The organism is Rothia sp. 27098_8_27 (genome assembly GCF_041432805.1).
GTDB classification, from domain to species: Bacteria; Actinomycetota; Actinomycetes; order Actinomycetales; family Micrococcaceae; genus Rothia; species Rothia mucilaginosa.
Genome location: NZ_JAPWAJ010000008.1, coordinates 1 through 51024 on the forward strand (window position 1 = coordinate 1; position 51024 = coordinate 51024).

At 58.7% G+C, this 51024-nt stretch carries 37 protein-coding genes and 1 tRNA gene; 11 read left to right on the forward strand and 27 right to left on the reverse strand.

All coding sequences use genetic code 11. From position 1 onward, the window contains the following. Positions 1-183: 183 nt before the first annotated feature. Entirely contained in the window at positions 184-720 is a 537-nt protein-coding gene (locus tag O3675_RS08380; RefSeq protein WP_371571997.1) for a GTPase, read from the forward strand. A 48-nt stretch (positions 721-768) separates the two neighbouring features. Next, positions 769-2202, forward strand: coding sequence for a D-mannonate dehydratase (locus O3675_RS08385; protein WP_371571999.1), 1434 nt, complete (start codon positions 769-771; stop codon positions 2200-2202). Between the two features lie 24 nt (positions 2203-2226). Here O3675_RS08385 and O3675_RS08390 read toward each other — a convergent pair whose 3' ends face one another. Next, complete coding sequence (locus tag O3675_RS08390; protein ID WP_049328051.1) at positions 2227-2859, reverse strand: LysE/ArgO family amino acid transporter; 633 nt, start codon at positions 2857-2859, stop codon at positions 2227-2229. Positions 2860-3067: 208 nt separating this feature from the next. Between O3675_RS08390 and O3675_RS08395 the strand changes: the two genes are divergently transcribed. Continuing rightward, complete coding sequence (locus O3675_RS08395; protein WP_371572001.1) at positions 3068-3985, forward strand: LysR family transcriptional regulator ArgP; 918 nt, start codon at positions 3068-3070, stop codon at positions 3983-3985. Positions 3986-4184: 199 nt separating this feature from the next. Here O3675_RS08395 and O3675_RS08400 read toward each other — a convergent pair whose 3' ends face one another. Beyond that, positions 4185-4499, reverse strand: a complete 315-nt coding sequence (locus tag O3675_RS08400; protein ID WP_005507388.1) for a cell division protein CrgA — start codon at positions 4497-4499, stop codon at positions 4185-4187. A gap of 159 nt (positions 4500-4658) precedes the next feature. Between O3675_RS08400 and O3675_RS08405 the strand changes: the two genes are divergently transcribed. From O3675_RS08405 to O3675_RS08415, 3 genes are read left to right on the forward strand one after another with little or no spacing between them, the layout of a single operon-like run. Continuing rightward, positions 4659-5408 (forward strand): class E sortase, encoded by a 750-nt coding sequence (locus O3675_RS08405; protein WP_371572003.1) that lies wholly within the window; start codon positions 4659-4661, stop codon positions 5406-5408. A gap of 18 nt (positions 5409-5426) precedes the next feature. Further along, complete coding sequence (locus O3675_RS08410) at positions 5427-5588, forward strand: hypothetical protein (protein WP_005507386.1); 162 nt, start codon at positions 5427-5429, stop codon at positions 5586-5588. A 15-nt stretch (positions 5589-5603) separates the two neighbouring features. Further along, positions 5604-6236, forward strand: a complete 633-nt coding sequence (locus O3675_RS08415; RefSeq protein WP_012904364.1) for an aminodeoxychorismate/anthranilate synthase component II — start codon at positions 5604-5606, stop codon at positions 6234-6236. Between the two features lie 212 nt (positions 6237-6448). On the opposite strand, the gene pknB is transcribed toward O3675_RS08415, so the two are convergent. From pknB to O3675_RS08485, 14 genes are all read right to left on the reverse strand, one after another. Continuing rightward, a complete protein-coding gene (pknB, locus tag O3675_RS08420) occupies positions 6449-8608 on the reverse strand; it encodes a Stk1 family PASTA domain-containing Ser/Thr kinase (RefSeq protein ID WP_049345746.1) in 2160 nt (719 codons plus the stop codon). Positions 8609-8655: 47 nt separating this feature from the next. Continuing rightward, entirely contained in the window at positions 8656-10413 is a 1758-nt protein-coding gene (locus O3675_RS08425; RefSeq protein ID WP_200963520.1) for a protein kinase, read from the reverse strand. Further along, the gene (locus O3675_RS08430; protein ID WP_049352862.1) at positions 10410-11849 is read right to left on the reverse strand and encodes a penicillin-binding protein 2; all 1440 of its coding nucleotides are present in this window, start codon (positions 11847-11849) and stop codon (positions 10410-10412) included. The genes O3675_RS08425 and O3675_RS08430 overlap by 4 nt, the downstream gene beginning before the upstream one ends. After that, on the reverse strand, positions 11842-13302 hold the full coding sequence (locus O3675_RS08435) for an FtsW/RodA/SpoVE family cell cycle protein (protein ID WP_005507381.1): 1461 nt from the start codon (positions 13300-13302) through the stop codon (positions 11842-11844). The genes O3675_RS08430 and O3675_RS08435 overlap by 8 nt, the downstream gene beginning before the upstream one ends. Then, the gene (locus tag O3675_RS08440; RefSeq protein WP_371572007.1) at positions 13295-15079 is read right to left on the reverse strand and encodes a PP2C family serine/threonine-protein phosphatase; all 1785 of its coding nucleotides are present in this window, start codon (positions 15077-15079) and stop codon (positions 13295-13297) included. Before O3675_RS08440 ends, O3675_RS08435 begins: the two co-directional genes overlap by 8 nt. Before the next feature lie 3 nt (positions 15080-15082). Next, a complete protein-coding gene (locus O3675_RS08445) occupies positions 15083-15547 on the reverse strand; it encodes an FHA domain-containing protein (RefSeq protein ID WP_005507379.1) in 465 nt (154 codons plus the stop codon). Then, positions 15547-16413 carry an FhaA domain-containing protein gene (locus O3675_RS08450; RefSeq protein WP_371572009.1) on the reverse strand — a complete coding sequence of 289 codons (867 nt, stop codon included), beginning with the start codon at positions 16411-16413 and terminating at the stop codon, positions 15547-15549. The genes O3675_RS08445 and O3675_RS08450 overlap by 1 nt, the downstream gene beginning before the upstream one ends. 229 nt (positions 16414-16642) lie before the next feature. Further along, positions 16643-16729: transfer RNA gene (locus O3675_RS08455), tRNA-Leu, on the reverse strand. Positions 16730-16817: 88 nt separating this feature from the next. Further along, positions 16818-17147, reverse strand: a complete 330-nt coding sequence (locus O3675_RS08460; RefSeq protein WP_303975198.1) for a PLDc N-terminal domain-containing protein — start codon at positions 17145-17147, stop codon at positions 16818-16820. A 205-nt stretch (positions 17148-17352) separates the two neighbouring features. Next, positions 17353-18915: a sodium:alanine symporter family protein gene (locus O3675_RS08465; protein WP_303975200.1), complete on the reverse strand. Its 1563-nt coding sequence runs from the start codon at positions 18913-18915 to the stop codon at positions 17353-17355. A gap of 337 nt (positions 18916-19252) precedes the next feature. After that, the gene (gene lysX / locus O3675_RS08470; RefSeq protein WP_371572012.1) at positions 19253-22603 is read right to left on the reverse strand and encodes a bifunctional lysylphosphatidylglycerol synthetase/lysine--tRNA ligase LysX; all 3351 of its coding nucleotides are present in this window, start codon (positions 22601-22603) and stop codon (positions 19253-19255) included. A gap of 52 nt (positions 22604-22655) precedes the next feature. Next, entirely contained in the window at positions 22656-24008 is a 1353-nt protein-coding gene (nhaA, locus tag O3675_RS08475) for a Na+/H+ antiporter NhaA (protein WP_371572014.1), read from the reverse strand. A gap of 245 nt (positions 24009-24253) precedes the next feature. Next, a complete protein-coding gene (locus O3675_RS08480; protein ID WP_005507373.1) occupies positions 24254-24778 on the reverse strand; it encodes a ferritin in 525 nt (174 codons plus the stop codon). A 537-nt stretch (positions 24779-25315) separates the two neighbouring features. After that, a complete protein-coding gene (locus tag O3675_RS08485) occupies positions 25316-25867 on the reverse strand; it encodes a MarR family winged helix-turn-helix transcriptional regulator (protein WP_371572016.1) in 552 nt (183 codons plus the stop codon). A gap of 1466 nt (positions 25868-27333) precedes the next feature. Here O3675_RS08485 and O3675_RS08490 point away from each other — a divergent pair. Next, positions 27334-27957: a superoxide dismutase gene (locus O3675_RS08490; protein WP_005507370.1), complete on the forward strand. Its 624-nt coding sequence runs from the start codon at positions 27334-27336 to the stop codon at positions 27955-27957. Between the two features lie 354 nt (positions 27958-28311). On the opposite strand, the gene O3675_RS08495 is transcribed toward O3675_RS08490, so the two are convergent. The 5 genes from O3675_RS08495 to O3675_RS08515 form a co-directional block, all read right to left on the reverse strand. Next, entirely contained in the window at positions 28312-30135 is a 1824-nt protein-coding gene (locus O3675_RS08495; RefSeq protein ID WP_371572019.1) for an ATP-binding cassette domain-containing protein, read from the reverse strand. Between the two features lie 450 nt (positions 30136-30585). Beyond that, complete coding sequence (locus tag O3675_RS08500) at positions 30586-32373, reverse strand: ATP-binding cassette domain-containing protein (RefSeq protein WP_371572021.1); 1788 nt, start codon at positions 32371-32373, stop codon at positions 30586-30588. A 501-nt stretch (positions 32374-32874) separates the two neighbouring features. Further along, positions 32875-33687, reverse strand: a complete 813-nt coding sequence (locus O3675_RS08505) for an NUDIX domain-containing protein (protein WP_049341969.1) — start codon at positions 33685-33687, stop codon at positions 32875-32877. Between the two features lie 261 nt (positions 33688-33948). Then, a complete protein-coding gene (locus O3675_RS08510) occupies positions 33949-34269 on the reverse strand; it encodes a putative quinol monooxygenase (protein WP_005507364.1) in 321 nt (106 codons plus the stop codon). A 136-nt stretch (positions 34270-34405) separates the two neighbouring features. Further along, positions 34406-34984, reverse strand: coding sequence for a TetR/AcrR family transcriptional regulator (locus O3675_RS08515; protein WP_294605273.1), 579 nt, complete (start codon positions 34982-34984; stop codon positions 34406-34408). 197 nt (positions 34985-35181) lie between these two features. On the opposite strand from O3675_RS08515, the gene O3675_RS08520 reads away from it, so the two are divergent. Next, entirely contained in the window at positions 35182-36747 is a 1566-nt protein-coding gene (locus O3675_RS08520; protein ID WP_070824784.1) for an MFS transporter, read from the forward strand. A 209-nt stretch (positions 36748-36956) separates the two neighbouring features. Then, entirely contained in the window at positions 36957-38306 is a 1350-nt protein-coding gene (locus O3675_RS08525) for a CoA-disulfide reductase (RefSeq protein WP_371572024.1), read from the forward strand. 557 nt (positions 38307-38863) lie between these two features. Here the strand turns inward: O3675_RS08525 and O3675_RS08530 are convergent. The 6 genes from O3675_RS08530 to O3675_RS08555 all read right to left on the reverse strand — a co-directional run bounded on the left by O3675_RS08530 (position 38864) and on the right by O3675_RS08555 (position 47203). Next, positions 38864-39934 carry an alcohol dehydrogenase catalytic domain-containing protein gene (locus tag O3675_RS08530; protein ID WP_371572026.1) on the reverse strand — a complete coding sequence of 357 codons (1071 nt, stop codon included), beginning with the start codon at positions 39932-39934 and terminating at the stop codon, positions 38864-38866. 274 nt (positions 39935-40208) lie between these two features. Then, positions 40209-41063 (reverse strand): anchored repeat-type ABC transporter permease subunit, encoded by an 855-nt coding sequence (locus O3675_RS08535; protein ID WP_049350274.1) that lies wholly within the window; start codon positions 41061-41063, stop codon positions 40209-40211. Continuing rightward, entirely contained in the window at positions 41060-41956 is an 897-nt protein-coding gene (locus tag O3675_RS08540; RefSeq protein ID WP_371572028.1) for a metal ABC transporter ATP-binding protein, read from the reverse strand. Before O3675_RS08540 ends, O3675_RS08535 begins: the two co-directional genes overlap by 4 nt. After that, the gene (locus tag O3675_RS08545) at positions 41953-43038 is read right to left on the reverse strand and encodes a TIGR03773 family transporter-associated surface protein (protein WP_371572029.1); all 1086 of its coding nucleotides are present in this window, start codon (positions 43036-43038) and stop codon (positions 41953-41955) included. Before O3675_RS08545 ends, O3675_RS08540 begins: the two co-directional genes overlap by 4 nt. A 93-nt stretch (positions 43039-43131) precedes the next feature. Then, positions 43132-44883: an anchored repeat ABC transporter, substrate-binding protein gene (locus O3675_RS08550; RefSeq protein ID WP_371572031.1), complete on the reverse strand. Its 1752-nt coding sequence runs from the start codon at positions 44881-44883 to the stop codon at positions 43132-43134. Beyond that, positions 44870-47203, reverse strand: a complete 2334-nt coding sequence (locus tag O3675_RS08555) for a TIGR03773 family transporter-associated surface protein (RefSeq protein ID WP_371572033.1) — start codon at positions 47201-47203, stop codon at positions 44870-44872. The genes O3675_RS08550 and O3675_RS08555 overlap by 14 nt, the downstream gene beginning before the upstream one ends. A gap of 274 nt (positions 47204-47477) precedes the next feature. On the opposite strand from O3675_RS08555, the gene O3675_RS08560 reads away from it, so the two are divergent. Both O3675_RS08560 and O3675_RS08565 read left to right on the forward strand, forming a co-directional pair. Beyond that, positions 47478-50522, forward strand: coding sequence for a choice-of-anchor M domain-containing protein (locus O3675_RS08560; RefSeq protein WP_371572035.1), 3045 nt, complete (start codon positions 47478-47480; stop codon positions 50520-50522). A 292-nt stretch (positions 50523-50814) separates the two neighbouring features. Continuing rightward, the coding region (locus tag O3675_RS08565; protein WP_371572037.1) for a transposase at positions 50815-51024 on the forward strand (210 nt) is incomplete at its 3' end.

Genomic DNA, 51024 nt, shown 5'->3' on the forward strand with positions numbered 1-51024 from the left:
ATAGGCAATAAAAAGAGCCCGCTTGTGCGGGCTCTTTTGCTTTAACAGCTAAAGCTGGAAAGGGGCAGACCCATACGGGTCTGCCCCTTTTTTGTGCCCTCAGACCCTTGTCTATGGCTCTGTCTACTAGGAAGAATGCTCTTCACAGACACACTGGGATAGAGTAGAACCATGCACTACCCCATGTTTTCCCACGCACCAGAGCCAGTCGATCAGCAACATCAGCACGACGGCGAAGAACGAACGGTAGCCCTCTACGTGGAGAGCACACTGGAGCCTCACGAAACCTGGGCGGCACTGACCGAATACATTCACCTCTGGTGGCCCAGGCAGCTCCTACAGAGCGAGGAAAGCCATATCGACCTCTCCACTGAGCTACTGCTCGAAGAGACCGCAGCCGAGGATATCATTCCTATCGCACGCATTATCCAATGCGAGAACGAAGACGTCCTCACTATCGCACCCTACCCGGGTACACGCTTGGGGCGCCTCATGGGAGTAGACGAAGACGCAGAAGAAAGCCTGAGCTTCATTCTGGATGCCCTGGCACCGGAGACTTCAGAAGGGCCGCTATCCCTGCTCGAAATCAGTAGCGGCACCTACACGGGTCGTGAGGATGAAGAGCTGGGCATCTACGCGGAACAGGAAGAAGCAGCTGCCCTTCTCATGGGCGCCTACAGCCGCTTTATTGGAGCTGAACTCCAGAAGGAAGAACTATAGGGGCCTTCGGATAAAAGAGGTTCTCAACCCCCGGTAGAGTTGTATGTCATGAGCACACAGGACCAGAACACCCCGCAGCAGAAGGAAGCACGCCCCACCTGGACACGGCTGCGCGCTAAAGCCACTGCAGAAGCGGTGCAACCTCAGCGTTACAGCAAGACTGATGCGCTGAAGCAGAGCAATATCTGGTTCCGTAAACAGGGAGTGCCCCTCATTATTCCTGCATGTCAACGTGCTCTCGATGCGTTCCCACGCTCCGTGCCGTGGATCCTGTGGGCTGGCATCATGCACATCTGCTACATCTTCCTGCGCAACATTCTCCTCTTCGTCGTAGAGGACGTGAAAGGATCCCTACCGAACTACATCAAAGCTCTTACAAGCGATAGTGCCCTCAGCAACGAAGTACTCCCAGCGCTCGTACTCGGCGGGATTTTCCTCGTTATGCCGGTCATCTCCGGTGTGTTCATCACTCTTGCCCACGGGCTGATGGTCCGTACCCCGCGGTGGGTTCAAATCACCACGGGTATTCTTACCGTACTTTTTGCCGGAATGCTCTTCACCGCCGGTGTCTTTGCATCCAACACCCTCGACGGCTTCGACTTCGTCTACAACGGTTCCCAAGTATTCCCGCTCATCGTTGTGGGTATCTACCTTGCCATCTTCCTCGGCGTGGACACCATCCTAGGGTGGTCCCTCAAACACGCCATCCACCAGCTTGCCTCCCTGCCGCCCATGATTGCGAAAGTACTACCCGTACTCATGGTCTCCGTGCTCTTTATCTTCGTGAATGCAGACCTCTGGAAGCTCGCCAACGGACTCAGCTTCCCGCGCACCTGGGCGGTTCTGGGCCTCATGGGGCTACTCGCCGTGTTCGTGGTCGTCACAACCTCCCTAGAGCGCACAGCGCGCCTGCTGGGGCGCTCCAGAGGCGACGACATCGCACGCTTTAGCGACAACGACTACGAGCACGCCGCAGCCCTCGAAGGCGGAATCTGGAACACCGCCCAAGACTGGGTCGAAGAGAAGAAAATCCTTGAACACCGACCCCTCAAAATCGCGCCCTGGAGCAACCTCATCATCATCCCCATGATCGGGCAGATCATTCAGGCGACCCTCTTCATGCTGCTTGTCTTCGGATTCTTCATGGGCTTCTCATCCATCGCCATTAGCGACACCACCATCGAATCCTGGATGAGTATCAAACCCGAACACCTCAAAATCCTCGGCGTAGACACCAACATCAACGCCGTCGTCATCAAAGTGTCCATGATCGTTGCCGTGTTCTCCGGGCTCAGCTTCGTTGCAACCACCAGTAGCGACGAAAAATACGCCCGAAGCTTCCTCAAGCCCATGATTGAGCGGATCAAGCACATCCTGATCATTCGCGATATCTACCTGGGCCTACTCACCATGCCCAAAAACGAAGTGCTCATGCCCCTCGACGAGGAGAAGAGCACTGAAAAAGCGACTGACAAAGCATAAGGAGGCAAGTCAGGGGGATAAAAGCTAGTGAGTCGACAGGTTCATCGTCAGCAGGTTGAACACCAAGTACGCCATCAGAAGAGCCGTCGCACCATCCAAAACACGCCACGCTGAAGGGCGCGCAAAGAGCGGACGCAACAGGCGCGAACCATAGCCCAGCATCAAAAACCAGATCAAGCTACCGCAGCAGCAGCCCAGGTAGTACCACCAACGGCCAGGATCGCCCTGGGCATTCGCCAGCGAACCCAAAAGAATAGTCGTATCTAACCACGCCAGCGGATTCAAATACGTCACCGCCGCCGTGGTCAGCAGAGCCGCCTTCAGCGACTGAGAATCGCCCTCCGCATCATCAACCACAATCGAGTGCGGAGTAAACACGCGGCGGCCAGCCTCAAAACCAAACCACGCCAAAAACGCCGCACCCACGTATCGGAACACCTCAATAAACCACGGCGCCGCATCCAACAGGGCACCCAGACCCACAACGCCCAAGCCAATCATCAGAGCATCCGACAGAATGCAGAAAATAATAATCGGGGTAATATGCCGACCCAAAATACCCTGACGCAGCACAAAAGTTCCCTGGGCGCCAATAGCCGCTACCAAAGAAATCGTGGTGGTAGCACCCAGAAACAGCAGGGAGAGGGATGCGGACATCGTGAAACTTTCTATGTTGATCAAATGGGGTATGAACCCGCGTACGCAGTGGCGGGTAGCGGCTCTCTTACTACCAGCTTGCCAGGCAAAAGCTCGCGACGCAGGGATAAAGCCTGCGTTAGCTGACGTGTGAAGTGCCAGAGACGAGAATACGGGAAAAAGGACCCTAAATCTATCTAAATATTTTTACACTGCATAAGATATTCTTATGACACGTTTCAGTACCGACCAGCTCACCACCTTCGCCACCGTCATCGAATACGGCACCTTCGATGCGGCAGCAGATATCCTGCGAGTGAGCCCCTCCGCCATCTCCCAGCGCATCAAAGCCATGGAACAGATCGCCGGAAAGGTCCTGGTACGCCGAAGCAACCCCGTCACCCCCACCGACGCCGGACAAAGCGTACTGCGCATCGCCCGACAGAGCGAATTCCTGCAGCAAGAAATGGAACGCGAACTCATGGGCGCCGGCGGCTTCCAGAGCGTCTCCGTTGCCGTCAACGCCGACTCACTCGCCACCTGGTTCCTCGACGCCGTAGGAACCCTCAGCCGCGAAGACAGCATCTTCTGCGACCTGCGACGAGAAGGCGAATTCCACTCCTCCGCCATGCTCCGATCCGGAGAAGTCATGGCAGTTATCACCTCCAAACCCGAAAAAATCCCCGGCTGCTCCGTCGAAGCCCTCGGTGTGGCACGCTACTGGTGTGTTGCCACCCCCGACTTCGTGCAGCGGTACCTGCCCGGCTGGCCCAAGAGCATGAGTCGCGAAGAGCTCAATCGTGCCCCCGTCGTCGAATATGACCGTAAAGACTTTGTGCAGGATGTGGCACGAGCCCTCATTGAAAAAGAGGTAGGTCTAGAGGCTGAAGAAACCTTCACCCAAAGCCCCACCATCTACATTCCTTCATCTCCGGACTATGCGCGAGCCGTCAGCTCCGGTATTGCCTGGGGTCTCATCCCTGAGGCCCAATGCGCCGAAGAGCTCGAAAGCGGGCACCTCGTGAAGCTCGCCGCAACCCCCGTAGAATTTCCCCTCTACTGGCAGCGCTGGAACATCAACTCGCCCGTCATGGAGACCGTAACCCGCCGCGTCCACGAAGCGGCACGAGGCGACCTGATCTACTAAAGGGTTCATTGAGTCAAGATCCTGAAATTAACCAAATTGTTAAAAATATATGTCTGACTAGACTATATTCTTATATAAGAATATAAGAACTGGGTAATAAAACCCTATAACACCCCACCACACATACAGAGGCGGCCGCCCCACACGGGACGGCCGCCTCTCTATAAGCTCTAACGCCTAAGTCATAACGCCTAAAACTCTAGCGCCAACGAGTCATCATCAGCATGCTCACCATCATGGCGCCCACGCCAACACTCACATTCCACATACCCAAATCAGGAATCGGGAACAGGCCCTGCGTAATGTAGAAAACGATAATCCACAGAATGCCCACCGCCAACAGCGAGAACATAATCACGCGGTACCACAACGGAGTCTGCTCCTTCAGCTGCGTGCCGCTCTCCATCTCACGAGCAATCTCACGCAGACGCAGCTCGCTCGCATCCTCCACCTCAGACTTAGCAGACTTCTGAGACTTCTTCTTGGACGATGCCTTAGCCGAGTTGGTCGACATACTTCCTCCGCTTATTGTTGTATGGGTAACCTAAAAATATATGTTCACACCTATCTTTGCAGACTTACGGGATGATTTCACCTTCTCCGTGCGTTGAAAGATAAGGAACGCCACCCGGCGCCCAAGAACATACACAACCCAGAAGACAAAGGAGAACGCATGAGCCAAGGAACGGCACCCACCGCAGAGCGCCGCCCCCGCACCGTGCTGCACTGGATCATCCAGATTACAGGCGAACTCCTTATCACCGTCGGCCTCCTACTACTGCTCTTCGTCGCATGGCAGCTCTGGTGGACCAACATCGACGCCGACCGCACCCAATCCCAAGCCGTCAGCACCCTCGTCCAGGAATTCGACTCCACCCCCGCCGAACCCCTCCCCAACTGGGACCCCAACACCCCTCCCGCAGGTCTGAGCGAACCCGGCCACGGTGAAGTCTTCGGCATCGTCTACATCCCCAAGTTCGGATCCGACTACCAGCGCCCCGCCACCCAGGGCACCAGCTCCGACGTGCTCGACTCCCTCGGACTCGGCCACTACGAAGGAAGCGCCATGCCCGGACAGGTCGGCAACTTCTCCCTCGCAGGCCACCGCCAAACCCGCGGTAAAGTCCTCAACGACATCGACCTGCTCACCGAAGGCGACCACATCTACGTGCGCACCAAAGACGGCTACTACACCTACACCGTCTACAGCCACGAAATCGTGCAGCCCGACCAGGTAGAAGTCATCGAACCCGTCCCCGGACAGCCCGGCGTAGCACCCACCGAGCGCCTCCTGACGCTCACCACCTGCCACCCGCGCTACGGCGACACCGAACGATACATTGTCCACGCCCGCCTCGAATCCTGGCGGCCCGCCGCAGCCGGAGCGCCCGCAGAAATTGCCGCCTCCGTAGCAGGATCCTAAATCAGAGAGGAAAAGCAGATGTACGCATGGATTTTCCGCCACCTCCCCGGCCCCCTGTGGGTTCGCATCATCATCGCCATCGTGCTGATACTCGCCGTAGTCTACCTGCTCATGGAATTCGTCTTCCCCCACTTCGCAGAGTACGGCCCCTTCAACCTGAACGTCACCATCAACCATTAGCGCTAAGGACGTGCCATGACCCGCATCCTTGTTATCGACAACTACGACAGCTTCGTCTTCACCCTCGTCGGCTACATCCAGCAGCTCGGCGCTGAAACCACCGTCATCCGTAACGACGAATACGAGCTCGCCGAAGTCATCAAGCTCGCCGAAGAACACGATGGCGTGCTTGTCTCTCCCGGCCCCGGTGCCCCCGCAGAGGCAGGCGTCATCATTGACACCATCCGCTGGGCAGCCGAAGCGAAGAAGCCGCTACTGGGTGTCTGCCTCGGCCACCAGGCCATCGCGGAGGCATTCGGCGGCACCGTCACCCACGCCCCCGAGCTGATGCACGGCAAGACCTCCCGCCTCGTGCACGAGAACGTCTCCGTGTTCAAGGACGTGCCCTGCCCCTTCACCGCGACCCGCTACCACTCCCTGGCGGTTGTACCCGAAACCATGCCCGAGGTCCTGGAAACCACCTCCACCACCGACAATGGCATCATCATGGGCCTGCGCCACCGCGAGGCCCCCATGCACGGCGTGCAGTTCCACCCCGAATCGGTCCTGACCGAAAGCGGATACCTCATGCTTGGCAACTGGCTCGAAGAAACCGGCCTGCAGGGAGCCGCAGAGCGCGCTAAGAGCCTCTCGCCCCTCATGGCCTAGTACTTCTAGCCTAAGAAGCCCTCAACGGCTTATATCGCCTCCAGAAGCCCCGTAGCAGACACGCTACAGGGAAACTGGAGGCGATAGCTATATCTGGACCCCTAGCTACGAGCAAACCCAGATACACGAACAAGCCCAGATACGCGAAAAGGGGCGGCACCCCACACCCAACGGTGTGGAGCGCCGCCCCTTTTGCTAACCGCTAGAACCCCTTAGCGGGCGTTAGCGTTTGCATTATTAGCGTTGTTCGCATTGGTATTCGCGTTAGTACCCTGAATCGTACGGGTACCCGCAGTAGCGGACGCAGCCGGTGCCGGAGTAGCCGTAGCGGTAGAACGCTGCTGGTTCTGGTTACCAGTGGTAGCGTTCTGGTTACCGGTCGCCGCCGCAGGCTGAGTAGCCTGCTGGTTAGCCGCGGTAGAACGCTGCTGGTTCTGGTTACCAGTAGTAGCGTTCTGGTTACCGGTCGCCGCCGCAGGCTGAGTAGCCGCAGTAGTCGGAGCGGTCGTCTGAGTCGGAGTAGCAGCCACACGGATCGTCACAGTGCTGTTCTGAGCCACCAGAGTACCCGCCGCAGAGCTCTGCGAAAGCACAGTGCCCGCAGGACGCTCGTTAGTCTGAACAGTCTCAATGTTGGTGTTCAGCAGAACATCCTGAGCGGTCAGAGCAGCAATCGCCTGATCCTTGGTCAGACCCACCAGCGAGGGGACCTTTACCTTACCGGAGGACAGGACAATGTTCACGGTGCTACCAGCCTCAACGGTCTGAGCGCCCTTATCGTCGGTCGAGCCCTTCTCCGGGGACAGCTCCACAACCATACCGGCAGGAACGGAAGCGCTCTCCACAGTGGAGACGCGGCCATCCACCAGACCCAGGTCCTTCAGAGCGTTACGGACATACGCCTCACTCTGACCCTGCAGGTTATCCGGCAACTTGACCTTCTCCGGACCGCTCGAAACAGTCACAACCACGGTCGAGCCCTTATTAACCGTAGAACCGACACCCGGCTCAACGTTGATAACGTCGCCCTTCTTGATGTTGTCCGAGTAGCCCTGACGGTACTCCACCACGAAGCCTCGGTTACGCAGCTGGTTATCGGCATCATCGCGGGAAACATTCACCACAGCCGGAACCTGAACCTGCGGAACCTCATTGAGCTTGTTCTGGTAGTACAGAACCGAGCCGACACTGAAAACCAGCAGAGCCACAATCAGAGTACCCACAAGGAAACGAACCCACGCACGCTTACGCGGCGAAGACTCATCGTACTCTGCGTACTCCTCCTCGTCATACAGTTCCTCATCGTCTTCATACTCGAAGAAGCCGTTGAGGCCGCCGTCTTCCACCGAAGCCTCAGTAATCGAGGTGGTGTACGGGGCGTAATCCTCACCCAGGGAAGCAGTAGTCGCCGAAGGAACAAAAGCAGTAGTCATCGCTGCATCCTGAACCACGGTCTCTTCACCCGGGCGAACAACCGACGCCAGAGCCTGAGCGAACTCAGCAGCACTCTGATAACGCTCATCCGGGTTCTTCGCCAGACCCTTCAGAATCACAGCATCCAGACCAGCAGGAACCTCAAGCGGGGTGAACTTGCTCGGAGGCTCAGGGGCATCCGAAAGATGCTTAGCCGCCAGATCAACATTCGACTCGGCGTCAAACGGAGAACGACCAGCAATCATCTCGTAAATTACGCAAGCAGCAGAGTACAGGTCGCTACGGGCGTCAACTTCCTTGCCGCTCACTTGCTCAGGGGACATGTAGCGTGCGCTACCCATCACCACATTAGCCTTGGTCAGCGCCTCGCCAGCTTCCTCAATGGCACGGGAAATACCGAAATCCATGACCTTGATCTGGCCCGGCTGACCCTTAGCGATATCCTCGCTGGTACGCTCCAGCACCATAATATTCGCCGGCTTAATATCGCGGTGAATGATGCCCATCGAGTGGCTGTACTGCAAAGCACCCAGCAGCTGCTCGGAATAACCCAAAGCATCACGGACCGGCAGGTGGCCGCCACGGGACAGGATGGAACGCAGAGTATGACCCTCCACGTACTCCATCACGATATAAGGAATAGCGGTGCCCTCTTCCGAAGAAGCAGACTCCCCACCATCCTGCGAAGGGTTATACGAACCGGTGTCATAGACAGCAACAATCGCAGGATTGTTCAGAGACGCCACAGCCTCCGCCTCACGCTTAAAGCGTGCGCGGAACGTATCGTCCTGGGCCTGCTCCGGGCGCAGAATCTTAAGCGCAACCTTGCGGCCGAGGCGAGTATCCTCAGCAGCATAAACGGTTGCCATCGCACCGGTACCGATTACCTCGAGTACCTTGTAACGGTTATCAACCGTGTCGGGAACCGACAGGTCCATAAGTTCTCCTGGATCACTAAGACTAAAACTAAATCAAAATGTAGGGGCTAACGCGCCGACGCAGAAGCGGAAGCAGAAGCCGACGCAGACGGTGCAGCAGAAGCGCTCGCACTCGAACCCCTACCCGAACTGGAAGAGGCCACATACATGTCTACATTACTACCAACCGTGACCTTGGTGCCAGATGAGGGGGTAGTACGAAGCACCGTACCGGGGGCCGCCGTGTCCGAATTCTCATAATGCAGAGAAACATTCACACCCAGAGCGGCAACAGCCTTCGACGCCTCATCAACGTTCTTACCCTCAAGGTTCGACGGCAAAGTCACCGACTTCGGACCGGTGGAATAGCGAACAGTCACGCTATTACCCTGCTCCAAAGTACCCGTCGGAGAAACCGAAATCACCGTGTTCTCCGGCTGAGTCGACTCAACACCCTCAGTCTTGGGGGACAGGCCAAGGTTCTTCAGCTCGTTCACCGCATCCTGCAGCTCGCGACCCTCGTAGTTAATCGCGTTGACGGTCACCTTCTGCTTAGCGGCACGGGCAGAAGCAGACTCAGTCGGCTCCACCGTAGAAACGGTACCCGTGTTCGTCGGAACAGCAGACGAAGAAGCGCTCGGAACCGGATCAGTCGAACCGCCACCATTATTGGAGGAAAGAACCGTCCAAATACCGCCAGCAATCAGCACGATTGCCAGAAGCAGAGCAACCCACATCCACACGTTCGGGCCACGCTTCGCTGCAGGAGCAGGAGTAGACTTCACGCGGCCCGAAGCCGGACGCATCGTCTGCTCACTCGTGCGAGGAATCGGCGCCGTCGTCGGCTCCGGCGAGAAACGACCACCAGAACCAAAACGCGGAGCAGCAGAAGCGCTAATCGGCTCAGCCGCAACATCCATCGCGGTCATAGCGACAGTACCGTCGTCAGCATTCTCCTCAGCCAAGAACTGCGCCAGCGGAGGAACAGCCTTCACCGCTGCCTTCAGATCGCGGCGACGAATCGCATCCACCGCAGACGCTAGAGCGGTCGCATCCTTAGGACGCTGAGCCGGGTCCTTCGCCAACAAGCACATGATGAGCGCACGAGCAGGAGCCGGGATGGTCTCCGGAAGCGGCGGCGGCGGATCATTCACCTGAGCCAAAGCAATCGCAATCTGCGACTCACCCGTAAACGGACGACGACCCACCAAGCACTCATAACCAATAATGCCCAACGAGTACATATCCGAAGACGCGGTAGCCGCCTGACCGGTTGCCTGTTCCGGCGCCAAATACTGGGCAGTGCCCATCACCTGGCCGGTAGCCGTCAACGGCACCTGGTTAGCCAGACGAGCAATACCGAAATCGGTCACCTTCACACGGTCATCCGGAGTGATGATCAGGTTACCCGGCTTCACGTCACGATGCACCAGACCCTGCGAATGAGCCGCAGCCAACGCGCGAGCGGTCTGAGCAATGAAGTTCAGAATACGATCGGGCGGCAAGGTAGTCTCGTGCTCGATAATGCTCGAGAGCGGATTACCCGGCACCAGCTCCATGACCAGGTACGCGGAGTTGTCCTCCTCGCCGTAGTCGAAAACGTTCGCTACGCCGGGGTGGTTCAACAGCGCCGTATTACGGGCCTCAGCGCGGAAACGCTCCAAGAAGCCCGGGTCACCGGTGTACTCCTCTTTGAGGATCTTGACCGCAACGATGCGTCCAAGCACCTTGTCGCGAGCTTTCCACACCTCGCCCATACCGCCAATCGCGATACGTTCGGTTAGGGTGTAGCGCCCGCCCAAAGTGATATCAGCCGCAGGCCTCACTTGTTCAACACCGCCTCAAAGAGTTGCTTACTAGTACTGGTTGCCAACTGGGCACCGGTCGCCACGTCAATATCCTCATAAACCACAGCAATCGCAATCTGAGGATCATCAGCCGGCGCGAAACCGGTAAACCAAGAATTATTCAAACCTGCCGTGGTCTCCGCGGTACCGGTCTTACCCGCCACCTTCACACCGGAGACACCAGCATTACGTGCAATACCATTATCAACCGCATTCACCATCCACTGCTTCACCTGGTTAGCAATTTCAGGGCTAGTGGACGTACGCAGCTTCTCAGGAGAGAACTCCTGCAAAGTGCTCAGGTTGCTGGTCTTCACCGAACGAATCAGGTTCGGCTTCATCTGCACGCCGCCATTTGCAATCGCTGCAGAAGTCATCGCCACCTGCAGCGGAGTGGTCTTCACGTCGTACTGACCAATCGCCGACTGGGCCAGCTGGCTCTGCGTCAGATTCGACGGGAAAGACGACTTAGAAACCGTCAAAGGAATCTTCAAATCCTGGCCGTAACCAAAATTCTGAGCGGTCTTCGCGATACGCTCCTGACCCAAATCCATCGCAATCTGCGCAAACGGCGTATTACAGGACTGAGCCAAAGCCCACTCAATCGTCGCCTGAGTGCGGGTCGAACACTGGCCGCCCGTATAGTTCGGCAGGCTGATGTTCGTGCCCGGCAGCGGCAACTGCGCGGGGTTCGCAATGACCGAAGATGCGTTGTACTTGCCGGACTCCAGCGCCGCCACCGCATCAATAATCTTGAAGGTCGAACCCGGCGAATAGGTGTTACCCGCAATCGCACGGTTAAACAGGGGGCTGTCCTCATCAGAAGTCAGCGCCTGGTAATTCGCCAACACCGAAGAGCTCGTATGAGACGACAGAAGATTCGGATCATAGGACGGCGAAGAAGCCATCGCCAGAATCTCACCGGTCTTCGGGTTCAACGCCACCACAGCACCCTTACGGCCCTGCAACGCGTTGTAGGCAATATCCTGAAGCTTCGAATTGATCGTCAGCTCCACGCTAGCGCCCTGCGCGGAAGAACCACTGAACAGCTGCGCCACACGGTCATAGAACTGGCTATCGCTCGTGCCCGCAAGCTCCTTATCCATAGCAGCTTCCAAACCGGTCGCGCCATAAATCGTGGAGAAATAACCGGTCAGAGCCGCATACTTAAGCGGGTGGTTATACACACGCTGGTAGTTGTACTCATCATCAGACTTCACCGACGAAGCAATCTCCGTACCATCAACCACAATCGAACCACGTGCCGAACCGTAATTGTCGTAGAGCGCTCGAGAATTCCACTGATTATTCATCAGCGTCTTCGAATCGAAGAACTGAATATAGCTGAGGGTACCCATCAGCAGGACAAACACGCACGCGGCAGACATCCACATGCGGCGAATAGCTCTATCCATTCTTCTCACCTCCAGAATCCTTAGCCGTAATACGCGCCAGAACGCTAGTAGCACCCTCCGGCTCGTAGCTAGTGTCCGCATGGTCAATACCCTGCGGAGCATCATAACCAGCCACCAGGTGAGGTGCGCGGGCACTATGAGAAATCGACAGCCACAGCGCCACAATAATCCAGTTAGCCACCAACGAGGAGCCACCGGCAGACATGAAAGGAGTCGTCAGACCAGTCAGCGGAATCAAGCGAGTCACGCCACCAATCACCACGAACAGCTGCAGAACCATGACCGTAGACAGGCCAGCAGCCAGCAGCTTACCGAAACCATCACGAGTACCCAACGCCGCACGGTAACCGCGCGAAACCAGGAGCATGAACATCATCAGGATCGCGCCCAGACCCACCAGGCCCAGCTCCTCACCCAACGAGGAAATAATCATGTCCGAATTAGCGTACGGGACGAGGTTCGCGCGGCCCTGGCCCCAACCGCGGCCAAAAAGACCGCCGTAAGCCAGACCGAAAACGCCCTGCAGAATCTGACCCGAACCGCCAGGAGACGCCTGGTAAATCTCCGGATCAAAAGCATGCACCCACGCATAAATACGGGCGTGCACATGCGAGACATAGTGGTACGCGAAATAGCCGCCCACAGCCATGCCGATACCCGCAACCACCAGCCACGAAATACGGCCGGTCGACAGGTACAGCATCGCCATGAACAGGCCAAAGAACATAATTGCTGAACCAAGGTCCTTCTGGAACACCAGAACACCCAGGCTCACAATCCACGCCAAGAACACCGGCGCCAAATCACGCAGACGCGGCAGATTGATAGGGCCGATGCGGCGGCCAGCCACCAGAATCAGGTCACGGTGCGTCGCCAAATAGCCGGCGAAGAAAATCGCCAAAGTAATCTTCGCGACCTCACCCGGCTGGAACGTTCGGTTACCGATATGAATCCAAATACGAGCACCATTGAGCTCCATACCCAGACCCGGAACCAGCGGCATGATGAGCAGAATCATCGACAACACCAGCGAGGTGTACGTGACCTTACGTAGCAGACGGTAATCCCTGAGCACGAACACGATAATCGCGCACAGCACCATAGACACGCCGGTCCACATCAGCTGACCATCACCCACCGGCGCCGCAATCTGCGGGTCCAGACGATAAATCATGGTCAAACCAATACCGTTCAGCGCCACCACCAGCGGCAGAATAAACGGATCAGCATAACGTGCGCGGAACTGCATGACTAGGTGAATCAGAAGAGCACCGGCACCCAGCACCACCGTGCACGGCAACCACTGGCTCTTCGACGTATCAAAAGCATGCTCCGGATCAATCAGATACATGCCGAACGAGCTGATACCCACCGCCAAAACCAGCAGGAAAAGCTCCGTGAAACGGCGTGCACGAGGCGCATCCGACTCACGACGGAACGAGAACTTAGCCATTATTCTCACCGCCTACCGCAGCAGGAGCCTCCGAAGAAGCCTGCTCAGGAGCCGGGGATGCCGAATCAGAGCCCGGTGCCTCAGAGCCCGGTGCCTCAGAGCCCGGAGCCTCACTGGGCGCCTCAGAGCTCGGGGAAGCAGAAGCCGAGGCAGACGCGGAAGCAGACGCAGCGGCCTGCTCAGCCTTCTCACGCGTCTGATCCGCCTGAGTCTTCAAACGAGACACAATCTGGTGCGCATCATCCAGGTCCTTCGCCGTAATCGCATTACGCAACAAAGAACGCGTATGATCGCTCAGCTCACTCGTAGGAATATCGGTATTCTCCACCACGTGAGAAAGGCGAATCGGGCCCAACGCATGCGGAATACCGTTGTACACCGCAACCGTGCCGTCACTCTCACCCACATAGTAGCTACGCTCTACATAACGCAGACCGGTCCACGCAGCCAACGTCAAAACAGCCGCAACCAGCAGAGTAATAAACAGGCGAATCGGCCACGACCTCGGACGCGAACGCTCCTCAGTGTCCTCAGCAATCAGCTCCTCCAGCTCAGCCGGCAGGGCCGCCTCATCAGACTCAACCTTCAACGGCACACGCTGAGCCACCGTCGCACGATGCTCCAGGGTACGAGAAGTCACCGCCGGAATCATGCCGGTCTCAGTAGCCACCGAAGCGGCACCAACCAGCTGATGCGGGCGGGAACCCAACTCGCTACGCAAAATCGCAGCGTTCGTAAGAGCCGCATCCACGGCGTTATCGTACGTACCGATATGGTGACGAACCGCCCCAGAACCGCTGTGCAACAGGGTGCCAGAGAAGTCACGAGCACGACGGAAACGGCGCAACGACCGACGATGATGCTCCTCAGGATCCTCATCATGGTGCGCACCCAAAAAAGCCTCAGCAGCTTCAGCCGTGGCAGCAACCTCGGGAAGCTTCTGAGTGTTCGTGCTGACCTCCTGCTCCGCCACAATCGAATCAGGCAGAGCAGACTCAGGCAGGCTCGAAGGACCCACCGGCTCATCCACCGGCAGAACCTCACGGTCAATCACCTGCAGAGACACAACCGTGACATTGTCCGGAGCGCCACGCTCCAAGGTCATCGCAATCAGAGTGTCAGCAATCTCAGACAGGTCATCGGTAGAACGCATCACCTGCTCAATCTCCGACAGGGACACCACAGCATCCAAACCATCCGAAGAGAGCACCCAGCGCTCGCCGGGAACAGCGTCCAGAGTCTTCAACTCCAGCTCAGGGGACGCGTCAACATCACCCAGAACGCGCATAATCACGTTCTTATGCGGGTGGTTCTCCGCCTCCTGCGGGGTAATACGACCCTCATTGAGCAGGCGCTGCACAAACGTATGGTCAGTAGAAATCTGCTCAAACTCGCCATCAGCACCCGGACGCAGACGATACGCACGCGAATCACCAATATGGGCGAACTCAATGCAGTCACCGTCAATCAGCAGGGCAGTACAGGTCGTACCCATACCCGCCAGCTGCGGATCATTTGCCGCCAGCTCATTAATAATCAGGTTCGCGCTCTGAATCTCATCAGCCAGATAAACGCTACCGGTACCATCCTCAAAGTCAGGATGGTCAAGCGGAGTCAGATTCAGAACCGTCGTAGCCGACGCGACATCGCCGCCCACGTGGCCGCCCATGCCGTCAGCAACGACCGCAAGGAAACGACCACCGTAGCCGGAGTCATCATTCTTCGAGCGTTTCAGACCCGTATCAGAGCGGGCCTCAAAACGAAAAGCAATCTTCATACACTAGCCCCTCAACTGCATGGTGGTACCGCCAACGCGGAAATCATCACCGGGCTCAATCGGGGTCGCACGAGTCAGACGCTCGCCATTGACGAACGTACCATTAGTAGAATTCAAATCCTCAAGGAACCAACGGGAACCCTGAGGGAACAGGCGCGCATGGCGGCCCGAGGCGTAATCATCCTGCAGGGACACCTCAATGTCATTAGCGCGGCCAATAGTAATCGGGTGGTCCCCCAGCTGCATCATCGCGCCAGCCTGCGCACCGGCAGTAATCACAAGCTGCGAAGGACGAGTCGGCGGAGGCGCAATATGGGTAGCCTCCGGAACCGCATCAACCGGTGCCGCACGATAGTTCTTACCCAAACCAAGGTCACGGCGAGCCGCCGAAACCACCAGGAAAACAAAGAACCAAATCAGAGCCAGAAAAGCGTAACGAAGGATAGTAACGGTCAATTCAGACGCCATTAACGGACACCTCCGGTCGAACTATGGAAGATGATGCGGGTATTACCCATGCGAAGCAGCGAACCGTTCGCCAGCACCACCGGCGCACGCAGAGGCGCACCATTAATCAACGTGCCGTTGGTAGAACCCATATCGGTGGCGACCACCGCACCACCCTGCATCGAAAGCTGCAGGTGACGGCGAGAAACGCCCTTATCGTCCAGACGAAGATCAGCATCAGAACCGCGGCCCAGCACAAACGGCAGGTGGTTCACCGGGTGCATGCGCCCCTCAATCTCCAAGAAGAAACGGGGAGCTGCCGCCGCAGGGGGCGCTACAGGCATGTTCAGGCGAGCCGCAGGAGCCTGCTGAGGTGCAGGGCTGGGTGCAGGCTGAGCCGGCTGGGCAGCCGGCTTCGTAATGCGGGTCGGCAAAGAAGACTCACGCGGCGGACGCACCGGCGCGTAGTTAGTAGCACCGCGCAGAGACGGGGACGCCGGAGCCTCCGGCACAGAGAACGGCTCGAAAGTCGCAACAACCTCAAACTCGCCCTCAGAGAGAGAATCAAGAACGTTGAACGTCACGCGAACCGCGCCAATGAGGGTGTAACCCTGCGCGCGGGCGTGCGAAATCGCCAAATCGCACAGCTCAACAGCGAACGGGTTGCCCCACTCGCGCACGCGCGGGAAATCGACCGGCGCAAAACGGAGAGTATAGACATTAGGAGCCATAGTGCGACCACTGCCGTCCACGTAGGACTCGTCATCCATCATGATGCGGACGCGGTTAGCGACATCCGCCTTCGCAAAGGTGCCGAAGCCCTTGGAAAGGCCGACAGTGCGACCGATGCCTTGCTCCAGCTTGCCCAGCTTGTCGAAAAACTTCATGCCGCCTCCTTCTCAACGACCATTCCGAGCAACAGACCGCGCAAACGGTCTTTATCCGAAAGGCTCAGTTTAACGAGCGTGTCTGTGCGTTAGCTGTGTGCCCTGTGAATGAACACACCCGATTCTATTTTAGGTGATGCACTTGCCCATCGCTCTGGAACCCCGTCATTTAGCGGGGAATTGGTTATGGATATGAAAAAATCCCCGGTTCTTTCGAACCGGGGATCGTTGGTGCGCGAGGGGGGAGTTGAACCCCCACGCCCTCACGGGCACACGGACCTGAACCGTGCGCGTCTGCCTATTCCGCCACTCGCGCATGTGTCTTACGGTGTATCACCGCAGGCAACACATAAAACTATACGGACTGCATGCGGTGCTGTCCAATTGAGAGAGTGTGACCTTCGTTACTTAGAGGTGGTGGAGGGGTCAGAAAGAGCCTCCGAGGCGCTATTGGGCACTCCACCGGAAGCATCTGCAGCAGAAGCAGCCGCGGAACCCCGCGCCATACGCTCCTGTTCAGCACGCTCCCGGTCAATACGCTCCAAACGCGCACGCAACAACCAAGTCACCGGACCCACATACGGCAGGCACAGCACCAGCAGAAGCCACTTCAGCTTCTGTACCTCCGAAAAATGCGGGTTCCGATGAATCGTCACCAAGCACAGCAGCGCCAACGCAATACCAGCCAGAAACACGATGGTGACCACCAGCTCCAGTACGGCACGCCAATCCATAAACCCTCCTAATATCCTTCCTAAGCATACAGACCCATTAGGAGCACGCAGACCCTCAGAATAGTCCGAGGAGGCGTTCAGAGCCTACCGCAGCAAGGACACCCTCCACCAATCACCTCGGGCACGTAAAAGGGTCCGCCCCGCACACAGCAGGACGGACCCCTCCACAAAAGCCTCACGCAGAGACCTGCGTGTAGCTCACAAACTAGCGGCTAGCCTTCTTAGCCTTCTTCGCAGCACGACGCTCAGCAGTCTTCGCATCATACTCAGCCCAGAACTCACGAGTAGTCACCGCATCGGTACCATCCCACGCCGCAAGATTCTTCAACTCAGGCATATCCGAAGCCTTGAAAATAGGCTCCAAACCAGCCTTACGCTGAGCCTCATAGTTCTTCAACACCGCAACAACCTGCGGAGTCATCAATAGAACCGCCGTCAAGTTCACAATCACCATGCCGGCATTCAACATATCCGCAGTAGTCCACACCAGATCCAGAGAAGAAATCGCACCGAAGAACACGAACACCAGAACCAGCGCACGGAAAATATTCATCGGCAGCTTACGCTCAGTCACGAAACGCATGTTCGACTCGCCGTAGTAGTAGTTACCAATCACAGTCGAGAACGCAAACATGAAAATCGCGATAGTCAGGAAGTGAACCGCCCAATCGCCCAGCTGCATAGCCAACGCCGACTGAGTCAGCGACGCACCACGAGAACGATCACCATAGGTCGGGTTCGACAGCAGCACAATAAACGCGGTCACAGTACACGCCATCATCGTGTCAAAGTAAACACCCAGAGTCTGCACGTAACCCTGCTTAGCCGGGTGAGAAATAGTAGCGGTCGCACCAGCGTTCGGAGCAGTACCCATACCCGCCTCATTAGTCAGCAGGCCACGCTTCATACCCCAAATCACGGCACCCATGGTACCGCCGGTCACGAACTCCTTAATACCGAAAGCACCCTGGAAAATCATCAGCAGCATCTCCGGAACCTGGCCAATGTTCAGCAGAACAACCAGCAGACCCAGCAGCAGATACAGTACCGCCATAATCGGAACCAGCCACTCAGTCACCGAAGAAATCGCGCGAATACCACCGAAAATAATAGCCGCGGTTAAAGCCACCATAATCAGACCAATAGTGATGCGGAAACCCATCGAGTTAGTACCCGAAACATCAATGCTGAACGAGTTCGCCGCAGCATCCACCACAGCATTCGTCTGAACCGCCACAAACACAAACGCATAAGTGACCACAATGAACGCCACGAAGATGTAACCCATCCACGGAGCATTCAGGCCACGCTTCATGTAGTACGCCGGACCACCAATATAGGAATCCTTACCGCGCTCCTTGTACAGCTGACCCAGAAGGGACTCCGCAAAAGCAGAAGCCGCACCAACAGCAGCAATAACCCACATCCAGAACACAGCACCCGGGCCGCCCATAGCAATAGCTAAAGCAACACCCGCAACAGTACCGGTGCCCACACGAGAAGCCGCCGAAACAGTAAACGCACGGAACGAAGAAATGCTCTTCTTACCGTCAGCCTCACGAGCAACCGGGTCACCCAGGACACGGACCATTTCCTTAATGGAACGCCACTGCACACCGCGAGTACGGATCGTAATGTACAGACCAGCCGCAATCAGAGCGTAGTAGAGGAAATTACTCCACATCCAGTTCTGCACGGCATCCACGGCGGAAGTCAGTCCCGCAGTCTGCGTATTAATGTCCCCGATGATATTCAGAAGAAAATCCACTCGGCACTCCAATCTTGAAAGCAAAAAGCCCGCACGCTCAAATCCGAAAGACGGACAACGTGTGGGCTGCATTGCTGGGTGGCGCGGACTCAAAGCCGCGTAACGGAGGCACATACGCTCCGTATGATTAGTCACTTCATTGTGTCGGGTACGTCCCCCGCTCGGCAACTTAAAAAAGGGGCCCAAGCCAAAATGTAACGAATACTTAATATATGGGCAGAGTAAATATAGACTCCGTGGGGGTGTTGACGGCGCCGGCAGGGCGGGCACAAAAAGCCCGGCACAAGGTACAAAACCTCGCACCGGGCTTAGCGGAGAAGCGGGGGGATCAGTCGGGCTACGAACGCTCAGGCTTCACAAACGGGAACGACAACACCCCACGAATCTGAGTCTGAGCCAACAGCATCACCAGACGGTCCACGCCCAGACCCAAACCACCCGTCGGCGGCATACCCGTCTCCAAGGCGTAAAGGAAATCCTCATCCACCTCCATCGCCTCCATGTCACCCGAAGCCGCCTTCAACGACTGCTCCGTCAGACGCTCACGCTGCACCAGCGGATCCGCTAGCTCCGAGTAGGCACAGCCCATCTCCATGCCGTTGATCACCAAATCCCAACGCTCCGCCAAACCCGGAACACTACGATGCGGCGCCGCAAGCGGACTCGTCTCCGCAGGGAAATCCGTATAGAACGTCGGCTCCACCGTATGCGCCTCAACCAGCTCACCATACAGTTCCTCAACGATGGCGCCCGGGCCCATGCCCTCATGAACGCGCACACCGTGCCGCTGCGCCAGAGCCAGCAGCTCCTCAAAATCCGTCTGCACATCCACGCGGCGACCCAGTGCCTCCGACAGAGCATCACACACCGACACCACACGCCACGGGCCCGACACATCACGCACCACGCGCTCGCTCGAAGCCTTATGACCCAGCGGCAACGACACCGAACCAAACACCGCCTGAGCGGCATCCTTAATCAGACGCTCCGTCAACTCGCGCATCTGCACATAATCCGCGTACGGACGATACGCCTCAAGCACCGTAAACTCCGGATTATGGGTCGCGTCAGCACCCTCATTACGGAAATCACGACCCAGCTCATACACCGGACCGCTACCGCCCACCACCAGACGCTTCAGGTACAGCTCCGGCGCAATACGCAACGTCAAATCCTCACCGTACGCATTGATATACGTGCGGAAAGGGCGCGCGCTCGCGCCACCGTGCACCGTATGCAGAATCGGGGTCTCCACCTCAAGGAAGCCCTCCGCATCCAGGCGGGCACGCAGCGCCTTAATGACCGCGGTACGCAGACGCAGATTCTGCATCTGATCCGGATGCACCAATAGGTCTGTGGAACGGTGACGCAGGCGCGCCTCCGGGTCAGTAAAGGAGTCGAAGGGGATGGGGTGCAGGCTCTTCGACGCCATGTACCAGGAGGCGGCAATCAGCGATGGAGTGCCGTTACGGCTCACCCCGTAGGTGCCCCGCACGGTGATGATGTCACCGGTATCCAGGTTGTGGGAGGCGAGGCTCAGCGGGCGCTCGCCCACTAGGCTACGTTCCATGACGACCTGAAGAGTTTCGCCGCCCTCAATCAGGGTCGCAAAGAGGACTCCACCGTGGTTGCGAAGCACGCGAATACGACCCGAAACCATAAATTCCGAATCTGGAATATTTTCAGAAGAGAATATACACAGGGCATCCTTCACGCCCAGTACAGGAGCACTGGTACTGCCCAAAGAATCACCTAGCGGATACGGCTCCATGCCCGCCGCACGCAGCGCCTCCAGATGGCGCAGACGGTGCTGAGTCTGATCGCTACGCGACACCTCAGGAAGCTCTTCCACAGTAGCGAGCTGCATCTGGCGAAGAGCCTCCAGCTCATCTGCAGAAAGAACCTGCTCCTGATCCTGCAAACGGCGCGCCGACAGATTCGGTAGGAAGCCCTCCGCCATACCCGCCGCAACCACAACATTCACCATTGCCAACGTCGGCTCCGTCGCCAAAAAACGAGGAACCCACAGCGGGGTAAACTTCAGATTGAAACGATACAGGCGGCGCAACTGCAGAAAACGATCCAGCACGCCCAAAGAGCGGGACGCAAAACGGTTCCACGCCGAAGCACCGACCTGATCGGCAGCCTCAAAAATGTGGCCAAACATCGCAAAATTCAGCGACACCCGCCGCACACCCAAAGACGCCGCCTGCTCCATCAGCGATGCCACCATAAACTCCACCACACCATTAGGTGCCTCGGGGGAGCGGCGCATAACATCCAGCGACAGGCCGGTGGGGCCCCACGGAACGAATGACAGCAGAGCCACCATCTGACCTGCCTCATCATGAGCCGACACCAGAACAGACGAAGAATCCGCCGGATCATTCACACGGTTCAGAGCCATCGAAAAACCGCGCTCCACGCGGCCATGACGCCACGCCGAAATATTCTCCGCAACCTGCTGACGCTGCTGCTCATCCAGCTCCGCAAAGCGACGCATCTGCGCCGTGTACCCGCCGCGACGCACACGCTGAACCGCCTGACGCACCGGTAGCATCGACGTGTCATTGAGCGTGAAACGGTCCGCCTCAAGGACCGCCTCCTCACCCATCTGAATAATCGACAGACCCGCACGGTTATAGGCGCGCGCACCCGCCTCACTCACGCTCAGCGCCGCAGGAACCCAACCGTAACTACGCGCCTGCAACATCCACTGCTCAATCGCGGCATCCCACGAATCCGGGTCACCCACCGGGTCGCTCGACGCCAAACACACCGAACCCACCGAACGGTACGTAATCGCCGCCCTCTGATCCGGAGAGAAAATGACCTGCTTATCGCGGCGCGTCGCAAAATAGGAGAGCGAATCATTGGCACCGTACTGCTGCAGCAGAGCGCGAATCTTCAGCTCCTTCTCGCCGGTCCACGCATCCGGGGCACGGTAACCGCGCGCTAACAGGTACAGCGCCGCAACCAGTGAAGCACCGTAACCGAAGGACGCCAAGAAACCCACCACATCCGCAGACCAAACACCAGGATGGGTACGCTCAATACCCATGCCGTGCATGAGCAGCTCCCACGGGGTCACCGAACGCAACGGCTCCCACACACCAATGTGGCAGAGGTACCAGAGCACCAGAGTAGTCAGCAGGATGCCGCCAACAGCCGTCGACGCCGCACCCACCCACGAGAGGCGACCAATACGCGCCGGGAACGCCGAACGAATCGAGAAAAGGAAAGGCACCAGCGCGCACGCAAACACGATGGAGAGCGTATCGACCGTCGAGGAGAAAATACGGTCCTTCGGCATAATCCCCGCGGGGAACACCAGAGTGAATGCGCTATGGCTGGCGATCAGCACACCAAGCACCTGAAAAACGATGGCTGCAATGAGAGCGGCACGCTTGCGCACAATCAGCCCGGACACAAGCACAATCATCGTAATGGCGCTGGGTAGCGTGTGCGTGGAGGGAATATTCAGCAGGTCAGCGGTGACTTCCCACCAAGTGAAGCCGCGACCGTGCCGCAGAGGAGAAATAATCCACGCGAACGTGGTCAGTAGCGCGGCAAAAGAATACACCCCAATCACCACGCGTGCTGATATCTCTGCATACCTTGAAGGAGGCGCGGGCGCCTGCCCTGCTCGTGCTGTACGGCGACGTGAGGTAGTGCGGTGAGACATCATTATCAGCGGGGGATTGGGGTGTAGGGAAGGTGCTAGACCTTAGGAGTTCTTACTAGGCTTCGGTCTTCGGGTCACGGTAGGTGCCCTCGAAGACGTCGGGGATGCCGTTGTCGTCAGCGTCTACGCTTTCCTTCTCAGCCAGGGCACGGTAGTGCTTGTTACGGCGTGAAAGGATAACGGCACCAACAATCGCGGCGAGCACGGAACCGAAGAGAATCGCAATCTTGGCGTCTTCGGTGTGCGGAGAGCCGTGCGGGAAGGACAGCTCAGCGACCAGCAGGGACACAGTGAAGCCGATACCGCCGGTTGCAGCCAGACCGATCACGTCAATCCATGCGATGTCCGGGTCGAGGTTAGCGTTCTTGAAGCGAGTCACGAGCCAGGTGGTGCCGAAAATACCGATGGTCTTACCTGCAACCAGTGCAACCATAATGCCGACCGCCACCGAGTCGGTGAGGGCGCGTCCGAGGCCTTCAAAACCGCCCACAGCCACACCCGCGCTGAAGAATGCGAAGATCGGCACGCAGATGCCGGTAGAGAGGGGACGGAATCGGTGCTCCAGCACCTCTGCAAGACCGTGTTCAGCCTGTGCCGCCTCAGAGCGAGCGGACATCTTCACGGGCACCAGGAAGCCGAGAACCACGCCGGAAATGGTGGCGTGAATGCCGGACTCGAGGAAGAGTGCCCAGGTGATAATACCCAGGGGCAGCAGCAGAATCCATGCGGCGAGAGGCTTCAGGTGCAGCATGGTCTCACCGCGGTAGGCAATGAACGCGAAAAGAGCGAGGGGGATGAGTGCGAAGAGCAGGTACTCGCCGTGGAAGTTATTGGTGTAGAAGATCGCGATAATGCAGATTGCAATCAGGTCGTCGACCACTGCCAGGGTCAGCAGGAAGACACGCATCGCCGAGGGGAGGAAAGTACCCACGGCGGCGAGAACAGACACCGCGAACGCAATATCGGTTGCGGTGGGGATCGCCCAGCCGTGCAGAGCGGTGGGGCTGGTGAAGTTCAGCGCCGTGTAGATAATCGCGGGCACTGCCACGCCACCGAAGGCAGCCGCAATCGGCACAATCGCGGTGGAAGGCGACTTGAGGTCACCAATCACAAATTCCTTCTTCAACTCCAGACCTGTGAGGAAGAAGAAAACGACGAGCAGGCCGTCTGCCGCCCAGGTACCGATGCTCATCTGCAGGTGGTTGAAACCGGGGATGACCGGGCCAACAACGGTGTCTCGCAGACCGAAGTAGAAGCTGGATGCGGGGGTGTTGGCGAGTACTACTGCCAGCACCGTCGCAATCAGAAGTACGGTACCGCCGACTGATTCTGCACGCAGAATGTCGGCTACGCGGCGTGAGTTGCTATATGAGCCGCGGCTGAGGGTATCTGGGTTGGTGTGAGTCATTCTCTCCTCTTTCTGCCGCGATATTATGCGGCATCTAAGGCTTTTAAGTTTACTCTGCACTGTATGAGCATTCGAGTACCCGCTGGCGGCTTTTAGCTCCTGGACGATGCACCGCGGTGTGCTTTTTTTGTCGTATATGCATAAACGTTCCGCCCTCGCCGCGTGGTGCGGTGAGAGCGGAACGTTTAGTATTTCTGCAGCTATTCTGCGTGTTCGACTAGCGCTCTAGTCGTGCGAATGCGAGATTATGCGCCTGCGATAGCGGGTGCGCCGGACTCCTGGCCGTGGTCGTGTGCCAGCTCGCGTGCAACGTAGTTCTCCAGGTCGAAGAGGTTGCCGTTTGCGCGCTTCACGATGGTCACCAGGGTCTCCATGGTTGCAACTTCCTCAACCTGTTCCTTCAGGAACCAGAGGATGAACTGCTCGCCCAGTGCGTAGTTCTCAGCGCGTGCTGCGGAGAACAGAGCCTCGATCTGACCGGTGACAACCTTCTCCTGTGCCAGGGACATGTCAACGATTTCCTGAACGTTCGCGAAGTCGTTCTTCACAGCGGGAACAGCGGGGATCTCGACCTTGTGGCCGCGGTCCAGCTTGTACTGAACCATCATGAGTGCGTGCTCGCGCTCTTCGAGGGACTGCTGGTAGAAGAACTTAGCCAGCTGGGGCAGGTCCTCACCGTCGAGCCAGATAGCCATGGACAGGTACTGGTGAGATGCTGCGAACTCGTGGCCGATCTGCTCGTTCAGAAGGTCGTAGAAAGACTTAGACATATGGTTTCTCCTTATATGGTGGTTGCTTTTGGGTGCCGGGATGGCGCGGTGCAACCTGTTGATATTTATCGTAAGGGGTGGGGTGCGTCATGTACAGAGAGAAAAGGCTAATCGGTGAATCAGATAAGGTACCCCTGACATATTGTCACCACAACCCTTAGTGCGGATGCCCTGAATGCTTTCTTTGGGTTATGTGGTATTGGGTGCGTTTCCTTGAGATTTCGCGGTTTAAAGCGGTATTAGATACCCCAACATCCCGCGTATACGCATGATGCCCCTGCGCCCGACAGCCGGTCATCCGACGTTTCATAGCGGTACGTGATGCCGCAAAAATTTTTTAAAATTCTTCGAATGTATCGATGCTCGGGGCAACTTTAGGCGGCTTTAAGGTTCGTGCGTACCGCAGCGCTCGCGGCTACAAGAGCCTATTTAAGAAATCTGTTAAAGAGATAAGGCACGTTCCCAGTGGGGAATGTGCCTTATCTCTGATTCTCTCAACTCTCGCCCGGGGCGAATCTTACCCGAGGGCGGAGGAGGTTATTGTGTGGGGTAGTCCCCACGCTGCAGTGCATCAATCGAGATGACGTTTGAGGGGGTGTTGCCGAGGACTGCCTCGCCGATTTCTGCGAGATGCTCAACCTGTTCGGTGGTCAGGTGGTCGAAAATCTGGCGGCGTACTTCGCTCACGTGGCCGGGTGCGACCTCCTGCACCTTCTGCTCGCCTGCGGGGAGCAAGTGGCAGATACTGACGCGGCGGTCTTCCGCGCTGAGGGAGCGGCGGACGTAGCCGTCCTTCTCCAGGCGTGCCACAACGCGGGAGAGGCGTGCCGGGAGGGTGTTGGTAGTAACTGCCAGCTCGGTCATGGTGAGGGAATGATCCTTGGACTCGGAGAGCATTGCGAGCACCATGTATTCGACAAAGCTAATGCCAGCTTCGCTCTGCAGCTGGTTTTCCAGTTTGCGGGTGAGGCTGAAGATAATGGAGCTGATAAAGAGCCAGCCTTCTCGCTCTTGCGGGGAGAGCCACTGGATGGATTCGCTGTGTGCGGTATTGTCAGACCGCTGCGCAGACGTGGTTGGTGTGGACACGGGATTGGTTCCTCTTTTATCGGATATGGAGCTCCCTTATTAAGGGGAGGTGTGGTGTGCTGGCACCCATTGTAGCGAAAGGTCTTGCCCGGTAACCCTAAATTGGTACGGTCAAGTAATGCTTGACACTTTGGTGCTAATTTTTTGGAGGGTGCTAGGGTCATCTTTTTGCACGCAGTGACTATAAAAACCTTGGGTAGACAAGTGATGCACGACATATTTAAAAAGATTTCCGGTACAAGTATAGATGAGAACGTACCAAGAAGCATACTCACGAATTGAGCCAAATTCCGCGGAATATCAAGGTTTTTAGGGGGGTCAGTGAAAATTCTAAGGAGTGTAAAGAGCTTGCCAAGGGTGAAAAATAACGAAACGATAACAAAAATTTTAAAAAAATCTCGGTTTTGGCTTTGCAACCGTAATGAAACCGTGTACACTAATTACATAACGGGGTCGAAGGAAGCCTCCGAGGCGAGACCGGAAGCTCGCTTCGATAGGTTCGACTCTCTATTTATCGGTGATTGTCGTCGGTGTACGAGTAACTCGTATTTCTACCGACGGATGTGCGGTGCGGATGCAGTTCGTGGTTGGGCTGCATTCCGTACCGTATCTTTTTAACTGAAATCTCTATCAACTCACTCTAAGAGCATCCAATGATCGGGTGCTCTTTTTCTTTGCCCTCATAGGGATTAGCAAGAGCACCCCTGCGAACTAGGGGAGGAGCATGAGTCGAGGGGTCTGCACGCCTGCACTGCACCCCTTGCAGTTGTGGTGTTACTGTGCCGTATCGCGCCAGGAATGTTACCCACAGGGGTTATCCACAATGGTTATCCACAGTGTGGAGAACTTACACGCATGTGATTTGGTGAAGCTGGCGATGATGGTAATGCGAGATACCAAGAGGGGCCCGGTCAAAAAATTCTTGTAATTACAGGCTTTTGGAGCCGTTAAAAGCGAGGGTAAGTTCTTAAACAGAAGACCTTTTCACCTTTAAAACCGCGGAACCCGAAAATTTCCACAGCTGTGGATAACCCTGTGCACTTAATCCACCGCCTCCGGCGTCAGGAGGCGCGTAAGATCGCTCGGCAGCCCTGTTGGCACTCAATATTTTGGCTAGTAGAAGGAAAAACACCCCGAATGGGGGCGAAAATTCTGCAGTTTATCCCCCGCGCATCCCCAAAATAGGATGTTATCCACAGCAGTTATCCACAGTGTGGAGAACTTACAGCACTGTTATTCACATGAGTGTATACCCCGGTATTTCAAGGCAGAATAGGGTATCGACCCTGAAAATCCTGTTGATGCACAGGGTTATCCACAGATGTGGGGAAAAGTCTTTGCCTAAAATCCACAGGCTCGAGCGAGGTCTTACATAAATGTGACGCTCCCCAACTCATGAAAAGTAAAGTAAACGCTACGCTGGTAATCTTTAATACAAGCCAAGTTTTCTAATGAAAGGCATCATCATGGCTGAAAAGTACACCCTCCCCGAGCTCCCCTACGACTACGCGGCGCTCGAGCCCCACATCTCCGCAAAGATCATGGAGCTGCACCACGACAAGCACCACGCAGCATACGTTGCAGGCGCTAACGCAGCTCTCGAGCAGCTCGAAGAGGCACGCGAGAACGGTGCATACGGCAACGTCTCCAAGCTCTCCAAGGACCTGGCGTTCAACCTGGGTGGCCACACCAACCACTCCATCTTCTGGAACAACCTGTCCCCCGAGGGTGGCGACAAGCCCACCGGCGAGCTGGCAGCGGCAATCGACGAGTTCTTCGGCTCCTTCGACAAGTTCCGTGAGCACTTCACCAACGTTGCACTGACCATTCAGGGCTCCGGCTGGGCAATCCTCGCATGGGACACCGTTGGCAAGCGCCTCATCATCGAGCAGCTTTACGACCAGCAGGGCAACATCTCCGTTGCACTGATTCCCGTTCTGCAGCTGGACATGTGGGAGCACGCATTCTACCTGGACTACCAGAACGTCAAGGGCGAGTACGTCAAGGCATTCTGGAACATTGTGAACTGGGCTGACGTTCAGGCTCGCTTCGAGCGCGCAGTGTCCCAGACCAAGGGCCTGGTCCTCTAATCTAGGTTTTCGTCAGCGCGGTGAAGTGGCCGCGGTGAGGTAACTGAAACGGGTGCCCGGCGCCTCCATATTCGGAGGTGCCGGGCACCCGTTCGTTTAACGGCCTAATCGGGATGCACCCGTAGTTTTAAGCGTGCTGATGTAACAACTGGAATGTGAAATTTGTAAATCTGGTGGTTTTGAGTGGCAAATATGTAACTCTCAATCAGGTTTTGAGTGACAAAATGTAACTTTCCAGCAGATTTTGTCGCTCAAATGTAAAGTTCACGCAGGAGTACATACACGAGTGCCATGTAACTTTGTCCTAGATGGCGCTCTGGATACTATTTCCTGTCTTAGATGTACAGCGGAACCCTAGAGCGCCAGCGTGCGGTCAATGCGGATGCGGCGGCAGAAATCCTCATCATGGCTCACCACGATGAGCGCGCCGGTATAGGCTTCGAGTGCCTGCACCAGCCAATCCACCGAGGAAATATCGAGGTTATTCGTCGGCTCATCCAATATGAGTAGCTGCGGCACCGGGTTGGCCAGAAGCACCTGTGCCACCGCGGCACGGAAGCGCTCACCACCGGAGAGCTCACCGGTCTTGTGGTGCACGCTCTCGCGACGGAAGAGCAGGCGCGCCAGCTGGTCACGCAGATGCTGTTCGCTCACGCCGGGGTTAGCCCGCTGCACGCACTGCAGAAGAGTGAGCTCCGGGTCAAGGCTAATGCGCTGGGGAATGTAGGCCCCCTCGATGCAATAGCCGACGCGGTAGGTGGGCTGCACGGGGGAGCGGTACTCCGGGTCTTTGGCATGGGCGATGGCCTCGAGGAGGGTGGTCTTGCCGCTGCCATTCGCGCCGGTGATGCGCAGGTGCTCGGGGCCGCTGAGAATCAGGTGTTCTGGGCGTTCCGCCGGGGTTCCCTGATTGCTCTCGCTATCAGCCTCGGCAGGTGAAAAATGCAGAGAATCAACCTTAGTGGGTTGCTGAATGGCAAATGTTTCACGTGAAACCCGAAAATCAACACGGTGAGAATCAACCCTGTGCAGCTCCAGTACCTTGCGCCCCGCGGGTAGGGGCTGCTGGCTCAGTTCGGCGTAGATCTTCTCCTGCACGCGCACCTCATCCTGGGCGTTCTGGTATGCCTCCCGGGCCTGTTCCTGCTTGCCGATGCGCAGAACTCGAAGCTTTGCCGCCGCCTGACGTGAGGCGTCCTTGGTGAGGGCAAGAATCGTATCCGGCTGGTCGTCCTTCCACACCTGCGCCATGTTCTTCGAGATAATCTCCTGCGCCTGCACCCACTCGCGATGCGCCGAACGCACCCGGTTCTTCGCCTCGGTCACGCGACGCTGAGCCGCCTGCTGCTCGGTGTCCAGCGCCTGCCGGTAGGTACTGTAGTTACCTTCAAAGAGACGCAGATGCGCCAGTCCCTGACGGTCGGCGTGAAGCTCCGCAATCATGTGCATGCGCTCCAGTAGGTCGCGGTCGTGGCTGATAATGAGCGCCGGGCAGGGCAGTGCCTCCAACGCGGCGAAGAGCTGAGCCTTCGCTGAGGAGTCCAGGTTGTTTGTCGGCTCATCGAGCAGGATGAACTCGGGGTCAGAAATCATCAGCGAGGCAAGCGCGGCAATGACCGCCTCGCCACCGGAGAAGCTGCTCATGTTGCGGGCAAAGAGCGCCCGAACCGCCTCCGAGTTGTCGCGATCAACCACGGTCGCCGGGGTGAAACCGTAGGTCGCAAGAGCCGCGAGGGTGCGCTCCTCAACGTCCCAGCTGTCCCCGATGGTCTCGTAGAGTTCGGGGGAGTATTCGCCGGATTCTACCGCCTGTAGCGCCCGCAGAATCTCGGCGATTCCGCAGAGCTCGGCGAGGGTCTGCTCCCGGTCCAGACCCAAATCCTGAGGTAGATACGCCATGCGTGCCGGCGCCGCCAAAGAACCGGAACTCGGGGTCAAATCGCCCAAAATCAACCTCATGAGGGTTGTTTTTCCGCAACCATTATCGCCAATGAGCCCGGTCAGAGGTGCCGAAAATACCGCCGAAAGGTCCACAAACAGTAGAGGTTGGCTCGGGTGCGCAAAGTGTAGATGGGCGATACTAACGTGCGCCGCCGCGTGGGAAGTGGCGTGCGAGCGGGCATCGCGGGAAGAAGCGGAACGGGGAAAGGTCGCCTGCGGCTGAAGTACGTGTGTCATACGAGCTCCTTGAGGTATGGATGCTCGGGTGCTCTCAAACTCCGACGGTGGTGCGTTGCAGCAGTGTGCCGGCGATTTGGAGGTGCCTATGCTGAGCGCGTGGCGGTAAGAGGATCGCCCCAAAAAGGGCGCGAAAAAACCCGAGCGTAACGGTGGATGTACCTGTGCCCGGGTGTGTGCGCGCTGATTGGAACACGTAGGAAACGTGTCCGTAGAGCTGCTGCGTGAGCGCGCAAAAAATTCTTCTGAGTCCGGGCTTATGCTCGGTGGGTCATTTCTTTGATGCCTCCTAGATTCCGAAGGGCACCCCGGTCGCGCCTTGGGTGGCTTCGGTCAAACGATACATTCAGCTCCAGGCTACCTCGGTAACGGGAGCGGGAAGAGAGCTGATGGCTCAAGCATAGAAACTGTGTGGGTGCTGAGTCAAACACCCCCCCATGTGGAGAAGATTCAGCATGCTGATTCCCCGAATGGTTCCTTCCCGAGAGTTTTTGTTGAAAGGTTGAGTGTGCGGTCAATGCGGATACGGCGGCAGAAATCCTCATCATGGCTCACCACGATGAGCGCGCCGGTATAGGCTTCGAGTGCCTGCACCAGCCAATCCACCGAGGAAATATCGAGGTTATTCGTCGGCTCATCCAATATGAGTAGCTGCGGCACCGGGTTGGCCAGAAGTACCTGCGCCACCGCGGCACGGAAGCGCTCACCTCCGGATAAATCCCCAATGCGCTGATGTACGCTTTCGCGACGGAAGAGCAGGCGCGCCAGCTGGTCACGCAGATGCTGTTCGCTCGCACCGGGATTCGCCCTCTGTACGGTTTCAAGGAGGGTGAGCTCCGGGTCGAGGATGATGCGCTGCGGCAGGTATGCGGTGTTGTCCAGGCGGTAGAGCACTTGGTATGCAGGCGGCACTGGGGAACGGTAATCAGGGTCATTCGCGTGCGCTATCGCATTGAGAAGCACAGTCTTGCCACTGCCGTTTGCTCCCGTGATGTGCAGGTGTTCGGGTCCGGTCAGGATAAGAACCTCGGGAAAATCTTGGATTTGAAGCAGATAATCAACTTTATATGGTTGTGTTTCACGTGAAACGGTGTTTTGGGTGTACGCATTCTTAAGGTCGGTGCTCTGTGGTGTAGATGCGCAAGAGTCGTTCTTCACCCGATGTAATTCCAGTACTTTCCGCCCCAATGGGAGCGCATCCTGAACAAGTTCCAGATAGATACGCTCCTGCATGCGCAGGTTCTCTTGGGCTTCTCCAACTGCCGCCCGCGCATCCGCCACCATGCTTTCGTGGGCTGTGTGAAGTTTCCCGGCAGAGCGCTCTGAACTGTTCTTATCCAGGCCCATAGCCATGCCAGGTTTCCGCTTTGACCGTTCAAATTCGCGGCCTCGGCGGGTGTTGCGATCGAGCTTAATCTGGTTCTCGGCGCGCTCACGCTCAGCCTTACGCGCCTCATTCTTTGCCTCGGTCACGCGACGCTGAGCCGCCTGCTGCTCGGTCTCCAGCGCCTGCCGGTATGTGCTGTAGTTACCCTCGAAGAGGCGCAGATGAGCCAGCCCCTGACGATCGGCGTGAAGCTCCGCAATCACGTGCATGCGCTCCAGCAGATCGCGGTCGTGGCTAATGATGAGTGCCGGGCAGGGCAGCGCCTCCAGTGTCGTGAAGAGCTGGGCTTTCGCCGCGGAGTCCAGGTTGTTCGTCGGTTCGTCGAGCAGGATGAACTCTGGGTCTGAATACAGAAGCGCGGTGAGTGCGGCTGTGACTGTCTGACCACCTGAAAAGGTGCTAAGGGGACGCATCAGAAGGTTGCGACGGGCCTGTGTATCGGTCGTAGTGAGGGCAGGACCAAAACCATGTTCGGCAAGGGCTACGAGGGTGCGTTCTTCAATATCCCAGGCGTCGCCTATGGTGTCGTAAAGGCTGGGGGAATATTCGCCCGATTCCAGCGCATCAAGCGCCTGCAGTATTTTTGTAATTCCAAAAATATCGGCAAGATGCTGATGCCCACTCAATCCTAAATCTTGCGGTAGGTACGCTATGTGCGGTGGGGTGCTGATTATGCCTTGACTAGGGTTTATGTCGCCAAGAATAAGTCTGAAGAGGGTGGTTTTTCCGGCGCCGTTATCGCCGATAAGTCCAGTGAGTGGCGCAGAAAATACCGCGGAAAGGTCCGCAAAAAGCGGAGGCTGGCTCGGGTGTGCGTACGAAATATGGTCGAGTGTAATGTGACGTGACATGGGCCGAGTTCCTTCGAATGGGTGCTCGGATTCCCGCCATCGTAGTGCACGTTAGGCATGAGAATATGAAAAAACCCGAGCGCGGTCTGTAGGTACACGTAAGCCCGGGTAGTGGGGTGGACGCATAAAAGCGCATTGACCTGGTGTTGTTGGATCCGGGCTTATGCTTGGTGGGTCATTTCTTTGATGCCTCCTAGATTCCGAATACCGCCCCGGTCGCGCCTTGGGCGGCTTCGGTCAAACATTGCGTTCAGCCCCTTAGGTTACCCCCACGGTGGGGTAATACGGATAGAGAGCTGATGGCTCCAGCATAGGGAGCGTGCGGGTGCTGAGTCAAACACCCTCCCGCAAAACCTTCTGACAAGTACCGATACCCCCTAGAGAGCACTGGAGAGTACTAGAGAACACAAAAGGAGGGGCGACACCAATCGGTGCCACCCCTCCTTTTAGGCATTAAATCTGCGCGCATACAACGCGGCTAATGTCCGAGAATAAACGCTATTACGCCTCGTGGCGTTCACGGTACATGCCCAGCGGGCCCGCATCCGCGTACGCCTGAGCGTCGTTGTAACGGTACAGGCGCGGCGGGCGGTGACGGGTGCCCTCCACGCGGCGGCCGGTGTCAATAATCGACTTCGACGCCGCAATCTGGCGTCGGAAGTTCGCCGGATCCAGGGTGCGACCCAGAATCGCCTCGTACACCTCACGCAGCTGCGCCAGGGTGAACTCTTCACCCAAGAAAGAGTGCGCAATACGCGAGTACTCCACCTTGTTCTGCAGGCGGTAGAGCGCGTACTCAATGATTTCGTTGTGGTCGAAGGCGAGCTCGGGCAACTCATCCACCGGGAACCAGCGGATGTTCTCGTGCACGCGAGTGTTCGCGACCTCGGTGGCGGGAATCGACGCCCAGTACACCACGGAAACCACGCGCTCGTGATCAGTACCGGGTGCCGGGTCGGGCTCGCCCACAACGCGGGCGGCACGCGCCTCGGGGGTGCGCAGAACGTCACCGAATGCGTAGAGCTGCTCCAGGTAGCCGGGCTGCAGGTTGGTTGCGCGCTTCAGGGTCGAAGCGGCTGCCTCTTCGAGGGAAAGATTCGGGTTAAGCGGACCGCCAGGAAGCGCCCACTGGCCCTTATAAGGCTCGCGGAGGCGGCGAACCAGCGGCAGCCACAGGGTCGGGTGGGTTTCGTTTTCCTTGGGGCGCAGTGCCAGAATAACGGTCGAGACGGCGAGGGATACAGAGGTGTGGTCCACGTCGTTGTGCTCTTCAACGGCGACTGCGCCGGGAAGAGGCTGGGATGCGATGCTCATTCAGACCTCCTGTGCGAATGGGTATCGATAGGTGTGCATACCCTACCCATTTTAAGGGGTTAATAGGGTAAAAATGCACGCAAGGCACCCGCTGAGTCGAAAACCGGTACCATCCGCGTCGTGTCAAGGGGAAAAGTTCAGGTACCGGACACACCAAAGCGCCTCTCCTGTCTGTCCAATAGGACAGACAGGAGAGGCGCTTTGGTGTCTACTTATGCAACGTCTAACTATGCAGTTTTAGGTGCAGAGTAGGGGTGCAGACTAGTCGATCTGCAGCTCGCCCATAGCGTCCCAGCCCTCGCCGTCAACCAGGCGAGAAACAATCTTCGGGGTTGCGGTCAGCATGGGGCGCATGTCCTTCAGAGCCTGCTGGAAGTGGTCAGAGTTCACGTGCGGGCCAGCTGCGTCGTCGTTGAAAGCCTCGAGCAGAACGAACTCGTTCGGGTCCTCGATGCTGCGGGACCACTCGAAGAACTTGTTGCCTTCCTCGGCGCGGGTTGCCTCGGTGAAAGCGCGGGTCTTCTCAATCCACTGGTCGGCGTATTCGGGCTTGACGGGGAACTTTACGGCAATGAAAATCATCGGAACTCCTTGGTTGAAGAGTAGATACGTACCCTTCCAGTTTAAGCCCCGGGTGCTCGCCGGCGCTGAAGAATAGGGTTTGAGGTAGCGGTTTTAGCTTGTGGCTTTAACCGCTGTGTCGAGTGGCTTTTGTGGTTTAACGAGCCGCCGCCTTGAGTACCTGCAGGGCGCGTTCGAGTGCCGCTCGGTCTGCCGCGATGGCTGCGGCCCTCTGCGGGCTGGCGGAGTCGCCTCCGAATGCCGCGTTGTAGTACATGCCATCACCCAGAAGCAGCACGGTGCGGGCGATCTGTTCATCACCCAGCTCAGCGAGGACGAGCGCATGCCAGCCATCCTGTACGCGGCTCATGGTCTGCTGGGCGAGCTCATTATTGTTCTGCGCCAGGCGGCTGAGGGCAATGAGGGCACGGTCGAACGGGGTGTTATCCGGCGTGGAGGAATTGATGTAGTAGGCGCTTGCCCCCTCGGGTGCCTGCTTCATCGCCGCGAAGTCCTCTTCAGCCAGGGTGAGGGTGCGTTCTGCGAGCGCCTCAAGGAGCGCCTTCTTGGATGAGAAGTGGTAGAGTAGCCCGCCCTTGGATACCTTGGCGGCGGTGGCGACGGCGTCGAGGGTTGCGGCGCGTTCTCCCGAGCGAATCAGCAGGTCGACGTAGGTGTCGAGGATGTGTTCGCGGGAGTTGTTGGCGCGCTGTTTGCGGTGGTTGGGTGTGGTCATGGGTACCAGTCTAACCGCTTGAAACTATACCGTCCAGTTGGTATAGTTAATCTTCGTTTGTGGACCCGCCCGGCACCCTAAAACCTCCGGGTAAGCCCCGAAACCTCACTAAAAGCCCTAGTCCAAAAGATAGGCCGGGCCGATGCCGCCGCGTCCGCCGCATCAGCCGAAATCCCATAGACGCAGGAAAACAACCCATGACGAATCACAATCCGCACACCACGGCTCTGCCCATTCACGCCCCCGACCAGAAGACCAAGCGCTGGGCGGCACTCGGCGTGCTCATGCTCCCGGTGCTCCTGGTCTCCATCGACAACACGGTGCTCGCCTTCGCGGTGCCCGCAATCGCTAAGGCGCTGAGCCCCTCCTCCGCGGAGCAGCTGTGGATCGTTGATGCCTACTCGCTGGTGCTCTCCGCCCTGCTCGTGCCCATGGGCGCTATCGGTGACCGCATCGGCCGCCGTAAGCTGCTGCTCATCGGTTCGACCGGCTTCGCTGCGATTTCTGCGCTCGCGGCGTTCGCACCCTCCGCACTGATGCTCGTGATTGCCCGTGCCCTGCTCGGTATTTTCGGTGCGATGCTCATGCCGGCGACCCTGTCGATTATCCGCAATATCTTTGTGGATGCGACCGAGCGCCGCATCGCTATTGCCGTGTGGGCTTCGGGCTTCTCCGCCGGTGCGGCGCTGGGCCCGATCGTGGGTGGCTTCCTGCTGGAGCACTTCGACTGGGGTTCGGTGTTCCTGCTTGCTGTGCCGATTCTGATTCCTCTGCTGATTCTTGCCCCGATCATGGTGCCCGAGTCTAAGGATCCGAATCCCAGCCCGGTGGATCCGCTGAGCATCCTGCTGATTATGACCGGCATGACCGGCATTACCTTCGGCCTGACTCACACCTCCGAAACCGGTTTCGATGCAGTGGCTATTAGCACCATCCTGGCTGGCCTGTGCTTCATCGTTCTGTTTGTGCTGCGTCAGCTCAACCGCGAGAAGAACGATATTCAGCCCATGCTGGATGTGCGCCTCTTCCGCAACACCGTGTTCACCGGCGCGATTACCGCAAACCTCATCTCCATGATGGTGGACGTTGGCTTCATCTACTTCGCCTCCCAGCACCTGCAGTTGGTCTCCGGTCTGCCGCCCATGTACGCCGGTATGCTGCTGATTCCCGGTACCCTGGCGATCATTATCGCCGGTCTGGTGATTGCGCGCGTGGCGGTGCACTTCCACCCGGCGCAGGTGGTGTCTTTCGGTCTGGCGCTCCACGCTGCCGCGTTCGCGGTGCTCGCCTTCCTGGGTGCGCACAACGACTTGGTGATTATCCTGATCTTCATCGTGCTCGGTACCGGCATCGGTATTGCGCAGACCATTTCGAACGACCTGATGCTCTCCAGCGTGCCGCCGCGTAAGGCTGGTGCGGCATCCGCGATCTCGGAGACCTCCTACGAGACAGGTACGGTGCTCGGCACCGTCATCATTGGTGGCATGCTCACCGCCGTCTACCGCGCAAATGTGGTTGTACCCGACGGCCTGGATGAGACTCTCGCCGACCACGCCCACGAAACCCTCGGCGGTGCCGTGTCCGTCGCCAGCCATGTAGGTGGCGAGCAGGCGAACCAGCTGCTCTCCTCCGCATTCGCTGCCTTCGACTCGGGCGTGGTGCTGAGCTCCGCATTCAGTGCCGTGCTCATGGGTGTTATGGCTGTCATCAGCTACCTCATGATTCGTAAGGCACCGCGCGAAATGAAGCCCGCAGAACACTAATACAGCGCACTAAACCTCATAGATAAGCTCCGTCTCCCGTTGCTCTTGAGCGCCGGGAGGCGGGGCTATTTTTACGCACCCACCTGCGCATTTAAAGGTTCAGCACAGGTGCCGGTGGTACGGTAAAAACAGTAGGCTCACGCCCGAAAAAGTCGCCCGAAAAAGACAGAGGAACCAACGGCTCCACACACTCAAGGAGGAACGCCACCATGGGACTCAAAGACTGGATTGCACCCTTCATTACACTGCTGATTGGTGCCAGCACCATCTTCATCTCCTACAAGAACTACCAGGCGCAGGCGGCGGCAAAACCCTCCGAACTGGCGCGACTGGAACTGTGGAGCAAGCTCCTCACCGAAGCCGGCTTGGACCTCAACGCCCTACCCGACCCCGAAAAGCTCACCTCCGACCAGCGCGTCGTCCTCGAAAACTACCGGGTCTTCCTCAAGCGTGCGTCCCTCGAATCGAAGCTGCGTAAAGTTGGCATCGACAGCAACCGTATCTTCAGCCTGCTCATGAAGCGTGCGCACTCTTCCGTGAAGCCTACGCCCATCCCCATTGGCGACTCGATTAGCTACTACCGCCTGATTCTACGTGCCCTGCTGTACATTTGGGTTCCGCTGGCCGTGATTTTCATCGGCGTGCCCATCATCGTGGTCACCATCGCCTACCTGATTGGCCTGTTCACGAACCACCGCGGCAATCTGTCTGACTTTGCACTCTCCCCGCTCGCCGTGGTGCTCCTGATTGTTGGTGCGGTCGCCGTCGGTGCCCTCGTGTACCTGCAGAACCGCATTATCTCCGCCATTATCGCGAACAATGTGTACTTTTACTTCTGGGATATTTACGGCTCCAAGAAGGGCGCTCGCGACTCCAAGGACGCCTACAGCGAGCGCCTGGCGGCTAAAACCTACGCCGACCAGCTGTTCCTCGGTCAGCAGGAGTTCGCTCACCAGTTCCGCGAGAACATGTACATGGCGGGTATTCAGGAGATTGATGAGTACCCGCGCGTGCTCAGCGACAGCGTGATGCTGCCGCGCAACTACCGGGTTGCGGAAACCACCGAGGGTGAGGACCGTATCGACCGCTTCGTGAACTGGGTGCGCTCCAAGATTGGTTTTGAGCGCCTGGAACCGCGCATCATCTACAGGCTCGAACATAAGGACGCGCACAAGGATGCGAAGAAGGAATCCGCGCACGGTGAGCCGGTAGCTACTGAGCAGGGTGTTTCTGAGCAGCCTGTAGAGACTCTGGCTCAGGATAAGCAGGAGGATGCGCAGAAGGCTCCGGAGGCGCCCGCCTCTGCGGAGTCCGCCTCGGATGAGCCCATCGTCGCGGAGGTGTCCGTCGAGGCTCCTGCCGATAATCCTACTGACGTGCTTGCCGGGGATCTAGCTGATGCACCCACCGAGCCCGTCACCGGAAGCGCCACCGAACCCTCTGCCGTATCTGGGGTATCTGCCGCATTCGGAGAGGATGATCCCACGGAGGTGTTCAACCCCATCACGCAGAACGCCGCTATCGGCGAGAAGGCTGACGGTGAGAAGCCCAAAAACTAAATAGCCGCCCGGAGCGCAGAAAATCTCCGGAGCACCAAAATCCGGGCATGAGAAAAGGGTCGCAGCCTACGAATCGCCATTGAATCGTAAGCGTGCGACCCTTTTCCTTTCCCTTCAAGGAAGAGCAGAATCGGAGGTACCGCCCGACCAAGAAGAGCCAAATGATGCGCCCCTCCACCAGTAGAGGTTGCCTGGCAGAAGAACCCGCAAGGGCGGGTCGGCAGAGCGCCCGGTGGAGGGTGCATCATGCTTGAGGAACCGCCCCTCAACCCACCAAAGAACGGGTTGCCCAAAGAATGGGTTGAGGGAACAGAAAACCCCGAGCTGGCGTATCTCTTGAATCTTCAGAAAATCCTGTATCTTCAGACAATCTTGTCTCTTCAGAAAATAACTACATCTCGGGGTAGGGGAGGGCGATTCGCGCTCCGGGTGGGACCTACCCTCTCCCACCCGGAGGCGAATCGTGGGGATGTTCGCAGTGTATTGAATACATCCCACCGAAATCCCTCACAAACGTTCGGGGTTTCAGTATGAGCGGTATATGAGCCTACCGCAGTCTATGCCGCAGCCTCGGGGTTACGGGAGATAACAACCTTCACCACGTTGTGCTCAGCAGCGTGGGAGAACAGGTCGTAGGCTTCCTCGAACTGGTCGAAGGTGAAGCGGTGGGTTGCCATTGCCTTAGCGTTCAGACGACCCGAGCGGACCATGTTCAGCAGGTTACCGACGGTGTTGCAGTTGACCAGGCCCATGTTGATGCTCACGTTAGAAATCCACATGGTGTTCAGCGGCAGCTCAACGGGCTTGCCATGCACGCCGGCGTTCGCGATGTTGCCGTAGGGGCGAACAATCTTGGTGCAGGTCTCGAAGGTCTGCGGAACGCCCACAGCCTCAATTGCCACGTCCACGCCCAGGCCGTCGGGGGAGAGAGCCTTAATCTTCTCGATGAAGTCCGGGTCGCCCGCATTGACCTTATCGGTTGCGCCCAGCTCCAGCGCCTTGTTCATGCGGTTGTCGTCAAAGTCGACAGTAATGACGCGGCCAGCACCGCAGAGGTTAGCGGTCATGATAGCGCCCAGACCCACGGGGCCTGCACCCACCACAGCGACGGTGTCGCCGGGCTTGGTGTGACCGTTCAGAATACCGATCTCGAAGCCGGTGGGCAGTGCGTCGGTGAGGAAGAGGACGTCCTCATCGGACAGGCCCTCTGGAACCAGGTGAACCGAAGTCTCTGCGTAGGGAACGCGCACGTACTCAGCCTGGGTGCCGTCAATCATGTAACCGAAAATCCAGCCGACACCACCAACGGTCTGGCAGTGCGAAGGCTGGTTCGCCTTACAGTAGGAGCACTTACCACAGCTGGTCACGGCGGGAATGATAATGCGGTCGCCGACCTTCAGATCAGTCACCGCGGAGCCAACCTCGGTGATGGTGCCGACAGCCTCATGGCCGAGGATGCGTCCGTGGTCCACCTCGGGGCAGTCACCCTTCAGGATGTGCAGGTCAGTACCGCAAATGGTGGTGGTGTCGACACGGGCGATAACGTCCGTGGGCTCAAGAATGGTGGGGTTCGGGACTTCCTCCCAGGCGCCCTTCTGATCGGGACCGTGGTACACATATGCCTTCATGGTGCCTCCTCCGTTGAAGTTCTGATGAGGGTGCAGTGACTGCTTTATCACTACATGTATCAACCTATAAGGAATATTTGATAGGTTGTATTTTCATTAAACCCGACGTGTTGAATTAAGCGCTTTTATTACGCGGAGTGTATCTTTTAGTTCTTTAAACATAAACATGATTCAGTTTGGGTATTTAATACCTGTAAATAACGCACGAGGCGCACCCCTGAAAATAGGGATGCGCCTCGTGCGTTGTATGTAGAAAAGTTGGGTTCAGCTGGGTTTAACTCTTCAGCTGCGCACGTGCTCGCGAACGAACCGCCGTCACCGCCCACACCAGCACAAAAGCCGCCACCATCGACAGCACAATCGTGCCACCGGTCGGCAGGTTAAACGCCCACGACAGGTACAGGCCAACAATCGAACAGATACCGCCAAACACCGGCGAGAACACCATCATCGACCCCAGACGGCGGCACGCCAGGCGGGCTGCCGACGCCGGAATCACCAGAAGCGCCAACACCAGCACATTACCGAGCGTCTGCAGACCCAGCACCACAGAAATGGTTACCAGAACGTACAGCACAATATCCAGGGCAAGCACCGGCAGGCCCATCGCGCGGGCACTCTCACGGTCCAGGCTGACCGTCACAATCTGGCGGTGGAACAGCCACAGCACCAGCAGAATAACGGCACCCATAATCGCCGCCTGGGTAATGTCCTCATTCGAAACACCCACAATCGAGCCGAACAAGAAATCCTGCACCGACCCCGAATAGCCCGGCGCCAACGAAATAATCACAATACCCAACGCAAAGGACGCCGCGAAGAAAATACCGATCACGGAATCCTCGCGTAGCCGCTGATTCTGGCTAAAAATAGCCACCAGAATAGCCGTCACCACGCCCGCGGTCAGACCGCCCATGACCAGGTTGCCGCCCAGCACGAACGCCACCGCAAGACCCGGGAATACCGAGTGTGCCACCGCATCGCCAATGAAGACCATGCCGCGCATCAGCACGTGGCAGCCCACCACACCGGTAACCACCGACGCGAGCAGCACCGCCGCCAGGGCGCGCGGAAGGAACGCCAGAGACGGGTTGAACAGGTCGGCAAGAAAATCGATAGGAGTAATCAACGGGCACCCCCGGTAGAAACAGTATGGGCGGGGGAGAGAGAAGAGTCAGAAGCGCAGGAATCAGGCAGCTCGTGGCCGTACTCATCCAACGCACCACCGGCACAGGTGAAGCCCGTGCGGGCGTGACCCTGCGCCTCCTCAATATCGTGACCGTGCAACCACGTATGCAGCTGCTCCAGGCTAAAGGAGTCCGCCGGACCATCCAGGTGAATATTGCCGCGCACACCGCACAGACGCGAACAGGACTCACGCGCCGCCAGCATGTCATGCGTAGACATCAGAATCGTGATGCCCTCGCCCGCCAACTCACGGTACAGGCGAGTCAGAGTGGTCTGAGTCGGCGCGTCCACGCCCGTAAACGGCTCATCCAACAGTAGCAGGGAGGGGTTCGCCGCCAAAGCGCGCGCCAAAAGAACCCTCTGACGCTGACCACCGGAAAGCTCCGCAATGGAAGCATCCTGCAGGTGCAGGACATCGGTGCGTTCCATCGCCGAAAAAACCTGCACCCAATCCTTCTTCGCCGGGCGGCGGAAGAACCCAATCTCACGCACGCGACCGGTCATCACCGTGTCCTTAACGGTCAGTGGAAAATCCCACTGGAACTGGTGCTTCTGCGGCACATAACCAATATGCGCACGCGCCACACGCGGCGACTCACCCAGCACCCGAACCTGACCGGACGCCGGGCGAATCAGACCCAAAATGGTGCGCAGCAGCGTGGTCTTACCGGCACCATTAGCACCAATCAGACCCGCAAACTCGCCGCGCTCCAGGGTCAGGGACAGATCCTTGAGGATGGAACGGCGCGCGTAGCCGGCGTACAGGTTTGAAATCTCTAGGACGGGCCCGGAGCTTACCGATGACTTAGTACCCGCTGTTACCGATGCGCTCACGAACGGTCACCGCGCACTTCATCCAGCGCCTCACGCTGCGCGGAGGAGCGGCGACGGAACGAAAGGAACGCGCCCACGGCAATCACAGCTGCCACGCCTGCGGCAATAGCACCCCAGGGGATAGTGGACTCTGCCTTGTAACCGCTCTGGTCGCTCGCTGCGGAGGCAGAAGAAGAACCGGACGCCTGAGTACCGGATGCCTGGGTACCGGCGGCCTGAGAAGTAGCAGAAGCCGAACCTGAGGATGCAGAACCGCGAGCCTGCGCTTCCATCGCGTACAGGGCATCAGCGCTCGCAGAATCACCCACCGCAAACTTCAGGTAGCGGGTATCAGACACAGTCGAACCGTCAGACAGCTCAGCGCTCGCGGTGACCTTCAGCAGGTACTCGCCGGGGGCGGTGAACACCCAGTTCGCGTGGGTGTGAGTGTTCTTCTCCACCCACAGCTTCTGCGGCTCACTCTTGGTCGAGGACCACAGCACCTGCGGTGCCGAGAAGTTGCCGTTCTCCAGGTACAGGCTGAACGTGCCGGGGCCGCTCACCTGCTCCAGGGTCAGGTTCACGCCGCGGTTCAGCTTGGACACCAGCTGCGGATCCTGAGTATTCCAACCCGGCCAGATTACGCCCTTAGTTTCGGTCTGCGGAATCACGTACACCTTAGAGCCGGCGGGCGCACCCACGAAGGAGTAGCGCGGGTCGTTCGGCACCTCAAGGATTGCCTTATCGCTGCCGCGGTAGATGACCTCGTCCAGGCTGCGCCAGACGGGGGTTTCGCCGTGGTCGTCGTGGAGCATGAGCTCAAACTTGCCGTTATTGAAACGCGGACCCATATCCACGTGGCCGGCGGAAATTTCGGTGCGACCGGATGCGACCGGCTGCTCTGCAGACAGGGTCTGGGTGAGGGCGCGCTCGCCGCGGCTGAGGTTGCTGTCGCTCGGCTGAGCCGAGGCGCTCTCGGTGGTTGCCGGGGTGGTCTCCGCGTGTGCCACACCCAGGGGTGCGAGCATGAGGCTGGCACCCAGAGCCAGGGCGGGCAGGGCGCGGCTACGTGAGGAACGGGAGGGGGTGGTTGAGTTCATCATGAGGACTTCCTTGAATCATGACCGAAACGGTGTGTGAAAGATTATCTATATGTTGATACGGCTATATAAGCTTGTGGGTAGCTTAAAACCGGGTTATGAGGTGCTTGCCTCCGAGCAGCTAGCACCCGAAGAATCGCCGCCGGAGCCATTCCCGGAGCACAGTGCAATCGTGTGAGCATTCGCCAGCATCATCTGCGCGTAGTGAGGAGCCTGCGCATCCAGGGTGTCCGAATAGAGCACCCCGGTACGTACCTGAGCCTCCCGAGCCAGCTCCGTGAGAACTGGCGAACGCATCGCCGTGGACTTGTCCAGATAAATTGCTGGAACCTTCAAATCCTCGACCGTGCGACGCAGACGCTGACGCTGCTGAATGCTCGGCTCGCCGCTGGCACTGGCACTCACAAAACCGGCAATGTGCAACCCGTAGGTGCTCGCCAGGTAGCGGTAGCCGTCGTGCGTGGTGACCAGGTTGCGTGCCGACTCCGGCAGACCTCCGTACACCTGACGCAGCTGAGCGTCCAGGGCGTCAAGCTCCTTCATGACCTGTTCGGTGCGGGTCGCGTACTCGCTCGCACCTTCCGGGTCGGCGGAGATGAGCGCGTCACGAATGACCTGCACGCTCGCCTTCGCGTTCGGCACCGAATGCCAAATGTGCGGGTCAATTTCGCCGTGCACGTGCTTGCCCAGAACGGCCTGCGCCAGCAGGTACACCTGACCGCGATGCTCCGAAGCACCCGAACGCAGGAAACGGTAGCTACCGCCGGCGGGCACCTCCTGCAGGGTGCGGGAGGGGACCGCGACCACGGTGCGGTTCAGCTCGTACTCTACAGCGCCCTGGGAGGAATCCGCGCGAAGTACGAGCCTGCCGTCGCCGGTACGTGCCGTAATATCGGCGTGACCTGCGGAAAGAACCTTGATGTCCGAGGTAGAAACGTTCTGTTCCTTCGCCAGGCGGTCCACCAGCTGTTGCGGGTCACGACCGACCGCGCAGTACAGGGTGCCGCGCGAAGAACGCACCGACTCCGGCGCATTGACCGCGGTGGCACTCAGCTCAATGGCGTACTCACCGGCATCACTAAATGCCCACGACAGGTGCGTATGCGCCTGCAACGGAAGCTCCAGCGAACCCATATCGCCGGTGCGGATTGCGGTGTCCCCCTCACGGGTGAGGTTCACGCCGCGCGCATGCGAATCGCACAGCATCTCCACCGCCCCGAAGGTCTGCGTAATGAACGCCGCCAACTGTGCATTCGACGAATCGGTAGAGGTGCGCGCCCGCACGCTCTGCACCTCAAAGCGCATGCCTGCATCCGAAGAATCGGCGGGGGCAGATTCGTTCTGCCCGCCCTCTTCAACACGCAAACCCAGCCAGATGGAGTCCAGGGAGGCATCCTCAACAATGGCTTCCAGCTTGCCGCCGTACTGCTCAATCTTCTCCGCAACCGCCACGGACACAACGCCTGCGGGCAGGTTCGCCTCAACCATTTTGCTGAGCTTACGCTGCTCCAGCAGCAGGCCGTTCGTCAGGGCGCAGCGGGCGTAGGCGACATCGCGGATATCGCGCAGGCTCGGCTCATACGAGTGCGGGTCAGCACCGGCAGGCACGAGGGAGTGCACGCTGGCGCGCTCCCCGGCAATCTGCTGCGCCAAGTCCGCCAGAATCGGGGTCGTGGCGACCACGCGCATCCGGTCGGAGGATGCGTTCACGGTGCTGGTGCATCCGCTCAGTGCGAAGGCACCAGCCCCCACCCCCGCGCCCACCGCAATACGGGAGGCGAGGGTGAGGGCGGTTCGCCGACTATAAGCGTGTGCGTGGTTGCCGGTATGCCCGCTATGCGGTGTCACCGCTGCGGCCCTTTCGGCGTGCCGAACGCAGAATCATGGCACCGAGTGCCAGCGCCAGAATGGAGGTGCTGACCATGAACGGGTCGATGACCACACCGGTGTTCGGCAGCTTACCCGCCGCGGCTGCCTTCTGGGCGTTCGCGAGTTCCTGACTGGTCAGGGCGCAATCCTCACCGGAGGCGGTCTTACCGACGATGCGCACCTTGGATCCGTCGGGCTTGGTGACGATGCCGGTGGCTTCGTCTACGGTGCCGTTGACGGGGTTCTTTGCGGTGCTCTTCTCGCCGCCGTTGTTAGCACCGTTGTTGCCGCCGTCCTGCTTGGTTTCTGCCGCACCCTGCGCGTTGTTGCTTGCCGGGGCGTTATCGGGGTTGCCGACGGTGAAGTGCAGAACCGATTCGCTGCTGACCTGCTGACCGTTCTTCAGGCGTGCAGTCCAGCCGATGGTTACGGTGTAGCGACCCTCGGCGGTGAACACCCAGTTGCTGTGCTGGTGGGTGTTTGCGGGCACTTGGAAGGAGCCGCCGCTACGCGAATCGAAGACCTGCTGACCGGCGGAACCGAAGTTGCCGGAGAGGAAGGTGGACATGGTGCCGGGGCCCTCAAAACCGTTGAGGCTCATGGTGACGGGGCCGTCGAGCTGCTTGAGCAGTTCGGGGTCCTGGGTGCTCCAGCCGAGCCAGGGCACGCCCTGCTGCTGGGTTGCGCCAATCATGTGCACGGGGGTGCCCGCCGGGGCGATGTTCTCCATGCCTGCGGGCAGGTTGATCTTCGCGGCGTCATTGAGCACGAACTCGAGGGCGCCGGGGGAGACGTGGCGGGCGGGGCTGGTGCGGTCGTCCTTCACGCTGCTGGTGAGGTTGCCGCCGTTGAGGATCGGGCCCACGTCGAAGTGACCGTGGGTAACTTCTTCACGGCCGCTGTGCTCGGCGGTGTTGACCACGGCGAGGGTGGGGATGCTGGTCGGTGCCTGGGCTGCCTGGTTGCTCTGCTTGCTGTCCTTCTGAGCGTCCTTGCTGTCCTTGGAGCCCTTGGCATCTTCGGCGGGAACCTCGGTGGCGATGCACTGCTGGTTCAGGCTGCCGGGCAGGCCGGAGGAGAGGATGCCGCCGCTGTTACCGCTATTGCTGGGCGCGCTGATGTTCTGGGCATTGGAGCCCTTCACACTGGATCCCTTCGCGCTGGTGGCGTTGCCGTCCTTGTTTTCACCCTTGTCAGAGCCGTTATTGGTGTTGTCGGTGCCGCTGATAGCGGTTACACCGGATCCACCCTGGGATGCCTGCTCACCATTCGCTGCTGCCTTCGCGCCGTTCGGGTCGGTCACCTGCGCGGCGTTCTGACCGTTCACGGATCCATCCACGCGGCGAATACCGGTGGATGCGCTCGCCTCAGCAGAAGCGCTCGCCTCAGCACTCGCGGAGGTAGATGCGCTGGGGCTGCTGGTGGCGCTCTCGGTGGCGGTGGAGGTTGCCTCGGGGGTAGTGGTTGCCTCGCTCGTGGCGTCCTTGGTTGCTTCCTTTGCGGCGTTCTGCGCGTTCAGGAGCTTGAAGCCGTCCTCAGCGTTAGTGCCCACGGCGATGGTGTAGGTTGCCTCGGAGCTGACCGGGGTGCCGTCGGCAAGGGTTGCGGTGGCGCGGAACGTCAGCTGGTAGATGCCCGCGCGGGTGAATGCCCAGCTGAGGTGCTCGTGGCCGCCAGAGGTGATGGTGTGCGGTGCGAGCTGGTCGTTGGTGCTGAAGACGCGCGGGTTGTCGCGGCCGGATTCGGTGAAGACCTCGGCGCGGCCGCCTTCGGGTACGCTGCTGCGCACGAGTTCAAGGTTGATGGTGTTGTCCTTGAGTGCGCCGGGGCGGATTCCTTCCGCACCGAGGCCGGGGTAGAGCAGGCCGCGGGTGCGGGTGGAGGGAATGTAGAAGATGTCCTTGCCTTCGGGGGCAATATAGTCGTAGCCTGCTACGACCTTGGTGTGTGCATCCTCGACGTCGGGCAGGTGGAAGACGGTGCGGGCGGGGTTGAATCGTCCCTGCTGGCCGGGGGCGGTGTCTGCGAGGGTGCCGAGGGTGAACTGGTTGCCGTCGAGGAATGCGTTGAGCATTTCGGTGTGTACGCCCGCGATGACGTAGTCACCTTCGTAGTTGACGTAACCGCGCGACTCGGTGCCTGCCTGGGCGCCGGTCTGGTTTTCCTGCGCCTGATTTTCCTGTGCCTGTGCGGCGGTGAAGGTGCCGACCTGGGGGAGGGCGAGGGGTGCCCCGAGTGCGAGGGTGCATCCGAGGGTGGTTGCGCTGAGTAGGCTCAGGGGTTTGGTGCGTCCTTGCATGGTGGCTCCTTGGATGACTGCTCGTTGGCTGGCGCGTTGCCCGGTGCTTTCGGGGCTTGCCCGGTGCTGGGTCCGGCGGCCTGTTGCCGGTTTCCCTCTTGGGTTCGGGGTGCGCTCTGCCGTGTTTTTCTCTTTGTGGATGTACGTGGTGTGCGTTTTTGGGCGCGCCTCGGCGCACACGTGTTTCTGAGAATCACTATACTCAGTTAGGTTCTAAATGACAATTATTTGCAAAAGAGCTACCCTAAGAAATAGAAAAATGAGAAAGGTTGTCATGAGCTCTCAGAAGCAGACCCAACGACGGGTCACCACACACACCCCCGCACTCTTCATCCCTGGCGGCAAGCCCGCCCTCCGCCGCGCAGCCGCATTCCTTTCCGCCGCAGCGCTGCTCGCGCTCGCCGGCGCTGCCCCCTCCCTGCCCGCCGCAGCAGGCCCCGACGACGGCAAAATCGTCACCACCAAGGGCCACGTTGACGCCCCCAAGGCATACTGGGACGAGCAGAACGGCACCTTCGTCCTCATGAACGAGGCGAACCCCTACAAGACCGGCGCAGACACCTACGAACTGGACAAGACCGTCAACTGGGTCGGCAAGGGCTACAGCACCAGGGACGGCAAGTCGCAGTACACCATGACCCTGGGCGACTCGCCCTCCCTGGCGTTCCTCGGCGAACCCGGCCAGACCCTCTACATGGCACCGCACCTGACCTACGGCAACCAGGACCCCATCTGGGCTGGCCTGGGCGCATCCACGAAGGTGCCCACTGAGCGTTTCCGTGACGGCGTGTTCGCTACCGACATTCTCTCCGTTGAGGGCCCCGGCCGCATGGAGCTCTTCCGCTACAACCCGGACGACGCCCCCGCTGACGTGTACCGCATGCTCTCCAGCAGCTCGACCGGCTGGCACTCCTGGCTGCTTGACAAGGGTAGCCACACCCACAACACCACGACCTTCACCCGCCCGGGCCGCTACGTGGTCACCTACCGCACCGTGGCGCGCTCCACTGACGGCCGCATCATTAGCTCCAAGCCGTCGAAGCTGGTCTGGCAGGTTGGCGGCATGCAGCCTGTGCTCGGTGACGGCACCCCCACCGCCGTGCCCACGGTTGACCGCTACAATGCGGCACCCGTCGGTGACCTGGACGCCGCAAAGTACGTGCTGTCCGTGGCACCGCACCGCCTGGATGCCGACCCGGCTAAGAACAAGGATGCCGACGACAAGCTCAGTGACATCACCTTCACCGCCGCGAACAAGAACCTCAAGGGCACCCTGACCCTGTACAACAACGGCTACTTCCTGACCGACCTGCCGGTCGTGAACGGTACCGCCACCTGGTCTGAAATGCTCGGTAGTGAGGGTTCTCAGCTGCAGGCTGTCTTCACCCCCGACACCTCCGACGCGAACAGCGCGGAGGCGTCCCGCTGGATCTCGCACAAGCTCACCTACGAGCCCGGCAAGGCTGAGAGCGTGTACAGCGACGACGGTAACGGCTCCTGGCCCGAAGAAATCCCGGATCAGGCGAACACCGTACTCAGCACCCAGCAGTACACGCCGACCAGCATGGACTACGACGTGACCGTCACCCCGAACGGCAATGGCTTCAGCACCGTTGAGGTCCGCTTCAAGGACCCGAAGGTGCGCGGCTTCATGCGCGGCGGCTTCTACGCCCAGGATGACCCGGTCTACCCGTACCTCGACCTGGAAGGCTCCGTTGAGGATGGTGTGGCGCGCTTTACCTTCCGTGACGAGTCGTTCTACAAGGGCACGGCTCTGCGCGTGAAGATGCTGACCCACCCGGATATGAACGCTTCTGCTTCCACCACTGAGGTTGCGGCGAACTACGAGCCGGGCACCAAGTACACTGCGCACGGTGCGTTGGCTCCCGATAGCGCACCCATTAGCGATGCGCCGAAGCCTGCTCCGGTGGATCCGTCGCCGAGCGCTGAGCCTACCGTCGCGCCGACTGAAGCTCCTAGCGCTGAGCCGAGCGAGGCTCCTTCCGAGGCTCCGACCGCTGAGCCCAGCACCGTTCCGTCGGTGTCCCCCACCGAGGTTCCGACCGTGCCTGCGGTGCCGACCGCCTCCGCAGAACCGAGCGTGCCTGCTCCGGCGCCCTCCACTCCGGCACCCTCCAGCCCCGCGCCTGCGAACCCGACCCCGAGCGCACCTGCTCCGACTAGCCCGGCGCCGTCTGCGCAGCCGTCCACCCCCGGAACCCCGGGTCACCAGTGCGTGCCCGGCCAGATTGACGGCCGCACCAAGATTTCGCACGGCCACCTGGACATCCAGGCAACTCTGAAGGACCGCCAGCTGTCCGTGGGTCTGCGCGACGACAGCGGCATCATTGACGCTGATTCGACCGTGCGCCCGCTCGATTCGGTCGTGTGGACTGTCAGCGAGAACGCTCGCCGTGTGCGCACCGAACGTATGGCTGATGAGAAGCTGAACTTCATGGGCCCGGTCGGCACCGCCTTCTACGGCCTGCCGCAGACCCAGCAGAGCGGCCTGCCCTGGCCCGGCTACAACACGCAGGACATTGACTACTCGCAGCTGCGCGGCCCCGTGCGCCTGCACGTGGTGCCGAAGGTCATGCCTGAGGGTGCGCGCTTCGGCATGTTCACTGAGTCGCTGAACGGTGCGGATGTGCTGCTGGACTCGACGACCGGCAAGACTACGATCGACATTGATTACGCGACGCACGCACACGCGAACTGGGTGTTCTCTGAGCCCGGCCAGTACATGTTTGACGTGCACTATTCTGCGACTCTGGCTGATGGTACTGAGGTGAACAGCCCGGTGCAGCAGCTTGCGGTTGCTGTGGGTAAGAAGGCGTCGGATGCGTGCTCGTTTGAGACTGCCGTGCCGAAGGACCCGAATGCGGCTAAGGACGACTTTAGTGGTGTGCGCCGTGTGGATTCGGCAACCCCGGGCGGTACCGCTGGTGCTAACCAGCCCGGCTCCGCGCAGTCTGGTGCCGCGCAGGGTGGTCAGTCCGGTCAGGCTGGCACTTCTGGTGCTGCCGGTGACGTGAACGCGCAGGGTTCGGCTGATGGTTCTGCTGATGGTTCTGCTGATGGTTCTGCTGATGGTTCTGCTGATGGTTCTGCTGGCGGCGTGTACCCGGGCGGTATCTCCGGCGGCGGTACCGGTGGCGGCTCTTTGGGTCAGTCCGGTGTGTCTGCTTCTTCTGGTAGCTCCCAGCAGGGCGGCCTGGCGCGTACTGGTTTTGGTGCGGTGTCTGTGGCTGTGGGCGGCGCACTGGTGCTCGGTGCCGGCACTGCGATGGTGCTGCGTTCTCGCCGCCGCGCTTCTTAGCGCTCGCCGCGTGAGGACACGCTGATACGATAAAGCCCCCGCGGCTGAGAGGATGACTCTGAACTGCCTCCCGTTTCTTGGACACCAAAAATGAAGTCCAAGAAACAGGAGGCTTTTCATGTCCGTGCATCTGGGATTAAGGCATGACCGTTTGCTTCGGGAGCAGGCAGCGCAAATGTTTGAGAAGGGACGTGGCTATCGTTTGACCGCCAGCAGGCTTGGTGTGTCCGCCGCGACTGTGAGAGAGTGGCAGAAAATGTACCGCGTAATCGGGAGGAGCGGGTTTCTTGCCATGGGAATAAAGCAGGCCAGATACGACTATGAGACCAAGGTTGCCGCAGCGAGGGCTGTGGTTGATGGTGGGATGAGTAAGCCTGAGGCGATGGTTCGTTTCGGTATTGCGAGTGCGACACCGTTGAAGCAGTGGTGCAGGCTGTACCGTGAGGGCGGCGCGCAGGCGCTTAAGCCTAAGCCTAAGGGCAGGCCGAAGGGATTAGGTGTG

Excerpts from the sequence above, each read along its gene's own strand:
- O3675_RS08390 (WP_049328051.1), bottom strand. The coding sequence starts at position 2,859 with ATGTCCGCATCCCTCTCCCTGCTGTTTCTGGGTGCTACCACCACGATT.
- O3675_RS08380 (WP_371571997.1), top strand. The coding sequence starts at position 184 with ATGTTTTCCCACGCACCAGAGCCAGTCGATCAGCAACATCAGCACGAC.
- O3675_RS08435 (WP_005507381.1), bottom strand. The coding sequence starts at position 13,302 with ATGGCTAAGTTCTCGTTCCGTCGTGAGTCGGATGCGCCTCGTGCACGC.
- O3675_RS08530 (WP_371572026.1), bottom strand. The coding sequence starts at position 39,934 with ATGAAGGCATATGTGTACCACGGTCCCGATCAGAAGGGCGCCTGGGAG.
- O3675_RS08400 (WP_005507388.1), bottom strand. The coding sequence starts at position 4,499 with ATGTCGACCAACTCGGCTAAGGCATCGTCCAAGAAGAAGTCTCAGAAG.
- O3675_RS08490 (WP_005507370.1), top strand. The coding sequence starts at position 27,334 with ATGGCTGAAAAGTACACCCTCCCCGAGCTCCCCTACGACTACGCGGCG.
- O3675_RS08520 (WP_070824784.1), top strand. The coding sequence starts at position 35,182 with ATGACGAATCACAATCCGCACACCACGGCTCTGCCCATTCACGCCCCC.
- O3675_RS08460 (WP_303975198.1), bottom strand. The coding sequence starts at position 17,147 with ATGGATTGGCGTGCCGTACTGGAGCTGGTGGTCACCATCGTGTTTCTG.
- O3675_RS08450 (WP_371572009.1), bottom strand. The coding sequence starts at position 16,413 with ATGAAGTTTTTCGACAAGCTGGGCAAGCTGGAGCAAGGCATCGGTCGC.
- O3675_RS08410 (WP_005507386.1), top strand. The coding sequence starts at position 5,427 with ATGTACGCATGGATTTTCCGCCACCTCCCCGGCCCCCTGTGGGTTCGC.
- O3675_RS08440 (WP_371572007.1), bottom strand. The coding sequence starts at position 15,079 with ATGAAGATTGCTTTTCGTTTTGAGGCCCGCTCTGATACGGGTCTGAAA.
- O3675_RS08525 (WP_371572024.1), top strand. The coding sequence starts at position 36,957 with ATGGGACTCAAAGACTGGATTGCACCCTTCATTACACTGCTGATTGGT.
- O3675_RS08555 (WP_371572033.1), bottom strand. The coding sequence starts at position 47,203 with ATGCAAGGACGCACCAAACCCCTGAGCCTACTCAGCGCAACCACCCTC.
- O3675_RS08500 (WP_371572021.1), bottom strand. The coding sequence starts at position 32,373 with ATGTCACGTCACATTACACTCGACCATATTTCGTACGCACACCCGAGC.
- O3675_RS08430 (WP_049352862.1), bottom strand. The coding sequence starts at position 11,849 with ATGGATAGAGCTATTCGCCGCATGTGGATGTCTGCCGCGTGCGTGTTT.
- O3675_RS08385 (WP_371571999.1), top strand. The coding sequence starts at position 769 with ATGAGCACACAGGACCAGAACACCCCGCAGCAGAAGGAAGCACGCCCC.
- O3675_RS08445 (WP_005507379.1), bottom strand. The coding sequence starts at position 15,547 with ATGGCGTCTGAATTGACCGTTACTATCCTTCGTTACGCTTTTCTGGCT.
- pknB (WP_049345746.1), bottom strand. The coding sequence starts at position 8,608 with ATGGACCTGTCGGTTCCCGACACGGTTGATAACCGTTACAAGGTACTC.
- nhaA (WP_371572014.1), bottom strand. The coding sequence starts at position 24,008 with ATGACTCACACCAACCCAGATACCCTCAGCCGCGGCTCATATAGCAAC.
- O3675_RS08495 (WP_371572019.1), bottom strand. The coding sequence starts at position 30,135 with ATGACACACGTACTTCAGCCGCAGGCGACCTTTCCCCGTTCCGCTTCT.
- O3675_RS08505 (WP_049341969.1), bottom strand. The coding sequence starts at position 33,687 with ATGAGCATCGCATCCCAGCCTCTTCCCGGCGCAGTCGCCGTTGAAGAG.
- O3675_RS08515 (WP_294605273.1), bottom strand. The coding sequence starts at position 34,984 with ATGACCACACCCAACCACCGCAAACAGCGCGCCAACAACTCCCGCGAA.
- O3675_RS08545 (WP_371572029.1), bottom strand. The coding sequence starts at position 43,038 with ATGATGAACTCAACCACCCCCTCCCGTTCCTCACGTAGCCGCGCCCTG.
- O3675_RS08510 (WP_005507364.1), bottom strand. The coding sequence starts at position 34,269 with ATGATTTTCATTGCCGTAAAGTTCCCCGTCAAGCCCGAATACGCCGAC.
- O3675_RS08395 (WP_371572001.1), top strand. The coding sequence starts at position 3,068 with ATGACACGTTTCAGTACCGACCAGCTCACCACCTTCGCCACCGTCATC.
- O3675_RS08560 (WP_371572035.1), top strand. The coding sequence starts at position 47,478 with ATGAGCTCTCAGAAGCAGACCCAACGACGGGTCACCACACACACCCCC.
- O3675_RS08480 (WP_005507373.1), bottom strand. The coding sequence starts at position 24,778 with ATGTCTAAGTCTTTCTACGACCTTCTGAACGAGCAGATCGGCCACGAG.
- O3675_RS08405 (WP_371572003.1), top strand. The coding sequence starts at position 4,659 with ATGAGCCAAGGAACGGCACCCACCGCAGAGCGCCGCCCCCGCACCGTG.
- O3675_RS08415 (WP_012904364.1), top strand. The coding sequence starts at position 5,604 with ATGACCCGCATCCTTGTTATCGACAACTACGACAGCTTCGTCTTCACC.
- lysX (WP_371572012.1), bottom strand. The coding sequence starts at position 22,603 with ATGATGTCTCACCGCACTACCTCACGTCGCCGTACAGCACGAGCAGGG.